We start from the raw sequence: 57671 nt of genomic DNA, 5'->3' as shown, positions 1-57671 counted from the left end.
GCGGCTCCGGCTGCGGCTCCGGGACCGGCTCCGGCTCCGGATCCGTGCCCGGGCCGGGCGGACGGGTGGGGAGCGGCTTCGGGGAGTGGATCGGGGGGTGGCGACGGTGTGGGTGGCTGTCACCACCGTGGCCCTGTGTGGGGTGTTCGCCCTCGTGCTTGAGCTGGGGCAGGTCGTGACCGCACGCCACCGGGCGGGCAGTGCCGCGGACTTGGCGGCACTGGCAGCTGCGGACCGGGCGCTGGAAGGGCCGGGCGTCGCCTGCGAGGCGGCCCGGAGGGTGGCCGTGGCGCAGAAGGCGGTGCTCGTCCGTTGCTCGGTGCACGGGGAGATCGCCGATGTGGTCGCCCGGTCGAGCCTCGGGCGCTACGCGCCCGCCGTCAGGGCCCGGGCCGCCCCTCCGGCGGCTCCCCGTGCGGTGGCCGGCCGGTCGTCGTCCTTCGCTTCGGCCACGAGCCACGAGCCACCGCACGGCGTCAGCCGGTCGGCACGTTCGAGTGGCCCGCTGTGAGCATGACCTCCAGGCTCCCCGAGCGCCACCCCGGACGGCCCCCACGCCGCCGGCAGCTGGAGACTGAAGAGGGCGGAGGGCGAAGTTGCCTGTCAACAACGCGCTGTCCACCGGCGCTTCATTCCCGGCCGCCCAGGCGGTGAGACCTCCGCACAGCAGCAGGGCCGCGGTGTAGAGGAGTCCGTCCGTCACGATGACGCGCCAACGCGGGAGCGGCTGCAGGCAGCGGCGGGCGGCGGTCAGAGCCACGACGGCGACGACCGGGAAGACCAGCTCCCAGGGGTCTGCCGCTCTCAAGGCACTCCAGCCCTCGTGCCTGTCGGAGAAGGCCGTCAGAGCGAGCTCGACGCCCAGCCCGAGCAGCCAGGACACAACGGTCACGGTCAGCGCGTAGAAGAAGGGGCGCCGCGCCATGTCACAGCCGTGTCCACCCCTTTCGAGCAGGACTCCGGGTGGTGCCCCGCTCCCGGTTCATCGTCCCACCGAGAGGCGCGAAACTGTCTCTTCGGGCATAGCCCGAAGGGGACCCTCCTGAAGGGCAACGCGGCGTGTACCAAGCGGCCTTGGGCGCTTCGTATCGGCCGTGCCGATGTCAGAGGCGGGCGGTACGGTGGAAGCTGATCTCTGTCGTCACCAGGCCACGGGGGTCTGCTGGAGGGAGCGGGGATCAGGAAGGGCCGGAATGACCACACGGTCCGAGGCGGTGGAGACACCGTGTCCGTACCTGGGCACGGGGCACGACCCCAGGAGCGCTGCATGGCGGTTGGAGAGCCTCACCGACCGAGAGAGGGAAGTGCTTCTCCTGCTCGGTACGGGGCTGGGCAACAGACAGTTGGCGCAGGAGCTGGGTATAGCGGACAGGACGGTTAAGGCGCACATCGCGAACATCGTGGACAAGATCGGGCAGGAGACGCGGACACAGGCCGCGATCGTGTCAGCTCTGGCGCACGAAGTGCTGTGTGACGACCCGTCGTGTACCCGGCACCAAGGGGCGGCATCGGGCCGCCATCGGGGGCCTGCTGCCGTATGACGGCGCGGCTTGCGCCCGTTCCGTACCAGGGACGGGCGCAGGACCGGTCGGCCGATGCCGTCTTTCGGGCGGCGCCCCACGGGGCTGAGTCGTCCCAGCCCGCCCCGCCCCGGCGGGTCTCACTGCGACCGGACGCACTGCGAGGTCTGCGCGATCGGCGCGATGAGGGCCGAGAGCGCGACGAGGACCTCGTCGGGTGCCTTGGGGGAGTGAGTGACGGTGACTTCTGTGGCCGGGGTGCGGCCATAGGTGGTGATCACCTTCTTGGTGTCACTGGACCGCGCGGTGTCGATGACCCAGTCGACGCCGTCGGCCGAGAAGCAGGGGTCCGAGGTGGGCCCGATCTCGGCCACGCCGCAGCGCAGGATGATGTTGCTGTCACCCCAGAGTGCGACGCCGGCCAGCTTGGTGGCGTGCTTGGTGTGCCCTGCCAGTTTGCCGGGAGCGTTCTCCGTTATGCGCCCGCAATGGGCGTTGCCGGCCTGAGCACCCGGCCGGACGTTGTAGTGGGGCTCCTTGGTCATGACGAAGATCAGCACGGCGGCGACAGCCACGACTGCAGCGGTGAGGGGGAGGGTCGTGCGTTTGCTGGGCATGCTCGACAGTTCGTCTTCCCGCTCCGGGGAGGTGGTCGTGCGACACGTTATGGCATGAAGTGGGACGCGAAGAATGGGGGCCTCCTCCTTGCCCTTTGAGGCAATGCCCCTATGGGTGCCTCCCCAAGGGACCTGGTGTGGCCGGAGTTCATCTCAGGTCCGAGTGCTCAGCCTTTTGTTCCTGCATGGAGGGGGCCTCGATGCGCAAAGCAACCGGTTCGCTCGTACTGGTCGCGCTCACGGCAGGGTCGTTGACGGCCCTTTCCGCACCCGCACAAGCGGCGCCCCAGGCGAAGGACCCGTACGCGCACATTCGACTCGAGTGGGTCTGGGCGCCGGGCAACTGTCTCTCGATGGGCGGCAGCAAGAAGAACAATGCGCGCTCGTCCTGGCCAAGTGTGCCAAGAGCAGCAAGACGCAGCGATGGACGCTCAAGCGGCGCCACAAGAACAAGTCGGTGTTCATCATCAAGAACGACAAGTCCGGGAAGTGCCTGGTCGTCGGCGCCAAGGGCCGGCTGATACAGAGCACCTGCAAGTCGGCGAAGAAGAGCCACCAGTGCACGCTGGGCAGCTCGAAGATCTGCGACAAGTCGGCGGGCAAGGCCATCGCCTCCAAGTCCACGAGCGCCGGTCCGTACCCGTATCCGGAGCAGCTCAGCGATTCGAGCAAGGCCCGCGGTCGCCGGGAACGGGGCCTGTCCTGGCGAGAAGGACGGACGCACCTTCAGTACGGGGGTCCGCAATTCTCCCCGAGGCCGGTTTCTTTCCCGGGCCGGTCTTTGCGCCGGGACCGGACCGCTGCCTGCGCCCCCACCGGTGTGCAGGGCTGGGAGGTGGCGGTGGCATCATCGGCGAGCGTGAGAACGCCACGAGCCTCAACTGCGGCCATCCTCCTGCTCGCTGCGCTGGTGGGGTGCTCGGCACCCTCTCCGCCGGTGGACGACGCCCGCGGGCCCGGACCGCTGAAGTCCTTCGCCCCTGCCGACCGGCCGGCGATGCCGGAGTTGGCGGGGAAGCGCGTGGACGGCGGCGGCCGGGTCAGCCTGAAGGAGCTGCGGGGCAAGGTCGTCGTGGTCAACGCCTGGGCCTCGTGGTGCGGCCCGTGCCGTGCGGAGGCTCCCGGCCTCTCCCGGGTGCACGAGGAACTGCAGGCCAAGGGCCTGCGGGTGGTCGGGGTCAACGCGGATGTCGCGGTCGAGGCGGCGCGTTCCTTCGAGAAGGACACGGCGCTCGTGTATCCGAGCCTGCACGACCCGCAGGGGCGGCAGCTTCTCCGCCTTCCGAAGGGCGTGGTCAGCACCGCCGGCTACCCGTTCACGATCGTCGTCGACCCGAAGGGGCGGATCGCGGCGGCGCGGATCGGGGCGATCGGCGAGACGGAGCTGAAGGAGCTGGTCACGCCGCTGTTGCCGTCCTGATCGGTGCTGCCACCCTGACCTGTGCTGTGCCGTTCTGACCCGTCAGGTCTCGGGCTGGTCCTCCGTCTGCGGCTTTGGCGGCGCACCCCTGAGGAGTTCGGTGAGGAGCCGTACGGCGCCGCGTTTGTGCAGGGGCTCGTTGCCGTTGCCGCATTTGGGGGACTGGATGCAGGACGGGCAGCCCGCCTCGCACTCGCACGAGGCGATGGCTTCCCGGGTCGCGGTCAGCCACGTACGGGCGGTGTGGAAGGCCCGCTCGGCGAATCCGGCGCCGCCCGGGTGGCCGTCGTAGACGAAGACCGTCGGCAGCAGGGTGTCGGGGTGCAGCGGTATCGAGACGCCGCCGATGTCCCAGCGGTCGCAGGTGGCGAAGAGCGGGAGCAGGCCGATCGACGCGTGCTCGGCCGCGTGGAGCGCGCCGCCGAGGATCTCCGGGTTGATGCGGGCGGCGTCGAGCTGGTCCTCGGTGACCGTCCACCAGACGGCGCGGGTGCGCAGGGTGCGGGGAGGCAGGTCGAGCTTGGTCTCGCCCAGGACCTCGCCGGTCATCAGTCTGCGGCGGAGGAAGGAGACGACCTGGTTGGTGACCTCGACGGACCCGTAGCAGAGCCGCCCTTGACCCCACGGGATCTCGGTGTCGGTCTCCAGGACGGAGATGGCCGTGGTGTCGCGGGCGACGGTGGAGTACGGGGGGTCGGCCTGCTCGACCAGGGCGACGGAGTCCTCCAGGTCCAGCTTCCGGACCAGATGGGTGCGGCCCTGGTGGAGATGGACGGCGCCCTCGTGAACGGCGGTGTGGGCGGCGGCCGCGTCGACCGTGCCCAGCAGACGGCCGGTGCCCTCCTCGACGATCTGGACGGGGCGGCCGCCCCCGCCCCGGATGTCCGTGAGGTCGGCGGCCCGTTCGCGGCGGGTCCAGTGCCAGCCCGATGCCCGCCTGCGCAGCAGCTTCGCGGCCTCCAGCTGCGGCAGCAGCTCGGGCACGGCGGGGCCGAAGAGGGCGATGTCGGGCTCGGTGAGGGGCAGCTCGGCGGCCGCGGCGCACAGGTGGGGGGCCAGGACGTAGGGGTTGTCCGGGTCCAGCACGGTCGACTCCACGGGCTGGCGGAACAGCGCCTCGGGGTGGTGCACCAGATAGGTGTCCAGCGGGTCGTCCCGGGCGACCAGTACGGCCAGGGAGCCCTGCCCCGACCGGCCGGCGCGGCCCGCCTGCTGCCAGAGGGAGGCCCGGGTTCCCGGGTAGCCGCAGATGACGACGGCGTCGAGGCCCGAGACGTCGATGCCGAGTTCGAGGGCGGTGGTGGCCGCCAGGCCGAGGAGCTCGCCGGAGTGCAGGGCCCGCTCGAGGGCGCGGCGTTCCTCCGGGAGGTAGCCGCCGCGGTAGGCGGCGACCCGCTTCGGCAGGGAGCGGTCCACCTCCGCGAGACGTTCCTTGGCGATGACCGAGATCAGCTCGGCGCCACGCCGGGAGCGTACGAAGGCGACCGAGCGCACGCCCTGGACGGTCAGGTCGGTGAGCAGGTCGGCGGTCTCGGCCGTGGCGGTACGGCGCACGGGGGCGCCCTTCTCGCCGTGCAGGTCGGTCAGCGGCGGCTCCCAGAGGGCGAAGACCAGCTCGCCGCGCGGGGAGGCGTCGTCGGACACCTCCGTGACCGGCAGGCCCGTCAGGCGTCCGGCGGCGACCGAGGGCTCCGCCGCGGTGGCGGAGGCGAGCAGGAACACCGGGTCGGCCCCGTAGCGGGCGCAGAGGCGGCGCAGCCGGCGCAGGACCTGGGCCACGTGGGAGCCGAAGACGCCCCGGTAGGTGTGGCACTCGTCGATCACGACGAAGCGCAGCGCGCGCAGGAAGGAGGACCAGCGGGGGTGGGACGGCAGGATCCCGCGGTGCAGCATGTCGGGGTTCGTCAGGACGTAGTTCGCGTACTGGCGCACCCATTCGCGTTCCTCGACCGGGGTGTCGCCGTCGTAGACCGCGGGCCGGACGGCGTTGCCGAGTGGGGCCGCCAGGGACTTCACCGAGCGCCGCTGGTCGGCGGCCAGGGCCTTGGTGGGGGCGAGGTACAGGGCGGTTGCCCCGCGGCCGTTGGGGGCCTCTGAGCCCTCCAGCAGGGTGCTGAGGACCGGGGCGAGGTAGGCGAGCGACTTGCCGGACGCCGTACCGGTGGCGATCACGACCGATTCGCCGTCCAGCGCGTGCTCGGCGGCGGCCGCCTGGTGGGCCCACGGATGGTCGATTCCGGCTTTTTCGATCGCCGAGATCACTTCTGGCCGGATGCGATCCGGCCAGATGGCATGGGTTCCCGATCTAGGGGGCAAGTGCTCCGTATGAGTGATGCGCGCGGCCCGGCCCGCCCCTGTGGCGAGCCGGTCGAGGATCATGGCGGGAGAGGGGCGCATGTCCCCACTCTCGGGTGGTCGTCCGGGACGGTGATTCTTGGCCATCGGCACCGAGTGTGTCACTGGCGTGACGGACAATGGTCCCAAGGCGTCGTGCATGGCTGCTGGTAAGTGATTGAATGCCATCGCGGCTGGCGATCCGTCCCCTGGCCTCCGTCGGGGAGACCGAGGGGCGACCGCTCGATAGCAAGGTGCTGGAGGATCCGTGGACCTGTCCCTGTCGACTCGCAATGTGTCCGGGCCTGGTGGCGACCGTACGGTCGTCGAGGTCGGTGGCGAGATTGATGTGTATACCGCGCCCAAGCTGCGCGAGCAGTTGGTCGAGTTGGTGAATGACGGCAGCTACCACCTGGTTGTCGACATGGAAGGTGTCGACTTCCTCGACTCCACCGGCCTCGGCGTGCTCGTGGGCGGCTTGAAGCGTGTCCGGGCCCATGAGGGCTCGTTGCGCCTGGTCTGCAACCAGGAGCGCATTCTCAAGATCTTCCGGATCACGGGCCTGACCAAGGTGTTCCCGATTCACACCACGGTCGACGAGGCTGTCGCCGCCACCGACTGAGGTCGGCTTCGACCGGCCTTCGGGCCGGTCGTCAGGCAGTGAACAAACCGACAGCGGCAGCAACCAGGCCGTGACGGGCAGGCGGTCGACCTCCGGGTCGGCTGTCGGCTTTGTCGATCTCGTCGGTTTCCGGAGGAGGAGAGCAGAGGTGCCGGGCTTTGGCCCGGGACCTCTGACGCGTACGCCCGAACGTTCCAGGGGGATCGCATGGCCACCGTTGAACTCCGCTTCAGTGCCCAGCCTGAACATGTCAGGACGGCCCGCCTGGTGGCGGCCGCCGTGGCGCGCCGGGCCGGCGTCGACGAGGCGGTGCTCGACGAAGTCAGGCTCGCCGTCGGAGAGGCGTGCAGCCGTGCTGTGGGGCTGCACCGCAGCCACGGCATCACCGCGCCGGTCAGTGTGGTGCTGACCGAGGAGGAGAAGGCGTTCTCCATCGAGGTCGGGGACGGCGTTCCCGACCCCGGGAGCGACCCCGCCACGCCCGGAGCGCGCGGTGGTGCGTCCGGAGGCCCGGACGAGCCCGAGAGCGACGGCGGCGAGGACGAGATGGGCCTCGCGGTCATCAGTGGTCTCGTCGACGAGGTGGAGGTCCGGTCCGGTGCGGACGGCGGAACCATCCGTATGAGCTGGCCGACGGCCCTCGCCGCGGTGCGCCCCTGAGGTCTGCCGTCCCGGGCGACGTGTGACGTGGACCTGCGCCATCCCGTACGGCGTGGCGTGGACCTGTGCCTTTCCGTACGGCGCCGGCGTGCGTCACCTTGTACGGCGTAAGCGTGTTCCCTGCTGTTCGGCGTGAGGCTGTTCCCTCCCGTACGGCCTAAGCGTGCGCCACCTCGTACGACGTAAGCGTGTCCACCCGTACGGCGGCATGGTGGTGTCGGCGGCGTGCCGCTTTTCCCGAGGCTCTGCTGAGCAGGCCCTTTCCTGCGTGTCCTCTTACGGCTTCCCCTGCGTAATGCGCCTGCTCCGTTACTGCATTCGGGGAAACACCTCCGTCGATCTTTCGGCGTTGGGGGGAGCGCGATCAATTCTCTTCCCGACCACTGTTTTGATCAGGTTCCGCTCCCTACAATCCGTCCACGTCTTGAGCGCTGAGCGTCAAGGAGGACGTATGGCGGAGTTCTTCACCACCCCAATGGCTGCACCGGCCGCACCGACGCGGGAATCCGCACTTTCCGACGGGCCCGTCTCCCTCGCGGCGGCGGTCCTCACCGACGACAACCGGCTGATCGTCATCATCGTGGCGGTCGTCGCCGTCGCCGCGCTCATCGTCGCCCGGCTACTGGTACGCCAGGTCCTGTCAGCCGGCGAGGGCACCGAACGGATGAAGGAGATCGCCGCGGCGATCCAGGAGGGCGCCAACGCCTATCTGACCCGCCAGCTGCGCACGGTCGGCGTTTTCGCCGTGATCGTGTTCTTCCTGCTGCTGTTGTTGCCGGCCGACAACTGGTCGCAACGTGCGGGGCGTTCGCTCTTCTTCCTGGTGGGTGCGCTTTTCTCGGCGGCGACCGGATACATCGGTATGCGGCTGGCCGTACGGAGCAATGTGCGCGTGGCCGCCGCCGCGCGTGAGGCGACTTCGGGGGAGGGCGAACCGGAAAAGGATCTCACCACCGTCTCGCACCGGGCGATGAAAATCGCCTTCCGTACCGGTGGTGTGGTCGGAATGATCACGGTGGGGCTCGGGCTGCTGGGCGCCTCCTGTGTGGTGCTCGTCTACGCGGCCGACGCGCCCAAGGTGCTGGAGGGCTTTGGCCTCGGCGCTGCGCTGATCGCCATGTTCATGAGGGTCGGTGGCGGCATCTTCACCAAGGCCGCCGATGTGGGCGCCGACCTCGTCGGCAAGGTGGAGCAGGGCATCCCGGAGGACGACCCGCGCAACGCCGCCACCATCGCGGACAACGTGGGCGACAACGTCGGTGACTGCGCGGGCATGGCCGCAGACCTCTTCGAGTCGTACGCCGTGACGCTCGTCGCCGCGCTCATCCTCGGCATGGCCGCCTTCGGCGACTCCGGCCTCGCCTTCCCCCTGATGGTTCCCGCGATCGGTGTCGTCACCGCGATGATCGGGATCTTCGCGGTCGCCCCGCGCCGCGCCGATCGCAGTGGGATGACAGCGATCAACCGGGGCTTCTTCATCTCCGCCGTGGTCTCGCTCGTCCTGGTGGCGGTGGCCGCGTTCGTCTATCTGCCGTCCTCGTACGCCGAGCTGACCGGGGTCACCGACGAGGCGATCACCACGCACGGTGGCGATCCGCGGGTCTTCGCCCTGGTCGCGGTGGCCATCGGCATCGTTCTCGCCGCGCTGATCCAGCAGCTCACCGGCTACTTCACCGAGACCGAGCGCCGCCCCGTCCAGGACATCGGGAAGTCCTCGCTGACCGGCCCGGCGACCGTGGTGCTGGCCGGTATCTCCATCGGCCTGGAGTCGGCCGTCTACACCGCGCTGCTGATCGGCCTCGGCGTCTACGGGGCGTTCCTGCTCGGCGGTACGTCGATCATGCTGGCCCTCTTCGCGGTGGCGCTCGCCGGGACCGGGCTGCTCACCACGGTCGGTGTCATCGTCGCCATGGACACCTTCGGCCCGGTCTCCGACAACGCCCAGGGCATCGCCGAGATGTCCGGTGACGTGACCGGCGCCGGGGCCCAGGTGCTCACCGACCTGGACGCCGTCGGCAACACCACCAAGGCCATCACCAAGGGCATCGCCATCGCCACCGCCGTCCTGGCGGCGGCCGCGCTCTTCGGCTCCTACCGTGACGCCATCGCCACGGCGGTCGCCGACGTGGGAGCCGGGGCGGGGGAGCTGGGACTGAGCCTGGACATCTCGCAGCCCAACAACCTCGTCGGTCTGATCCTCGGTGCGGCGGTCGTCTTCCTCTTCTCCGGGCTCGCCATCAACGCGGTCTCCCGCTCCGCCGGAGCCGTGGTCTACGAGGTCCGGCGGCAGTTCCGCGAGCACCCCGGGATCATGGACTACACGGAGAAGCCGGAGTACGGCCGCGTGGTCGACATCTGCACCAAGGACGCCCTGCGCGAGCTGGCCACGCCCGGCCTGCTCGCGGTCCTGGCGCCGATCGCGGTCGGGTTCAGCCTCGGCGTCGGCGCACTCGGCTCGTACCTGGCGGGCGCCATCGCCACCGGCACCCTGATGGCGGTCTTCCTCGCCAACTCCGGCGGGGCCTGGGACAACGCCAAGAAGCTCGTCGAGGACGGGCACTACGGCGGCAAGGGCAGCGACGCGCACGCCGCCACCGTGATCGGTGACACGGTCGGCGACCCGTTCAAGGACACGGCGGGCCCGGCGATCAACCCGCTCCTGAAGGTGATGAACCTGGTGGCGCTGCTCATCGCCCCAGCGGTGGTGCAGTTCAGCTACGGGGCGGACGCGAACCCCTGGATCCGGGCGGTGGTGGCCGTCTTCGCCATCGTGGTCATCGTCGGCGCGGTCTACGTGTCCAAGCGGCGCGGAATCGCCGTCGGCGACGACGACAGCGGTGCGCCGGACGGCGGCGGTCCGCCGCTCCCGTCACCGGACCCTGCGGTGGCCCCGTAGCACCGCGGTACCGGGTGACCTGTCGTCACCGTGCGTTCGGGCGGTGCGTGTTGACGTACCGCCCGCCCGTGCCGCTGGGCGGGGCCGGTGGTCGAGCCCCGTCGTCCTGATGGGTTACCGAACGGGTGTTGGAATCCACGCACGAGTGGCGTCTCCCTCATTTCCTTGGTGCAAATGGCTTCAAAAGGAGGTACATCGGATGCCTGGCACCCGGATGGAGCCCTCTTGGCGTGTAAGTTCCGGGGCCGAGAGCCTTGGAAGGGACCCATCCGGTGAACAAGAAGCTTGCAGCCGCACTGTCCGGCGGTGCGGTACTCGTACTGACGCTGTCGGGTTGCAGCGACGACAGCGACGACAAGGTGAACGACTGGGCCAAGAAGGTCTGCGACCAGGTCCAGCCGCAGCTGCAGAAGATCGCCAACGCCAACGCCTCCATCCAGCAGCAGACCGCTGACAACAGCAAGCCCGCCGACGTCCAGAAGACGGACTCGGCCGCCTTCCAGCAGATCTCCCAGGCCTACAAGTCGCTGGGCACGGCCGTGGACTCGGCCGGTCCGCCGCCGGTCGACGACGGTGAGACCACGCAGAAGGAGGCCGTGAAGGAGCTCAACGCCTCCGCTACGGCGTACGCGGGTCTGAAGACCAAGGTCGACGCCCTCGAGACCAAGGACCAGGCGAAGTTCGCCGACGGCCTCAAGGGCATCGCCGAAGAGCTGAACAAGATCAGCACCAGCGGTGACCAGGCGCTGAAGAAGCTCCAGTCCGGTGAGGTCGGCGCCGCGATGTCGAAGCAGAAGGGCTGCCAGAAGCCGGCACCTTCGACCGGGCCCGCCAGCCCGGGGGGATCCGCGGCGCCGGATGCGGGCGCGACGGCGACCCCCTCGGCGTCGGCCTCGGCCTCGGCCTCGGAGGAGAAGAAGGCGTAGCCCGCCGGCAGGGCGGGAGGTCTCAGGACCGCGAGAACGGCCTCCGCGCAGCGGCGGGGACAGCCGCGAGAACGGCCTCCGCGCAGCGGCGGGGACAGCCGCGAGAACGGCCTCCGCGCAGCGGCGGGGACAGCCGCGAGAACGGCCTCCGTGCAGCGGCCCGGACACCCGGTGGGTGGCCGGGCCGCTGCCGTTGTCGGTGGGACCCGACACAATGGTCGTGTGAGTAAGACCAGCCTTCCCGCACCCGACCACACCGCCGGCCTCCGCGAGGCGCTGCTCGCCGCCGCCTTCACCGCCGACGGCCTCCTCGACCGGCTCGGCGCAGCCGCCTATGCCGCGCTCGCCCGCAGCGAGACCGTGCCCGCCCTCCGCGCCACCCGGGGCGTGTCGCCGCTCGACACGCTGGTGCGGCTGTTCCTCCTCCAGCGCCCCGTCCCCCGGGAGCAGGCCCGCGCCGCCCTCCCGCTGGAGGAGTGCGTCCAGGACGGCTGGGTGAGCGTCGAGGACGGCCTGGTCCGCGCCACCGTCGACGTACGGCCCTACGGTGGACCGGACGGTGAGGACTGGTTCATCGTCTCCGACCTGGGCTGCGCGGTCGGTGGCGCGGGCGGGATCGGCTCGCACGAGGAGGGCGTCGTCCTCGGCGTCGGCGGGGCCTCCACCACCCTCGCAGGCGTCACCGTGCGTACGCCTGTGGCCTCGGCTCTCGACCTCGGTACGGGCTCCGGCATCCAGGCGCTGCACGCCGCCCAGCACGCCACCCGCGTCACCGCGACGGACCTCAACCCCCGCGCCCTGGAGTGCACCCGGCTCACACTCGCCCTCTCCGGCGCCGCCCCGGCCGACCTCCGCGAGGGCTCCCTCTTCGAGCCGGTCGGCACGGAGACCTTCGACCTGATCGTCTCCAACCCGCCCTTCGTCATCTCGCCCGGTGCCCGCCTCACCTACCGGGACGGCGGCATGGGCGGCGACGACCTCTGCCGCACCCTGGTCCAGCAGGCGGGGGGCCACCTGAACGAGGGGGGATACGCCCAGTTCCTCGCCAACTGGCAGCACGTGGAGGGCGAGGAGTGGCAGGACCGGCTGCGCTCCTGGGTGCCCGCCGGGTGCGACGCCTGGATCGTGCAGCGCGAGGTTCAGGACGTCACGCAGTACGCCGAGCTGTGGCTGCGCGACAGCGGCGACCACCGCGGCGACCCGGAGGCGTACGCCGAGCGGTACGAGGCGTGGCTCGACGAGTTCGAGGCGCGCGGGACCACGTCCGTCGGCTTCGGCTGGATCACCCTGCGCAGGTCCGCCGCCGCGGCCGCGGGGCGCCCGTCGATCGTCGTCGAGGAGTGGCCGCACGCCGTGCAGCAGCCGCTGGGCCGGGCCGTCGAGGACCACTTCGCCCGCCAGGACTATCTGCGCGACCAGGACGACGCCGCCCTGCTCGCCGGGCACTTCACCCTCGCCGCCGAGGTGGTGCAGGAGCAGGTAGGCCTGCCCGGCGCGGAGGATCCCGAGCATGTGGTGCTGCGCCAGCACCGCGGGATGATGCGAGCGACGAAGGTGGACGCGGTGGGCGCCGGGTTCGCCGGGGTGTGCGACGGTTCGCTGCCCGCAGGGCGGATCCTGGACGCCATCGCCCAGCTGATGTCCGAGGACCCGGTGCTCCTGCGCGACCGCACCCCGCAGGCGATCCGGCTGCTGGTCGAGGAGGGCTTCCTGGAGCCGGTGCAGGCGCCGAGGCCGGGGGCCGTTCCCCCAGCGCCCTCCGCCTGATCCTCGTCGGCAGAGCCCTCTCGTACCGGGCCCTGTCCATGGTGGCGATCTCCGACGAACGCCGGTACGGCACCCTCGGAGCCGTCCTCCTCAGCCCTCGCCACCGGACTCCGTTCTGGATCGGCGGGGCTCTGCCCTATGTCCTCGACAGCCTCCTCATCAGCGCCTTGACGCTCACCGCCGCGTCCCTCCTGCTCGGCCTGCCGATTCCGCTCGGCGCCCTGCCGGGGCTCACGGCGGCGCTCCTGGCGGCCGCCGCCGGGTGCCCGGCGTTCGGGCCGGCGCTCCTTGCCGTGTACGAGAGGGGCGGCCAGGGCCGCTCGGCCCCTGACGTCATGTGACGGCCTCGGTACTCCCGGTGGGTGCGCGCTGTTCACCCGGGGTTCGTGTCGGCGACGCCCCGGGGTGGCAGCCTCCCCCATGACCGAGCGGTACGACCGGCTCGAGCGGTACGACAGGGTCGAGGGGTACGACATGGAGAGCGTCGCAGCAGTCTTCGCCGGCACGGCCTTCGCGGCGTTCGGCGTCGGGCTCCTCGTCTGGACCGGGGCGCGCGCCCTGCACCGTGCGCCGGTGCTGCACGGTGTGAGCCCCGTCGCCTCCACCGCACTCACGACACTTTTCGGCGTAGTTTTCCTGGTCCTCGGCGTGTGGTGCTTCACGCTCGTCTGATCCCCGCCTGAGCCGGGGCCGCGCCCGGGTCGAGGGGGTGCCCGAAGGGCTCCGCGACCGCCCCGGAAAAGCCGCAGGCCCGGACTTCGCGCGGCGCGGACCCGACGGTCCGGGCGGCAGGAATGGCGGAAGTCGGGTTACCGTTCGAGTGGCCGTTGCGGGCTTTTGCCGTTTGACACGGGGGCGGGTTGTACCGTCACACTCCGCAGCGACAGCACCGCGGGAAGCGTTTCGACGCTGCCCGGATGCCCATCGAGTGCCGACCGGAGAGAAGAGCGAAGTTGTCCCCGACCAGCGAGACCGCACAGGGCGGCCGCCGACTCGTCATCGTCGAGTCGCCTGCCAAGGCGAAGACGATCAAGGGCTATCTCGGCCCCGGATACGTCGTCGAGGCGAGCGTCGGGCACATCCGCGACCTCCCGAACGGCGCGGCCGAGGTCCCGGACGAGTACACCGGCGAGGTACGCCGCCTCGGGGTGGATGTCGAGAACGACTTCCAGCCCATCTACGTGGTCAACGCCGACAAGAAGGCCCAGGTCAGGAAGCTCAAGCAGCTGCTGGCCGAGTCCGACGAACTCTTCCTCGCCACCGATGAGGACCGCGAGGGCGAAGCCATCGCGTGGCACCTGCAGGAAGTGCTCAAGCCCAAGGTGCCGGTCCACCGGATGGTCTTCCACGAGATCACCAAGGACGCGATCCGGGCCGCCGTCGCCAACCCGCGCGAGCTCAACCAGCGCATGGTCGACGCCCAGGAGACCCGCCGTATTCTCGACCGTCTCTACGGCTACGAGGTCTCGCCGGTCCTGTGGAAGAAGGTCATGCCGAAGCTCTCGGCGGGCCGCGTCCAGTCCGTCGCCACCCGTCTCGTCGTCGAGCGGGAGCGCGAGCGCATCGCCTTCCGCTCCGCCGAGTACTGGGACCTGACCGGAAAGTTCGCCACCGGCCGTGCCGGTGACGCCTCCGACCCCTCGACCCTGACCGCACGCCTCAGCGCGGTCGACGGCCGCCGGATCGCCCAGGGCCGTGACTTCGGCCCCGACGGGCAGCTCAAGGCCGGCTCCGCGCAGACCCTGCACCTGGACGAGGTGAGCGCCCGCGCCCTGGCCGCCGCGCTCGCCGACTCCTCCTTCGCGGTCCGGTCCGTCGAGTCGAAGCCGTACCGTCGCTCCCCGTACGCCCCCTTCCGGACCACGACCCTCCAGCAGGAGGCGAGCCGCAAGCTGGGCTTCGGGGCGAAGGCGACCATGCAGGTGGCGCAGAAGCTGTACGAGAACGGCTTCATCACCTATATGCGTACCGACTCCACGACCCTCTCGGACACCGCGGTCTCCGCGGCCCGGGCCCAGGTCACGCAGTTGTACGGAGCGAACTACCTGCCCGACAAGCCGCGTACGTACGCCGGGAAGGTCAAGAACGCGCAGGAGGCGCACGAGGCGATCCGCCCCTCCGGCGACCGCTTCCGTACCCCCGCCGAGACCGGCCTCACCGGCGACCAGTTCCGGCTCTACGAGCTCATCTGGAAGCGGACCGTCGCCTCCCAGATGAAGGACGCGACCGGCAACTCCGTCACCGTCAAGATCGGCGGCCGGGCGAGCGACGGCCGGGACGCCGAGTTCTCCGCCTCCGGCAAGACGATCACCTTCCACGGCTTCATGAAGGCGTACGTCGAAGGCGCCGACGACCCGAACGCCGAGCTGGACGACCGCGAGCGGCGGCTGCCGCAGGTCGCCGAGGGCGACGCACTCTCCGCCGAGGAGGTCACGGTCGACGGGCACGCCACCAAGCCCCCGGCCCGCTACACCGAGGCCTCGCTGGTCAAGGAACTGGAAGAGCGCGAGATCGGCCGCCCGTCGACGTACGCCTCGATCATCGGGACCATCCTCGACCGCGGCTACGTCTTCAAGAAGGGCACGGCACTCGTCCCGTCCTTCCTCTCCTTCGCCGTGGTCAACCTGCTGGAGAAGCACTTCGGCCGGCTCGTCGACTACGACTTCACCGCCCGCATGGAGGACGACCTCGACCGCATCTCGCGGGGCGAGGCCCAGTCCGTGCCGTGGCTCAAGCGCTTCTACTTCGGCGCGCAGGCCGGTGACGACACCTCCGACGCCGGTACGGCCTCCGACGCGGGCAACGGCGACGGCGACCACCTCGGTGGTCTGAAGGCACTGGTCACCGACCTCGGGGCGATCGACGCCCGGGAGATCTCCTCCTTCCCGGTCGGCAACGACATCAAGCTCCGCGTCGGCCGCTACGGCCCGTACATCGAGCGGGGCGAGAAGGACGCCGAGGGCCACCAGCGCGCCGACGTGCCCGAGGACCTGGCGCCCGACGAGCTGACCGTCGAGCTCGCCGAGGAACTGCTGGCCAAGCCCAGCGGCGACTTCGAGCTGGGCGCCGACCCGGTCAGCGGCAACCAGATCATCGCCAAGGACGGGCGCTACGGCCCGTACGTCACCGAGGTGCTGCCCGAGGGGACGCCGAAGACCGGCAAGAACGCGGTGAAGCCGCGGACCGCCTCGCTCTTCAAGTCCATGTCCCTGGACACGGTCACGCTCGCCGACGCCCTCAAGTTGATGTCGCTGCCGCGCGTCGTCGGCGAGGACGCCGAGGGTGTCGAGATCACCGCGCAGAACGGCCGCTACGGCCCGTATCTGAAGAAGGGCACCGACTCCCGGTCGCTGACCTCCGAGGACCAGCTCTTCGACATCACCCTCGAAGAGGCCCTCGCGATCTACGCCCAGCCCAAGCAGCGCGGCCGGGCCGCGGCAAAGCCGCCGCTGAAGGAGCTGGGCACCGACCCGGTCAGCGGTTCGCCGGTCGTGGTGAAGGACGGCCGCTTCGGCGCGTACGTCACCGACGGCGAGACCAACGCGACGCTGCGGACCGACGACAGCGTCGAGGACATCACGCCCGAGCGTGGCTACGAACTGCTCGCCGAGAAGCGTGCCAAGGGGCCCGCCAAGAAGAAGACGGCGAAGAAGGCCCCGGCAAAGAAGGCGACGGCCAAGAAGACGGCCGCGAAGAAGACGACGGCGACCAAGACCACGGCCGCCAAGAAGACCGCGGCGAAGAAGACGGCCACCAAGTCGACGGCGGCGAAGAAGACGGCGACGGCGAAGAAGACGGCCTCCGCTTCCGCTTCCTCGTCGGAGGACTGACCCCTGTCGGAGGACTGACCTCGTCGGAGGACTCTGTCAGAGAGCTGATCTCTGTCGGAGGACTGACCGCTCCGGTGATCGCCCCCTGCTGCCCGGCACCTGTGTCCAGGTGCCGGGCAGCAGCACGTCAAGGGGCCTGCCCGCGAGCTGGCCGGAAGTCATCTGCGGCCATATGTTCGGACGGGCCGACGGTCACCGCACCGCTGCCGATAGGCTGGGCGGATGACGCGAGCCGAGCAGCCAACGGTCGTGAGCCCCACCTCCGACACACTTGCCGCAGACTCACGCGAGCGCGCCGTACGAGCCTTGTTGCGTGTTCCCCCGCTGAAGCGGTTGTGGAGCGCCCAGCTCGTCGGCGGTATCGGCGATGCACTCGCCCTTCTCGTGCTGGTGCTGTTGTCGCTGCAAGCAGCGGTCCTGGAGGGCTCTTTCGGAGCCGGATACCGCGGGGCGGCCTTCGCCGTCGCCGCCGTGTTCGGTGCCCGGATCCTTTCCACAGTGCTCTTCGGAGCCGTACTCCTGGGGCCTTTGACGTCGCTCACGGCACCCGGGGGGAAACTGGACCGGCGATGGCTGATGATCGGGACGGACGGGCTGCGGCTCGCCCTGCTGATCATTGCCCCGCTGTGGATCGACTGGGTGCCGGACAAGGCGCTCATGATGATCCTCATCACCGTCTTCGTGACGGGCGCCGCCGAGCGCCTGTGGACGGTGGCCAAGGAGAGCGCCGCTCCGGCGCTGCTGCCGGCCCCGCCCATCGAGGGCGCCGCCGTACGTCCGCTCCCCGACCACCTCGACGCCCTGCGCAGGCTGTCGCTCCGTACGAACTTCCTCGCCGTCCCCGCCGCCGCGGTGGTCCTGCTGGGCGCCACGCTGATCGGCAACCTCCTCGGCACGGGCCTGGAGTGGTTCTCCTTCCACCAGGCGGCCCTGGGTTCGTATGTCGCGGCCGGTCTGTTCTCGGCCTCCATCTCGGTCCTGTACTTCCTCGAACTGCCCGACACCCAGACCCCCCGGCCGCGCTCGCCCCTGGAAGGGCTGCGCCGCCCCACCACCGGAAGCGGCCCCGACAAGGGCCGTACCGGCGCCCTCCCGCTGGTCGTCGCCGTCTGCGCCGCCGTGGCCGGAGCGATCGCCGCGGCCGCCGCCGTATCCGTCCTGCACGCCTACGACCTGGGCGCCGGACCCGTCACGTTCGCGCTGCTGATCCTGGCGCTGACCGGTGGCACCGCACTCGGCATCCGTACGGCACAGAAGGTGCTGCCCGCCCTGTCGCGGCGCCGCCTCCTCGCGCTGGCCACCGCCGTCACGGGCATCGCGCTCCTCGCGCTCGGCCTGGTGCCGGACACCGCCACCGTGCTCGCGATCGCGCTGCTGGCCGGTTACGCCGCCGGGGTCGGTGCGAACATCGGGCACGCGATCATCGACCAGGAGACGGAGGCGGCCCGGCAGGCCCGGACCACCGATCACCTCCAGGCCCTCGTCCGGGTGCTCGTCGCCCTGGGCGCGGTCGCCGGTCCGCTGCTCGCGGCCGCGATCGGGCAGCACCGCCTGGTCGCCGGCAAGTTCGTCTTCGCCCACGGCGGGGCGGCCTTCACGCTGATGCTGATCGGCGCGCTGCTGCTGCCCGTAGCCGCGATCGTCCTCGCCAAGACGGACGACCGGGCGGGCGTACCGCTCCGCCGCGACCTGCGCGAGGCGCTGCGCGGCGGCGACCCGGCCGTCGCGCCCGCCGCCACCGGCTTCTTCCTCGCCCTGGAGGGCGGCGACGGAGCGGGCAAGTCCACCCAGGTCGAGGCGCTCGCCGACTGGATCCGCTCCAAGGGCCACGAGGTCGTCGTGACCCGCGAGCCCGGGGCCACCCCGGTCGGCAAGCGGCTGCGCTCGATCCTGCTGGACGTCTCCTCCGCCGGGCTCTCCAACCGCGCCGAGGCGCTGCTGTACGCCGCCGACCGCGCCGAGCACGTCGACTCCGTCGTCCGCCCGGCGCTGGAGCGCGGCGCGATCGTCATCTCCGACCGCTACATCGACTCCTCCGTCGCCTACCAGGGCGCCGGACGCGACCTCGCCCCGACCGAGATCGCCCGGATCTCGCGGTGGGCGACGAGCGGCCTCGTACCGCATCTGACGGTGCTGCTGGACGTCGACCCGCAGACCGCGCGGGAGCGGTTCACCGAGGCGCCGGACCGGATGGAGTCGGAGTCGGCGGAGTTCCACGAGCGCGTACGGTCCGGGTTCCTGACCCTGGCCGCGGCCGACCCGACGCGCTATCTGGTGGTGGACGCCGGGCAGGAACCCGAGTCGATCACCACCGTCGTACGTCACCGGCTCGACCGGCTCCTTCCGCTCTCCGAGGCCGAGATCGAGGCCATAGAGGAGGCCCGGCGCAAGGCCGAGGAGGAGGCCCGGCGCAAGGCGGAGGAAGAGGCCGCCCGCAAGGCCGAGGAGGAGCGCCTGGAGCGGGAGCGCCAGGAGCAGCTCGCCCGGCTGCGCGCCGAGGAGGAGGAGCGCAAGCAGCGCGAGCTGGAGGAGGCGCGGCAGCGCGAGGCCGAGCGCCAGGCGGAGGAGGCCCGGCAGCGTGCCGAGGAGGCCCGCCGCCGCGCCGAGGAGGACCGCCGCCGGCTGGAGGCCGAGGAGCGGGCCCGCGAGGCCGAGCAGGAACGCCTCCGCAAGCAGGCCGAGGAGGAGGCGCGGCTGCGCAAGGAGGCCGAGGCGCTCCGCCTGGAGAAGCAGCGGAAGGCGGAGGAGGCGCTGGTCCGGGCCGAGGCAGCCCGCCGCCGGGCGGAGGCCGAGGCGGCCGCCCGCACGGAGGCGGCTCGGGCCGAGGCGGAGCGGGCGGAGGCTTCGCGTGCTTCCCGTGACTCCCGGCCTGAGGCGTCCTCGCGGTCGGAGGGGCACGGGCCCACCGTTCCGGAGAACGAGCTCACGGTGCCCACGCCGATCGTGAACCCCAACGAGATCACGCAGCAGGTGCCCACGGCGCGTCCGGAGGAAGGACCGGCTTCGGGCCCGGCTTCGGGGTCGGGTGCGGCTTCCGGGGACGACGAGACGGCGATGCTGCCGAGGATCACGGACGAGCGGTCGGGGCGCGACGCGCGTGAGGCTCGGGACACCCGCGATGCCCGCGATGCCCGCGATGCCCGTGAAGCTCGGGACGCCGACGAGACCGCCGTGCTGCCGCCGGTACGTGACGATCAGCCCTCCGACCGGGTGCCCAAGGGCTACTTCCGGGACGAGGGCCCCGCCTCCCCGCCGGCCGAGAGCGAGAACGAGCGCACCCGGGAACTGCCGCAGGTGGAGGACCCGCGGGCCGCGGGCCAGTCCGGTGACGGGTCCCGCGCCCGCCGCAAGCGCCCCCGTCCGGACTGGGCCGAGGAGACCCCGCTGGACGATCTGCCGACGCTGGCGGACGAGCTGCTCGGCGGCCAGGACGACGACGGCCCCACGGGCCGGGGGCGCCGCCCGCGCGGCTGACCCGAACCTGTCCGGAGTCCGGCCCGTCCGCCCTGAGGGGTGGGCGGGCCGGACTTGTCAGCGGCGTCCCCCACAATGGGAATCGGACAGGGAAACCGCCATGGACTCGCACAGGGACTCCGGCATGGGACCCGACAGGAATTCCGACGATGGGAAGGGCGGCGCCCCATGACCGTATGGGACGACCTGGTCGGACAGGACCGGGTGAGGGAACAGCTCGCCGCGGCCGCCAAGGACGCCGACGCGCTGGTCACGGCCGTCTCCGACGGCAAGCCGCTGGAGCAGGGCTCGAAGATGACGCACGCCTGGCTGTTCACCGGACCGCCGGGTTCCGGGCGATCCACCGCCGCCCGGGCCTTCGCGGCCGCGCTCCAGTGCACCAGCCCGGACCGGGCGCTGGGCGGGGAGCCCGGCTGCGGCTTCTGCGACGGCTGCCACACGAGCCTGATCGGCACGCACGCCGACGTGCAGGTGATTCGTACGGACCTGCTCTCCATCGGTGTGAAGGAGACCCGCGACCTGGTCCGCCGAGCCCAGCTCTCCCCGGCGGTCGGCCGGTGGCAGGTCATCGTCATGGAGGACGCGGACCGGCTCACCGAGGGCGCGGGCAACGTCCTGCTGAAAGCGGTCGAGGAGCCGGCGCCGCGCACGGTCTGGATGCTGTGCGCCCCCTCCCTCGAAGACGTCCTGCCCACGATCCGTTCCCGCTGCCGCCACCTGACCCTGGGCACCCCGCCGGTGGAGGCCGTGGCCGACGTCCTGATCCGCCGCGACGGGGTCGACCCCGAGCGGGCGCACTCCGCGGCGCGGGCCACCCAGGGGCACATCGGCCGGGCCCGCCGCCTCGCCACGGACGAGCGGGCGCGGGCGCGGCGGGCGGCGGTGCTCAAGGTTCCGCTGCGGGTCGCCGATGTCGGCGGCTGCCTCAAGGCGGCCCAGGAGCTGATCGACACGGCCACCGACGACGCCAAGCAGATGGCGGACGAGGTGGACGTCAAGGAGACCGAGGACCTCAAGGCGGCGCTCGGCGGGGTCGCGGGCGGCCGGATGCCGCGCGGCACGGCGGGGGCGATGAAGGAGCTGGAGGACAAGCAGAAGCGCCGCAAGACGCGAACCCAGCGCGACAGCCTGGACCTGGCGCTCACCGAGCTCACCGGCTTCTACCGCGATGTGCTGGCGCTCCAGCTCGGTTCGCGGATCGCCATCGCCAATGTGGACGTGCAGGACTCGCTGGACCGGATCGCGGAGTCCTCGACGCCCGCCCAGACGCTGCGCAGGATCGAGGCGGTGATCGCGTGCCGACGGGCGATGGACCGCAATGTGGCGCCGTTGCTGGCGGTGGAGGCGATGACGATGTCGCTGAGGGCCGGCTGAGAGCGGGCTGATGGGAAGAGCCCGGCCGGGGCCCGGTTCACCCGATTGAGCAGGGAATCGGACGACACGTCACCCGCCGGATACGCTCCCAGGATGGATACCAGGCGCCCGCTCCGCACCTTCGCCATCGGGATCGGCACTGCCGCCCTGCTCGTCTCCGGCTGCAGCGGCGGCGGCTCGTCGCCGAACGCCTCGGCCACCGGCACAGCGGCGCCGGAGGAGCTGTCGGCGTACTACACGCAGAAGCTGAGCTGGCGCGACTGCGGGGTGGAGGGGTTCGAGTGCGCGACCATGAAGGCGCCGAGGGACTACGACAAGCCGGATGACGGGGACATCGACCTCGCCGTCTCCCGCAAGAAGGCGACCGGCCCCGGTAAGCGGATCGGCTCGCTCCTGGTGAACCCGGGCGGCCCCGGGGGCTCCGCGATCAGCTATCTCCAGGGGTACGCGGCACTCGGCTACCCGGCCCAGGTCAGGGCCCGCTACGACATGGTGGCCATCGACCCGCGCGGCGTGGCCCGCAGCGAACCCGTCGAGTGCCTGACGGGCAAGGAGATGGACGCCTACACGCAGGTCGACCAGACGCCGGACGACGAGGTGGAAGTCCAGAAGCTCGCCGCCTCCTTCGAGAAGTTCGCGCAGGGCTGCGAGAAGCGGAGCGGCGAGATCCTCCCGTACGTCTCCACCGTCGACACGGCCCGCGACATGGACGTCCTGCGGGCCCTGCTCGGTGACGAGAAGCTGAACTACGTCGGTGCCTCGTACGGAACGTTCCTGGGCGCCACGTACGCGGACCTCTTCCCGCAGCGGGCCGGCCGCCTGGTCCTGGACGGCGCGATGGACCCCTCCCTCCCGGCCGTCGAGATGAACCGCGACCAGACGGCGGGCTTCGAGGGGGCGTTCCAGTCCTTCGCCGCCGACTGCGTCAAGCAGCCGGACTGCCCGCTGGGCACGACATCCACGGCGGACGCGGCCACTGCGCTGAAGCAACTCTTCAAGGACCTGGACGCGAAGCCGATCCCGAGCGGCGACGACGACCGTAAGCTCGGCGAGTCCCTGGCGACGACCGGGGTGATCGCCGCGATGTACGACGAAGCGGCCTGGCCCCAGCTCCGCGAAGCGCTGGCGGGCGCCCAGCGCAGCGACGGCTCCGGCCTCCTCTCGCTGGCGGACAGCTATTACGAGCGCGGCCCGGACGGGAAGTACGCGAACCTGATGTACGCCAACGCCGCCGTGAACTGCCTCGACCTCCCGCCCGCCTTCGACACCCCCGACGCGGTGGAGAAGGCGGTCCCGGACTTCGAGAAGGCCTCCCCGGTCTTCGGGCGGGGCTTCGCCTGGGCCTCCCTGAACTGCGCCTACTGGCCGACCAAGGCCACCGGCACCCCGCAGCGCACCGAGGCGAAGGGCGCCGCCCCGATCGTGGTGGTCGGCACCACCCGCGACCCCGCCACCCCGTACAAGTGGTCCCGCTCCCTCGCCGGCCAGCTCTCCTCCGGCACCCTGCTCACGTACGACGGCGACGGCCACACGGCGTACGGCCGGGGCAGCGACTGCATCGACACGGAGATCAACACGTACCTCCTGGAGGGCACCCCGCCCACCGACGGCAAGAAGTGCACCTGACACCCCTGACCAGGGCAAACGCCTCCGGGGGCGCCGTGTACGGAGCACCCCCGGAAACTGTGTAGACTTGGCTCCGCTGCTGATCGCACCATAGTGCGACAGGGCGTGCCGCCTTAGCTCAGTTGGCCAGAGCAACGCACTCGTAATGCGTAGGTCTCGGGTTCGAATCCCGAAGGCGGCTCCGAGAAACCCCAGGACTCACTCGCCGTGACCTGGGGTTTTTCTTGTTCTGAGCCAATCGGCGGCGGGACGAAATGATCTTCGAACCTTCCTGCGTGCCCATTGCGTGCCCATCCTGCTCGGGAACCGCATCGACCGTTCGCCCGGCGAGTTGGGCGAGGGCCGCCTGCGCGACCTGCTCGACCGTGCGGCCTTCCTGCTCGGCCGCCTCGGCGATCTGCGCGAGAAGGTGATCGAGGGCGGTCTGCGCGACCTGCTCGATACGCGGGTCGACGGGTGCCTGCTCCGTACGACGGGCCGCGCCGCGCGGTACCAGTGCGGCCGTCGCCTCGGCGGCGTCCCGTGCAGCCTTGGGCATGACCGACTGATAGATGTCCCGGGTAATCCGGCTGTCACTGTGCCCGAGGGTCTCGGACACGATCTTGACGTCGACGCCAGCGGCCAGCATGAGCGAGGCGGCAACGTGGCGCAGGTCGTGCAGCCGGATGGGCGGCAGCCCGGACAGCTCGACGAGCCGCTCGAACTGCTCGGTCAGCCAACCCGGGTGAATCCATTCGCCGTTCTCCTGCGTGAACATCCGACCGGTGTCCTGCCACGCCTCGCCCCATTCGAGACGCTCGGCCCCCTGCTTGGTGCGGTGCACTTCGAGTACCTCGTCGGTGTACTCGTCGAGCGAGATGATCCGCTCGCCGCTATCCGTCTTGGGTGCCGACTCGATGACCTCCCAACCGTCCTGCACGAGCTGCGTCGCGATGGTGAGCTCGCCCGTGCTGGTGTTGTAGTCGGACCACCGGACGCCGCACGCCTCACCACGGCGCAGACCTCGGAACGTGATCAGGTGGAACAGCGGCAGCAGCCGGTGACGGAAGTCGGCGAGGAAGTCGAGGAACACGCCCGCCTGCTCGGGGGTCCACACCATGACCGCGCTCGGCTTGTCACCGGTCCGCAGCCACTCGGCGATGCGCTCGTCGGTCCACACCATCGCTTTCGGACGCTTCGCGGCGGCGAGCTCGACATGCTGCGCGGCGTTGAACGTGATCGACCCCCGGGCTATCGCCGTGTTCAGCGCCGCCCGCAGGGTCGCCCTGATGTGCTGCTGCGTCGACGGCCCGGTGATCCGCTGGAACGGCTGCATCGCGTCGATGGCGTCGCGCATGGCCTTACGCCGCGCGCGGTTCTCTCCCCCCTTCCACGGGATCGTTTTCAGCTCGGCGACCGCAGCGCGGCGTGTGGCGTTCGCCTCGGTGATCTCGATGTTCGTCTCGGCGATGCCCTCGAACATGGCGTCGAGGTGCGGCACGGTGAGACGGTCGATCCGGATGTGCCCGACGCGGGGCCGAAGGTGGCACCGGATGTCGAGCTCGTAGCGGTCGCGACCGCTCTTGCGCAGCCCCTTCTTTCCGACGAGCCAAAGGTCGAGCCAGTCGGCGACGGTCATGTGCTGCGTGAGCGACTGACCGGTGCCGAACTTGCGCTTCGTCTCGTCGTAGTCGGGGATCTGCTCCTTACTGGCGCTGACCATGGCGAGCAGGTCGCCGAGGCGCGCGCGGCCGTCCTGGTCGTCCTCGTCGGCGATGTTCAGCAGGGCGCGCACCTTGTCGAGGTCGCCCTGCGCGTCCGTCTGCGTGTCGTATCCGGCGCGGCGGAACAGGCGGCGGTCGCCGTCCATGGTCGACGGCAGTTCCTGCCGGATCGACCACACGCCGTGGGTGCGCTGCTTGAGCTTGGGGCAGGAACTCCCGAGCGGCTTACCGTCCTTGCGGCGGCAGTAGCAGCGTTTCGTCGTGGTGCCCTTTGCGGTCACTCCATACCTCTCGGGTTGATCTGGTTCGGGTCGGTGATCAGGTCGAGCCGCTTCAAGTCCTCGGCCAACTCGGTTGGCAGGTCGGGGATGGTGAGGCTCGCTCGGTGCATGTCGTTGACGATCTGCGCGAGCTCGTCGAGGCGACCGACGTACTCGGTCTGTGCGGATGGATCGAGCGCGGCACGTAGTCGGGCCTTGTGGGCCGTTTCGCGGCGTCGTGCGAGCTCGGGGTACAGCGAGACCGGATAGGCGGCTGTACCCCAAGCAGCGGCCCACGTCTGCCCGTTACTGGCGAGCGGTCGGGAGTCGGGGACGTACCGCCCGTCGAGGGGTCCGTCGAGGGTCGGCGTCGCCTCGCCGGTCATCCACTGCCACACGGTGTAGGGGTCGCGTGGATCGGCGGCCGGGACGGTGGGCACGGTCTGCTCGCTCCCGAGGGGGAGCAGCAGCAACAACGGGGGTGTGGCGAGGGCGAGGCCGAATACGAGCAGCTCGTCGACGGTGACCGGGCGGCGCTTCTTGCCCTCGCCGCCGGTCCGGCCGGTCTCGATGGTGACGATCACGGCGTACGTGATGTCGGGGCGCCCGAGGCGGGCGCACTCGGCGGCCAGGTCGTGCCTGTTCATTCCGAGGCGCTCGCGATGCCGGCGGATCTGCGCGGCGACGACGTCGCCCGCTGTCTGATGACTGTGCATATCGCAAAGCTAGCTTTGTTGGTTGCAAAGCGCCAGCCTTGATCGTACGTTGCTGATCTAGCACTGTTCGGCACGATCGGGCTGCGGTGCACACCGATGTCACAGGGGGCAGACCATGAGCACCACGGAGCAGGGGATGACACACGACGAGCTGATGACGCTTCCCGTCGCGATCCCTCTGGAGACCGCTAACCGGGCGCTGCACCTCGGGCGCACGACCGGCTACCACCTCGCCCGCACGGGCCGCTACCCGGTCAGGGTCCTGCGCCACGGACGGGCGTACAAGGTGTCGCGGTACGACCTGCACCGGCACCTCGGCGTGTCCGCCGACGGCGGGGCCGGGCCTGATGTGGCGTAACTCAAAGCGGCAAGACGCTGGCCCCGACCGGACCGATCCGGGCGGGGCCTTTTGCTGATCAGTGAGCTTGGCTTCTGATGTGTTCGCCCGCGACCGGGGCGGGTTGGTAGTGGGGGGCGCAGTCCGGGCACGCTACGACCGTGACGGGCGCGCCGCTCTGGCGCTCGATGGGTCTCACCGGGATGGGGGCGGCGGTATCGCGGTGACAACCACAGCAGACGGCGGCGGTCACAGGGCGACACCCGCAGGGATCGGCGCTCCCGGGTAGCTGTACGGGTATTCCCTACCGGCCGCTGCGAACGCTGCCGCTCGGCAGCGTTCGCGTTGCCATTCCTGCTTGGTCCGAGGCGGGGGGAAGCCTGCGATGTAGGGCCGGACCGCATCGGGCAGCTCATCCTCGAACGGTTCGTTTCGCTCGGTGATGTGCGGCGAGGGCGGGGTCGTCCAAGGCTTGAGCCAGATCGAGGGGGAGAGCTCAATGGGGGTGGGTTGCGCGGGGAAGTGGGCGGCGGAGTGTCGGCCCGGCTTCCTGGTGCGGAAGGTGAGTAGCAGTAACGGAGTGGCCCACAGCAGCCATAGCAGTGGGTGCAGGGGGGCGATAAGGTCGCGCATGTCGTCAGCTCCTCGAAAGCTGGTGATGTTCCACCCCCGGCGGGCCGGTCCTACGCGGCCTGTCGGGGTTTCCTTCGGTCATGACGGTAGCCAACTTGTCTACCCTCGTCTACCTACGTATGGCCACGCGTGCCAACGTGGCCGGTTGTCTACCGTTGTGCCATGGCAGAGAGCGAGATCGACCACGAGTCGGCGACCCCCGTGTACCGGCAGATTGCCGCGTACCTGATCGCGGACATGGAGCGCGGCGTGCCGGCGGTCGGTCGGCGCATCCCCTCGGAGTCGGCGTTGGTCCAACGCTTCGGGGTCGCTCGTGAGACAGCTCGGAACGCCGTCGCCTATCTGCGAGACAAGGGGTACGTGCACACCGTGCCGCAGCGCGGGTCATTCGTCGTCGACCGGTCAGGAGAGGGCAGCGACTAGTGCGGCCTTACCTGCCTGACTGCCAGTAGTTCAGCCAATCGTGGGCCAGGTGGGACATGTTCTTCTTCCACACCTGGGGATCGTTGCGCGCGATCTCGTCCCACGTGCGGGCGTTCGCCTCGGAGAAAGCCAGCACGGACGCGTCGGCGGCCGTCGCCCACGTGGGGAACTGATCGCGTGCCCACGCGTCTGCCGAGGCGGCTGAGTGCCCGGCTTCCATAAGTCGCAGGATGAGCACCGCAGGGTCGATCCATGCGGCGCCGCGGGTTGGCCATGCCCAGTCGATGAGGTGCCCGCGCGTCGTGATGAGCAAGTTGTGCGGCGCGAGGTCGGTGTGCAGCAGCGCGTCGCCGGTGAGCTGCTCGACGCCGGCAGGGCCTGCGTATCCGCTCCATCTGTCCTCAGCGCGCTTGAGCTCGATGTCAGGGCATGGGGTGTTCTGTAGCTCGGCCAGGGCGCGGGCGACGAGCGGCAGATCGGGAGACCCGGGGGAGTAGTTGGCGTGGTGCCCGACGATGCGCTCGTAGCCGATCAGGTCCCACCCTCCTTCACGCACGTGCCAGAGCAGGCGAGGGCACGCTGCCGGTAGATAGGGGTTGATCTCTGCCTCGCGCTGTTGCGTGCGCACCTGCGGATGGTCTGCGGGCACACCCTTGACGAAGAGGACCGAGTGAGCGGTGCGCACGATAACGGCGATACCGGAGTTCACGCCGCCGACGGTCGTCTCTGCGCTGAGGATCGAGCCTGTGTGCTGCTCGACGACGGCGCGGGCGGCGAGCGGAAGGTCGTCCCAGTGGATACGGGTTACGGGCATGTCGGTTCCCGGGTGTGGGCGGGCGGGCCGCCCCGACCCTACGCGGATCGGGGCGGCCCCTGGAGTGCGGCGCGGCCTAGTACGGCTGGTCGTCGCCGGCGCTGCATGAGCACATGGTGACCTCGACGAGGGTGTCGAGGTCACCGACGATCTCGACCTCGTCCTCGGCGAGCGGGCGCGACGTGATGGCGACCGGTACGGGCTTGGTCGCGGTGGCAGTGGGTGCCATGGCGTTTACCTTTCTGTGTGTTGGCAGTAGGCGTTTCTCGGTGCCTTCGCCTCCTGGTAGAGCTTGGCGAGGGGTCGGCATGTCCAGCAGGTGCCGGACAGCGTGCAGCCAGAGCAGCCACCGGTGCGAAGCATGAGGGAATCGGCGATCTCGCCGAGTCGGGTCAGACCTTCGACGCCTTCCTCGATGAGCCGGATGTTCGGATCTCTTCCGACCTTGCATATCGAGGCGACGCCGAACGGGTCGGCGTGAAAGAACGTGTGTCCGGCGTTGCAGCCGCTGAATGGTTTCCGCTGCCGTAGGAAGTCCTCGGCTTGTGTGGGCAAGGGCTCGCCGCTGCCGTCGATCGTCGGCGACATGTTGGTGTAGGTCTGGTGCGGGAAGCCGTACCGGTCGGCAAGGGCCTTCATGTCGTCGATCTCGTGCGCGTTAGCCTCGGCGACGATGAGGTTCAGCCGTACAGGCAGCTTGGCCTCGCGAGCGGCGGCGAGTCCTCGGGTGAAGCGGTCAAATGCGCCGCGGTTCCTGGTGAATCCGTCGTACGTATCCGCTGTCGCGCCGTAAACGCTGAGAGTGATCCGGTAGGGACGGTGCTTGGTGAGAACGTCGAGGATCATGGGTTTCGCGAGCTGTGAGCCGTTCGACGAGATCGCCACCATCATGCCGAGCTCGTGAGCGTGCGCGTATGCGGCGGGGAAGTGGCGGTCGATCAGCGGCTCGCCCCCGGTGATCTGGAGCCAGAGCACGCCGGCGTCGCGCATGATCTCCAGTAGCCGTGCCTTGTGCTCCCAGGTGAGACCCTCGAACTTCTTTTGCCCGAGGTAGCAGTGCGGGCAGTCGTAGTCACAGCCCTTGTTGATCTCGTACGAGGCGCGGGCATAGCCGTAGGGCGAGGGGACTCGTACGAGGATCGCCTCGGACGTACAGCGGTCGGCGACATCGATTCCCCACGCGCGGCGGGCGGCGTCGACGAGCCAGGCCGGCAGCTCGGCGTCGTGGTCCGCAGCCTGCTTCACTTCGAGGTACCGCGTAAGCGGGATCTTGATCCCTGCGGACTCCCCCGGCCGTACGAGTAGGTAGTCGTTCAGGAACGGGCTAGCGATCAGTTCGGGCACGAGTCCTCCAACGTCGGGAAGCGGATGCGCGGCGATGTCGGCCCGCGCCCGCGAGAGCGGTCGGTAATTCGGCGGGTCCGGAAGCCTTCGCAAGAGCGGCTTTGTCGTTCGCGAGCGTGGCGCGCAGCACGAGTTGGTCGAGCCTGTACAGGCACCCGCGGCAGCCGTAGAGGTCTGCGTGCATTCCGCTGGACTGGACGGGGCCGAGCCATGTCACGTCGATGTCGAGTTGTCCGCACCAGAGCCAGCAATCGCCTGATTCCCATTGGTGCCGGTCCGATAGAGCCTGCGCGGTCGCTTCGCCCGACTCGGGGTCGATGTCTCGCCGCGTGGGTCTGAATGTGAGGTGTGCGGGCTCCAACAGGGCGCGCATAGCAGGCAGGCTCACGTGACGGCTCCGGACTGAGCTCGGGGCTTCCACGGGTCCGTGGCGCGCGTCTTGCCCATGAGCAGACGGCCCTCGACCGCTCGCTCGACGAGATAGGCCTCGACAACTTCCTGCGCTGCATGACGGGGGAGAGGGTCCAGACCAACGGTGACGGCAACGGTTCCGCCGGCGACCACGAACCGCGCCCATTCGCCACCGATCGGCGTGTGCAGGAAGTAGTCGCAACCGTCGAGTAAGAGGGCAGCGTCTGTCTCGCGGTGCATGAACAGGCGGTCGCCGATGTCCGGGAGCGGGGCATCTGGTGAAGCGAGGCCGAGAGACTTGGATAAGCCGCGCATCCTGGCCTCGATGACGTCGAGGGACTCACCGGGCAGGCGGGGCGGCAGATGCGCGAAGAGCAGGAATGCGACTGGTCCCGCGACTGTCTCATCAACCCAGTGCCACACCGCGAGAGATGCAAGGAGGCCGGCCGTCGGTGTGAGCGCCGGTGGCTCGGGTCTGGTCAACATGGTGCCGCCTGCGCTGCGGCGTACTGCTCCCGCATCTCGATCTTGAATTCTGTCCATACGACCTTGCCGCGGGGAACGCGCGGCTCGACCCCCCATTCGTCGGCGAGCGCGTCCACAAGCAACAGGCCGCGGCCGTTCGCGTCACACTCGCCGGGGTTCTGCACCCGCGGGCGACGTCGGCTCAGGTCGTGCACCTCGACGCGCAGGCGTCCCTCGTCCGCGGAGACCTTGACGAGGTACCGACCACCCGCCGACGTACCGTGCTTGGCCGCGTTCGTTGCGAGCTCCGAGACACAGAGCAGCACCTCGTCGGCTCGATCGAGCATCTGCCACTCGCTCAATAACCGATGCACGAAGGTGCGGGCCTGCGGCACTGACGCGTCGTGCGGGCTGAATCCTCGGGAGACTGGTTTCGGCATAGCTCACGACCCGGTTTGGTGCGGTCTAGTGGCTTGAGCCCCCGCGCTGCTGCGCGGCGGTAACTCCACTGCCCTGCTGGGCAGTAGGGCCCACGACACGTGTCGGGAGTTACCATCCGTGACGTTCTTCATCGGTACGCAACTCCCTTTCCGTCGGGCTCGGTTCCTTTAACTAGGCAACCGCTGCGGCGCGGACGGGGGTACCGTCGGAGGGGGTGTCAAAGGGTGTTACTTCCACTACCGCCCGTGGCTGAGGGGTAAGGGCTCAACATGAAGACGCCGAACAGTGATCTCGCAACGTGGCTTGCGCGGTCTGGCCTGAGCCGCACGGAGTTGGCGCGTCGCGTCAAAGCAGCAGCTCAGGCGTGGGGACAGCCTCACATCTCGCCGAACGCGTCGACCGTGCGGCGGTGGCTGGACGGTGACATGCCTCGCTCGCCACTGCCTGAGATTCTTGCTGATGTGATCTCGGCGTCAGTTGGCTACAGGGTCACTACGTACGACCTCGGCCTCGGTGAGAGCGGTCCCGCCGAGCGCTCCCTCGTCTACAACGCGTCTTTCGCCGTTACCGTGGAAGCTGTCGCCGACTTGGGGAGAGCGGACGTGGACCGTCGAGAATTCTTGGCAGCGGCACCCTTTGCTGCGGTGGCAGCGGTGGGGCCATCGCGTGACTGGCTTCTCAACACCCTTGACCAACAGCCGGAACCGGGCCCCCGCGTCCGTCTTGAAGACGTGACCGCGGTGAGGAACATGTTCGGTGAGTTCCAGAAGATGGACGTTCTGCAGGGTGGCGGCTCAGGCCGGCTCATCCTTGCCGAGTACATGAATCAGCACGTCTTTCCGCTGTTGCGCCGGACGCACACCGACGACGTGCGAGACGCACTGTGTGAGGCTGCCGCCGAGCAGACGTACTTGCTCGGGTGGATGGCCTACGACAACGGAGAGCACGGGACTGCCCAGCGCTACTTGATCCAGTCGCTACGCCTCGCCGAGGAGTCCAAGAACCGGGCGCTTGGCGCGCATGTACTCGCGGGCATGGCTGATCAAGCAACCCTGCTTGGCAACCCCACCGAGGGGCGCAGGCTCGCTCAAGCTGGCCGAGCAGGGCTCGGCTCGAACACGTCGCCGGCCTGTCTCGCGGACCTGTGGGCGCTTGAAGCGCGGGCGCTGGCCAAGCTCGGCGAGAAGTCCGAAGCGGCACGCGCTGTGGGCCAGTCCGAGACGGCGTACGGCCGTGTTCGGGTGGAGGATGAACAGGAGTGGGCAGCTTTCATCGACCCCGCCTATCTGCACGGTGAGCACGCCAATACCTTCCGAGACCTCGGACAGGCGGACTCGGCGGAGCGTCACGCGCGGCAGTCCATCGACCATGCACGCAAGCAGCGCCGCGCACGTCGCGGCGCGATGTCTCAGGCTGCGCTCGCTGTCTCGCACTTGCAGCGTCGCGACTTGGAGGCGGCGCACGCTGCTGGTCTCCGCACGCTGTCTCTGTCGCGGCAGGTGAAGAGTTCGCGGTGCGTCGAGGCGGTGCAGGACTTGCAACGGCGGATGCAGCCTTTCGGGAATCACCGACTCGTCGCTGATTTCAGCGAACGGGCTCGTGAACTGGTCGCCGCAGCCTAAAACCGATCGAGTGCTCAAAGCGCCCCCGCCCGACGGTGTAGACCGTCGGGCGGGGGCGCTTTGGTGTTTCAGGGCGATCTTGTCTGCGTATCCGGAACCGCTGGTTGATGCGACAAATACCAGCGACCGCCGGCGTTGCTGGCCACGCCCTGTTTTCGGAGGTAGGAAAGGCTCGCGCTCACAGCATCCGGCGAGGTGGAGATCCCATCTTCTGCGAGCCTGCCAACGATCTCAGTGCGCGTAAGAGGGAAAGGCGCCTCGGCGAGAAGGGCGCGTACGACGGGTGTGATGCGAGTCCTACCCTCGGCAGGAGGTGCGTGGCCGGACTCGACAGCCGGCGGCCTCGGACGGGGGCCGCCTGTCGTGCGCGCCAAAGAAAGGGACAAACCGTACTCTTCGTCCCGCAGTCGTTGAAGCTGCTCGCAGGTGGACGCGATCTCGCGTCTCACCTCGGCCAGCTGCGACCGTAGCGCCTCCGCCCCATTCACCCCCCTCAAGCTACCAGGCGGTTGATTCATGGCGTCTCTCTGCTCCTTGACTTGACTTGACTTGAGTTCGTGGGTTGCCGTACTCTCGTTGAGGTCCAGGGGAAAGTGTCGATGAGCAAGTGCAAGGAGAGTGCTGGTGAGCCTTCAGGCAAGCCGCGTCGTGGATCTCTTTTCCGGCGGCGGAGGTATGAGCTGCGGCTACTACGCACACCCTGCGTTCAATCTCGTCGGCGCCGCAGATGTTGAGGTCGGGAAGCCCAGCACGGGCCATGGCGCGATCGGGTGCAATGACACCTATGCAGCCAACCTCAAGGTGGACCCGCTGGCCGTTGACCTGTCGGTCATCTCGGCCGACGAGTTGGCGGAAAAGTTGCCAGCAAACGTGGACGACCTCGAAGTCCTCTTGGCCTGCCCTCCCTGTACCGGTTTCTCTCGGGCCATTTCGAAGAACTGGGCGGAAGACGACCCCCGGAACTCCCTTGTTGCCCGGGTTGCGGATCACGTGGCGCGTATGAAGCCTCGGGTGTTCATGATGGAGAACGTCCCTCAGCTGCTTAATGGAAACTTCCGCCATCACTTCACGGCCCTTCGGGACAACCTTCAGGGCATGGGCTACAAAGTGCATGCTTCTTCCCATGCCTTGTCGCGTTTCGGGTTGCCGCAACAGAGGGAGCGAGCTCTCGTTATCGCGGTGGCTTCCGACCTCCCGCTCTACACACTAGAAGATCTCTGGCGTGGGTACGAAGTAAAGCCTGATTCCGTTACGGTGCGACGGGCTATCGCGGACCTCCCCAAGGTTGCCGCAGGTGCGACTCACCCGGACGACCCCAATCACACGAGCACTCTGCTTAAGGGCGAGTCGCTCGAAAGGATCGCGGCGATGCCTCACGACGGAGGTAGCTGGCCTGATCTCTTGGGGCACCCGGACACAGAGAAGTATCTGATCCCGTCCATGCGGAAGGCCGTTGAGCGGGGACGCCTGAATTCCTACAGCGACGTTTACGGTCGCATGGCTTGGGACAAGCCCGCTCCCACCATCAAGCGCGAATGCTCGCATGTTGGGAACGGGCGATACTCCCACCCCGAGCAGGATCGTCAGTGCACGGTACGTGAGCTCGGCATCTTGCAGGGCTTCCCGTCTGACTACCGGTTCGTCGGCAGCAGCCGTAAGAACCTCTACCGTCAGATCGGTGATGCGGTTCCCCCTCTGGTCTCCTACCAGCTTGCATGGGTTGCTCAGTGGATTCTGACCGGTGAGAAGCCGGATCTGGAGCAGGTGGTTCTGCCGAATACTTCGCTCCGCACGGATGACTTCATTGCTACGGAAGCAGCTCAGCTCACGCTGGTGTAAAGAGTGTCAACTCGTCAGTATCCGGCCTTGATACGACCCATGAGCCGTGGCGAATGCAATATTTGGTCTGGTACCAGAGGCGAACCTTTTCCACACTGGAGTCCAAGAGCATCCTGAATACCTTGTCCCCGTTGGCCGGGTGCAGAAAATCAGCGCCGAAGCTAATCCCCGGCTTGCCTCCCCGATCCTTCTTGGTGAACATCTCGGGAGAGGCCGAGGTGAAGCTTTCGAGTAGGACCTTTTTCGGCACCTCCTCCAGGGTGTAAACGAAGCTGTCAGGTCGTGTCTCGGCGCGCAGTACCAAGATGCGGTCGTAGCCGCTCATGTGTCGAGGAAGGCGCTCACGAACCTCGGCGGCGCAAAGATCCGGTGTGGTCGCCTCTCGAACCCAGCGAGCCTCAGAGAATTTCTCGATCTTCACTTGAGTGAGGCTGAGCCCTTTGGCGGCTTCCGTCTTCAGAGACCATCGCTCGCCGTTGCCGAACACGTCATAGGCGGACTCGCCAGGTGTGGGGTTGAGATCGGCCTCGTTGTGCCCTTGAGCAATGAGACAGCGCTTCATCGCGTACTCAAAGGGTTTCTTGTTGAGCGGGGCCTCGTGGTTAGAGTGATGCAGGCTCAGGAGATTCGCCATTTCTTCGGCGAACGACGCGTCTACTATGTCGACCCCAGGGCCCGAGTGGAACTGGACAGGAACATGCAGGCTCTTGACCACTGACGCCACGGTCCCAAGCTGGCGCATCGAGAGGGCGTCGAGCCCTCTGGTGATCTCGTTGGTAACTCGCTCACGGTCGCTACTCATGGGCTGAGACTACGATCCGCTGCCCATGTCGTCGAAGTAGTTGACTCACCAACGCCCCCTCCCCATGAGCAGGTGCGGGGACGCGGGCGCCCCTACGTGCGGCCGTCGGGGGTGAAGTGACGGGTGCGTTCGTCGACTCGGTCGACGGCGTCACGCAGTGACGAGCCGCTGTTTGGTTGCAGCTCGTGCTCGACGCGAGCGAGGCGGTCCTCGATGGCACCGAGTCGGCTCATGACGCCGAGGCGGCCGGGAACGCCGGGGCGGGGGTCCGTGCCCTGCCAGTCGTCGACGAAGTTCTCGACTTTCCCGCCGATCCGGCGGAACGAGCGGGTTGCTCGCCATACAAGGGCGAGCCCGCCCGAGACCGCGATGACGGCACCGGACCAGAGCGCAAGTGCGTCGATCGGGTCGACGCCGGTCGGCGCAGCAATCACTCGGCGCGGTCATCCTTCCGGTACAGGGCGAGCAGCTCGTCGTCGGTGTTCGGCTCGGCGCGCAGCCATGCGGGCAGCACATTCTCGATGACCGGAAGGGCCATCACCCGGGTAACGCCACCCGCCACGGCGAGGGCCAGGCCGACGCCGGCGGCGGTCTGCGGGATACCTGCGGCGTCGATGATGAGGGGGAGACCTGCGGCGAGGGCGAGCACGGTCTGCACGACGGTGCGGAGGGTGCGACGCGAAGCGTCTGTCATGGGCAGTTCCTCTTTCTTCGAATGGGGAGAGCGAGGCGCCCGCCCGCAGGGTGCGGGCGGGCGCGCTCGGGGTCAGACCTTGGGGACCTTGAGAGCGGCCCACGACGACGGACCGGGCCACCCGTCGGCGTCGTCTCCGGAGTAGCCGAGGTGGCGCTGCCACCGGGCGTAGCTCTGCCGGTCGGACTCGGTCCACTGCGGCCCGGGGCCCGAGCGGTACGCCGAGCACTTGACGGCGACGAGACGGCGGCCCATGGCGGTGACGATCGGCGAGCGCGGGTTGGCCTTGAACCATCCGACGCCGGGGAACGGCTCGTACGTCGGCGGCTTGGGCTTGCTTGGTGTGGTGCCGCCGGGGCGGGGGGCACCCTTCTGTACCCATGCGTAGAGCGGTCCGCCGGGGCAGGCGGTCGCGAAACCGTCGCGGTGCCCCTTGATCTCCGATCCGGCGCCGCCGCTCGCACGCAGCCACTCGACGGCATCACGCAGCCCGGCGAGCTGCTTGTCGGTGGGCGTGGTCAGTCCCGAGTCGCCGACCATGGCGCACACCGCGTAGTGGTTGGCGTTCAGCGTCTGGTTCCCGTTCGCACCGGTCTTTCGGTGCGAGCCGCGGCCCTCGTAGACGTAGCCGTGCGGGCACACCATCGCGGTGTACGCGATGTCGCTGTAGTCCTCCTGCCGGTTGGCGAGGTGGCTCGCCTGGATCGCGCGGACGCGTCCGGCACAACTCGTGTGGTTCTCGTTCTTGGCAAGCGCTGCCGGTACGGCGGTGCCCTCGTAATGGATCTTCACTCCGCGCGTGCTGCCGATGTAAACGAGGTCGTAGCGCGAGGGGCGAGCGCCCCACTGTGAGCGGGTTACGAACTGCAAGGTTGGCCCTCCTTGGGGCATGAAAAAACGCCCTGCGCGGGTGCGCGAGGGCGTGAAGACGGTCGGGGGGCGTCGCGGTGGCCTACGCGAGCGCGGACCAGAATCTGTTACTGCCGTTCTCCATCGAGCCGAGCGCGATCGAGGCGGGGGCGGTCGCTGCGCCGGTGGCGTACGAGCCGAACCGGCGGACGTTGTTCAGGCCGAACACGTTGGGCGGCGCGCTGAACGAGCTTTCGGCGACGAGCATCATCGGGCCGTCGCCCGTGCCGGTGTTGTACTGGAACCGCCACGCGATGTAGTAGAGACCGGCGGGGGCGGAGTAGGCGGCGGTGAGCGGGACCGAGACAGTCGCGCCACCCGTGTTGTGCACTTCGGCAGGCTCGGCCGCGGCGGTCGACAGGTCGGCGGTCTGCGCCACCCTGGCACCGGTGGAGCTGTAGAGGGCGGCCCATGAACCGGTGGCGAGCCCGCCGGCGTACCCGCCGAAGTGCCACACGACCTTGGTCACGGACGCCGCCGACCGGAGGTAGACAGCGGTGACCCGAATCGGACCCGCCCCCGGATACAGCGGGGCGGAGTGCCCACACGCCGGATCGAACGCCCACGTCAGCAGGCCGAAGTCGGACGCCCTCCACTCGCCCCCGCCGAGCGCGTCAACGTAGCTCTTACGGGCGAGATGGTTGTCAGTGGTCGGCGCGGCCGAGCTCGACGGCACGCTGCTGAACGTCTTGGCCCCGGCAACGGTCTGCGTGCCGGTCAACAGGACGGCGGTTCCGGCGGCCTCGGCGGGCGCGAGGGTGACCCGCGTACCGTCCGCCTGAACGACCTTGAACAAGCCTCCCTCGCTGTACGCAATGGCGGCGCCGACATCGGCCGGGGGTGGCGCGGTGTTCTTGAGTGCCGCCGCGCCTGCTACGGACAACTTGGCACCGGCGATTAGGGAGTTGGTGCCGATGCCGACGTTCCCGGTCGCACGCTGCCCGTACAGGACAGCCGACTTCCACTCTCCTTGGTCCGTCCAGTTCGCGAGCTCGAAGTTCGAGCCGGCGTCCGCGCCCGCCTCGGCCGTGTTGTCGACTTGGTAGACCCACCTGTTCACGCCTGCCGTGGTGAACGAAAGACCTCGGTAGTCGACGGTCGCGGTATTGAGGATCAGGTTCCCGCCCCCGACGAACCCGGACTCGGGGAGCGCGCCGACGTCGGATGCGGCGAGCACGACCGCGCCGGTCTTGCCGTTGACGGATGAGACGGCACCCCCGCCCGAGCTCGTCGGGAGCTGCGCGGCGGGAACCTTTCCGTCGGCGCCGAGGGTGGCGACGCCGGACGCTGCACCGGCGGCGGCCGTCGCGAGAGCGCCGACGTCGGCGGCGGTGAGGGTGATCGCCGCCGAGCTCTTGCCGTTGACGGACTGGACGACGCCGGCCGGGCCCGTGGCGCCCGCGCTTCCGCTGTCGCCCTTGTCTCCCTTCGGGCCCTTGAGATTGCCGACTGCGGTTCCCCAACCGGCCCCGGTGCGCTGCCAGATGTCGCCGGTGTCGGTGCGCAACAGCAGATCGCCGGGGCGCGTCGACGTGCTCGGCGTGGTCGTGTTGCTCAGGTACCACGCCGCGCCCCTGACCTCGCCGCCGAGCTGCGTCCACACGCCGGCGGATCGCTGCCACGTCGAGACGGTGGTCGAGGTGACGCCGAGGAAGGTCGTCGACTCGTACCGCACATAGAGATCGCCGTCGACGCCGAGGCCCGCGCCCGGGACGGTGGCACCGCTGTAGATGCGCGACCCCGGGGGACCGGTCGGGCCTCGGTCGCCCTGCGGTCCGGGCACGCCGACGTAGTTCGGTTTCGCGGGATCGGTGGGGGCGATGTCGGCGAGGTCGACCTCGGGCTGCACCCGGGGCAAGAGGACGTTGTACGAGCGGCCCACGGGGATTCCCGAGAGCTGCTCGGTCACGATGTACGCCCACCCGGTCGGGTCCATGTCGGGGGCGTCGGTAGCGGGCAGAGTGACCTCGATCGCGCCCTGCGCGTCGAGCTGGACGGTCACCGGTCCGCCGAGGATGACGTCGGCGGCCGGGAACGTGAGGGTGGCGGGTGCCCGGAAGACGAGCGATCCGGAGAGCGGGCGCCCGGATGGGTCGAGGAAGCGCCCGCGCACGGTCACGGTGGGTATGGATTCGGGCAGCAGGGGACGCCCTCCTTAGTCGTCGATGATGTGCAGTCCCGCCCCGTGGGAAGCAGGGGGCGGGCCCGGGGCGCGCGCATCGTTAGGCGGCGCGGCGGGTGCCCCGAGGAACTGCTGCGCTTCGGCGGCGGCGGTTCGCGCCGGCGGCGGGTCGGGCGCCTCGTCCGCCGTGCGCGTGTTGCGGGTGTACGCGTTGAAGACGCGCGTCTCGATTCCCGAGCCGCTGGCCTTGACCCGGTGCTGAATGTTCCAGCCGACGTATTCGAGGAACCCGACGCCGTTCAGCGGCTGCGTGATGGTCTTGTTCACCCATGTGCCGCCGGCGGGGATGTCGTACTCGGCGACGACGACCTCGCCGCCCGAGGGCGGAATCATGTTGATCTGGACCTGTCCGCCCGCAGGGGCGGCGATGCTCGACAGGGTGAGGGTCGCGACGGCGTTGTGCGCGGCGGCACCGCCGACCCATCCGTACTGATAGGTCGTGCTCTCGGTGCCCTGCTGCTTGGTCGGCAACAGTTGGATGGGCATCCACGGGCGGCCGAGGAATTCGGGGGAGTAGTAGTCATCCATGAGGATCACGGAGCCCGAGCGGGAGAACGTCCGGACCATGTTGGAGCCCTCGCCCGAGCCGCCGACTTGGTACGCGAGCGTGCCGTCGGACCGCTGGATCTGGACGCCGTAAGCGCCGTCCCACAGGGCGCCTACGCCGAAAATCCCCGTGCCGTCCGGTGCCCAGACTTCGAGCGAGCCGCCCTCGGCGATCTTCACGGGGCCGTTGGTGATCTCGTTCAGGGCGGGACGGATGTTCGCCCGACCGGTAAGGGTGCGCACCTCGCGCTCAAGAGCCCGGATGCGGTCGAGGATGTCTTGCGGGATCGCTGCCACTAGGCGGCCTCCAAGAGCAGGCGGGCGGTTTCGGAGCGGCCCCGGAGGGGCGGGGAGATGGCGAGCCCGATCACCCGGTACCGGTGGTCGAGTCCCTCGGCCCACCAGTCGTCACGGATGCGCACGCGGATGGTGGCACCGAGCAGGGCGGGCGACAGGGGCGTGCGGTCGAGCGCGACGGTTACCTCGGGGATCGTCTGCGGGTGCAGGGCGGCGGCCAGGTCGGCGCGTGCGTGCGCGTCGAGGGTGGCCTGCTCGGTCACGGTGGAGTAGTCCGAGGTGCCGTCCAGCCGGGGCCATCCTGCGGCGAGCTGCTCGTCGTCGACGAGTAGCTCGCTCATCAGGGGCAGGGACTCTTTCGTCTGGTTCTGGTTGTCCGACGCGCCGCGGCCCTGCCATGTGTTGGCCTGCACGGTGGCGTCGATGGGCCAGCCGTACGAAAGGATCGGCCCCGGGTGGTCGAGGACGACCTCGCTCGCGCCGGTCCGGATCACCGGTGAACCGAGCTGCAACTGCTTGACTCGCCGGCCGCTGCTCGGGTCACGGAAAGATCCGATCCGCCACTCGAACCCGCCCTCGACCGCGCCGAGTTGGTCGATCACCTCGCGGATGCGAGACACGTCGTAGCGGCGAAAGAGGCGGTCGCGCTTGACGTTCGAGAGCTGCTCGGCGTCGTACTCGATACCGATGTCGCCGCCGGGGAGACTGGCCGAGTAGTCGAGCAGCCCCCGCACGATGTCGTATTGATCAACCTGCGTGGCCTGCTGCGTGTGCAGGATCGCGCGATGGTCGAGGTACGACGCCCACCCGCCCGCCTGCACCTGTAGGCCGAGGAACCCTCGCGCATTGCTGGTCAGGTTGGCGGTCCACAGGATGCCGCCCCACCAGACTTCCGAGCCACGCTCGATCCACATCGCGGTTCGACCGGGCTCGACGGCGGCGCGCGCGCGTGCGGCGACCGCACGGTTCGGGAGGGGGATCGTCGCCGAGGCACTGCCGATTTTGCCGATGAAGTCGTCGAGCGAGACGTCGGTGATCGGCAGCACGTCGAGGACTTGATCGGTGCGCAGGTCGCACAGGACCACGCGGTACGTAGGGGCGATCAAGCGATCACCCCCTCACGCGTCGAGCGGGTACTGCACGCCGCCGAACGCCGCCCATGTGGTCAGGCCGGTACTGGAGATGAGCCGTAGCTGTCCGCTCGTTTGGGCGTCGAGCTTGATGTCGACGCCACCGGCGGCGATCGGTAGCGAGGTGAGCGCGACCGGTCGGCAGTTCGCCGGCAGTACGGAGGTGAGCAGGTTCCCGCTGTTCGGCACCGTGCCGGACGTCGTCCAAGAGACGCCGCCCCGTAGCTGGAGGTGTGGCACGCCGCCGTGCATGATCCGCCGGTACCGGACGGTCCCTTGGGCGTTGCCGTTGTTGGTGTAGCCCGTCGCGAGGGTGACGGGTGTCCAGCCGATGACCGGGTCGAGGGTCTGCCACGCCGCGCCGTCCCACCGATCGAGGCCCGATCCGTTGTCCCGGTACTGGCCCGGGTAGGCACCGGCGAACGACAGGCCCCAACCACGGGGGGTGATCCCGCCGTACGCGGCGGTGTAGCGGCGTCGGTCGGCGAGCGCGCTCGACCAGGTGATGCCGCCGGTTCCGGCGGACACTCCGGCGGGAACCGTGATCTCCCACAGCCTGAGTGACGTCGGGGGCAGTGTGGGCGGGGTCGGCGTCGCGCTCGCGGCGCCCGTGACGAGCTCGACGCGAGCGAGCGTCTGCCCGGTCGTGTCGTACAGCTCGTCGCACACCCGCAGTACGACGACGTCGATACGGGGATTGGTGGCGTTGCCGTCCGTGACGGTGAGGGTCTCGGGTGCGGTCACGGCCACGGGGTAGGCGCCCTGTGCCTCGGTGCCTTGCACCAGGGCGCGACCGACGGCGATCTGTACCTGCATGGCACCGGCGCCGATCGCATTCAGGGCGGACCCGCCGGCGATCACGCCGTCGCGGGTGGTCATCGCCGACTCGGGCGCCATCGTGCCGAGGGGGGACAGTCGGGTGTCCTCGCGGGTCTGCCCGCTGGGGAGCAGCCATCCGGCGCGCACGGTCAAGGGAGTGTCCTCCTTACCAAAGGGCGGAGCGCCATCGGACCGAGGCCGCGGCGCGGGAATCGTTGGAGCCCGGGGCGGCACGGAAGAGAAGCGAGGTCGCGCCCGGGTCGAGGGCGAGGGACTGCTCGGGCACGCTGCGGGCCGTCGCGGTGTAGAGGCGCGAGGCGCTGTTGTTGAGCGTCACCGTGCCCTCGCGGGTGTCGACGAGCAGCTCGTCGTCGGCGGCGAGGTCGATGTCGTACTCGATCACCTCGCCCGTACGGAGGTTGGTCACGGACGGCCGGGAGACCGGGCCGCGAAAGGTGATCACCGGGTGCGACGGCGCGTCGCCGTCGTTGACGGCGAGCATGGTTCCGGTGCTCCCTGGGGTTCCGAAACTGAGCGGGTAGGTCAGCCGTTCCGGGCCCGGGGTCACTTGCCAGTCGAGGCCGGGCTCGGGCGAGGGAAGCCCTGTCGCGACCTGCTGCTCGATCACGCTGTACCGGCGGGGGTCGGTCGCTTCCCACTGGAGTGCGGCCCCGGTGACGACGCCGATCGCGTACCCGCCTGTCCCGACCGGCACGGCGCGGCGGATGCACCGGGCCCACGACAACAGGGGTGGCGCGTCGTCGAGTTGGATCACGAGGGGCAGCTCGTCGTCGCGGAGCGCGGTCGCCGCCGACAGGGCGCGCACGGCGACGCTCATCCGACCGGGGTCGGTGCGGATGACGACGCCGTCGAGCGTGATCGTCCGGGGGCCGGCGAGCAGACGCCCCGGGTAGGCGCCATGGGCGTCGGACCGGTTGACGGTTCCGGAGTCGTACCCGGGCGTGTCCTCCCACCCGGTCAGGGACTGCCACCCGTAGGTGGTGCGGGGGCCGAGCAGCAGGTCGCCGAACTGCACGTGCCCGGGGAGGGTGACCAGATCACCGGGGGCCACTGATCACCCCCTCGCCTTGGCGTGCCACGCGAGCGCGGACGCCGTCTGATCGGCGGTCGCGTCACCGGCGTTCCAGTTCTCGATGTGGAGGGTCGGGCCGCCCCAACCCCCGCCCGCGCCCCCGCTGTTCGCGGGGGCCCCGGCGGTGGCGAACTGCGGGGCGGCGGGAACCGAGACGAGCCTGCGCATCGTGCGGTCGACGGCGGGCGAGCCCGCCTTGATTCCCTCGACGATGCCGGCGGGAATGAACTTGCCGATCTTGTCTCGCATGAGACGCGACGGAGAATGAATTCCAAGCGCCTTTGCGATCGGCCCGGGAATCAAATTCTTGGCCCATGACATAAGAGTCGACTTGAGCCAAGAGCCCATGGACTTGATGCCGGACCACAGGCCGGTGATCAAATCCTTTCCCTTGCTATACAGCATCGATCCGAAGTCGCCGAAGTATCCGGCGATCGTGCGCGGGAGCCCTCGGACCCACGAGAGCATTTCTCCGGCCTTGCGGACGGTTCCCGACTTGATCGAGTCCCAATGCTTGATGATCAGGCCGACCAAAGTCCAGTTGAGGAAGAAGTCGACGATCCGGCCCGGTATCCCCTTGACCCAAGCGACCGTGGCGTTCCAGACCCGCAGAGTTCCGGACTTTATCGAGTCCCAATGCTTGATGATGAGGCCGACCAAAGTCCAGTTGAGGAAGAACTGAAGGATCGCGTTTCCGATTCCCTTTAGCTTTCCCCACACCCAATCCCACGCCGCTTTCGTGGCGGATACGATCGTGTCCCAGTTGGCGACGATCAGGGCGACGATGCCGACCACGGCGGCGATCACGAGCGCGATCGGGCCCATGGCGAGCAGCCATGCCGCGGCCATCCGGGCACCCTGAATCAGGGACTGCGTCCCCATGAGCACCCATGCGCCCACCACTCGCAGAGCGGTCGCGCCGGCGCTCACTCCCTGCGCCACCCAACCGGCCAACATGGTGGCGTTGAGCACCACGAACCGGGCTGCTGCGGTCGCGCCTGCTGCGGTCTGCGCGGCCCATCCGGTAACGACTGCGGTCGTCGTCGTTACTGCCGTGAGGCCGAGGGCGACGAGTGTCGGCAGCATCAGGACCGTGATCACACCGGCGGCGATCGAGAGCGCCGTCGAGTGCTCCGAGATCCAGCCGACGGACGCGCGGAACGCCCCGCCGAGCCCCTTCTCGCCGAGCCAATCAGCCGCCGTTTCGAGGGCAGGCACCACGTAGGTACCGAGTACGCCGACAACCTTGTCGATCGCACCCCGCTTGAATTGCTCGAACTTGGTCGCAGCGTTGTCGCGCATCGCGTCGCCGGCCGAGTCGGTCGCGCCCTTGACGTCGCCGAGCGCCTTTACGGCGGTCGCCGGATTGAGCTTGAAAAGAGCGGCCTGCAAATCCTCGGCCTTGGTGCCGAACAACGCGACGGCGGTCGCGTTCCTTTCGGCGGGGTCCTTGATGGCCTTGATCCGCTCAAGGACCGTACCGAGCGCCTTCGATGCTTCCGGTCCGCCCTTGGTGAAGACCTTCGCCATCTGGTCGCCGTTGAGGCCGATCGACGCGAAAGCCTCGACGGACGTTTTACTCATGTCCTTCGAGCGGATCGCGAATTCCTTTAGGGCGTCGGCGACCGTATCGGCGTCGCGCGCACCGCCCTGTAGGCCCTGCTGCATCAGACCCATTGCGGTCTGTGCGTCGAGCCCCAAGTCGCGGAATTGAGTCGGATACTCGGAGAAAGTATCCAACAGGTCTTCGGCGGAATTCGTGCCGTTCTGTGTCCCCTTGACGAGGACGTCCATCGCCTCTTCGGCGTTCTTCGCAATGCCGGATTTCAGCATCACGCCGACCGCGCGGGACACCTTGCCGACGTCCTCGCCCATCACGGCCGCCGTATCGGCGACCTGTGTCGCCATGCTCTTGATCTGGCCCTGCGTCGCCTCGGGGGGCAAGAGCCCCTGCTGCGCAATGCCCTTGAGGATCTCGGCACCGTCGGCGACGTTGTCGACGATCGCGCCCGAGTAGAGCTGTCCGGCGACTGCGCCGTACTCCTTCGCGACGGCGCCGCTCGTGCCGAGCTGTGCCTGCAACTTCCCGGCGATCTTCTGCCGGTCCATGGCCTCACCGACACCGGCCATGAGCGCCGCGCCGATGCCCGCGCCGATCGCCGCAGCAGCAAAGCCCTTGAGCGCGGTTCCCATGCCCGAGGACGCGCGGTCGGCACCGTCGGCCGCGCCCTCGGCGAGCCCGTCGCCGAGGCTGTCGCCGGCCCGCTCGCCGGCTCGGTCCGCCGCGGCGGCGATCTGATCGCCGCCCGCCTGCACCGCCGCGCGGGCGCGGTCCATGCCCGCGCCCGCCCCCGAGTCGTCGATGACGACCGTCGCGGCGAGCTCGCCCACCATGAGCGCCAAAGTGGCTCACCTCCTGGTGGTCGTGCCTCCCGTCGGGGAGGCGTCAGGCGGAGGTGTGAGCACCCGCGCGAGGCGGGATTCAGCGCTGAGCAGGGCGAGGACGCGCACGCGCAGCCATCGCCACGACCGGGATTGCAGCAGGCCCGTGGTGCCTAGATCGATTCCGTAGACCTCGTGCAGATCGGCCTCGACGAGCGGCCACTCGGTGAGGATCTGCGCCCACGTCAGTGAGGCTTGCGGCCCTTCTTGCCCTTTCCTCGGGCGGGTACCGGGCGGGTACTCGTACCACTCGTAGAGCCCCGACTCGACGTCGAGCTCGCCGCACCCGATCGGTTCCGGCGAGCTGCTCGGTTCGGGGCCAGACGAGAAGGGTCGCCGGCCGCGTTCCAGTACCGCTCTGCGGCGGTCTTGTCCTGCGCGATCCACACCATGGAGGTGATCGCGGCGTGCTTGAGGGCGGGCCACTTCACGCCGTCGCCGACCAACTCATCGTGAGCGGGTCCGAGTACCTCGCGGTACAGGTCGCGCTCGGCGGCGTCGCCGAGCACCTGCTCGTCGGCGCGACCGCCGTCGGCCGCTACTGCTGCGGCGTTGATCAGGGCCTGCGTCCGCAGACCGATCTCGGCGGACGGCGCGGGCACGGTGTAGATCTTCCCGCCGATGGGAAGTTCGAGCAGCTCGTCGAGCAGCTCGTCGAGGGCATCGAATCCCACTACGCATCACCCCCGGCCTTGAGCGTCTTGGACTCGGCGGCGGCGAACGTGCCCCCGCCGGCGACCGGATTCGTGATCTCGATCAGCGGGCCGGACCCGGTCAAGGTGACCTTGATCGTGTCGACCTCGTCCGGTCCGCCCCCGTCCGGCTCCCACGTCACGAGCGCCGTACCTTCCTGGGCGTCGTCGGCGCCGTTGCGGTCGTAGTACCGCACCCGTACGTAGCTCTTGGCACCGAACGCGCGGCTCGCCTTCCTGAGCGCTTCCTGCGCGGCGTTGAACACACCGGTCGTCGGGTGTGCGCGGTGCGCGAGGGTGGCCTCGATCGACCACGCGAGCATGGTCACGGCCTGCTCGCTCCACCCCTCGGCGTCGTAGGTGGTCACCTCCTGCTGAGTCGGTTCGATCTTCGGGGTGAACTCGGTGATCCCAGGGACCAGCGACCACACGGGAGTTGCGGGGACTGTGCCTGTATCCAGTTCGAGGCGGTACCGGCGCGCGAGCGCGGTCACTGTCTCGGCCGGGGGCGTCGGGGTGCTCAACGGCGCCTCCTTCTATTCGAGATGGGGGGCCGCGCGATGCGCGCGGGCGTAGTAGTTGGCGCTTCGCTCCCAGCGGCCCGAGGCGTCCGTGCCGATCGGGGCGGCCGAGACGCGATACACGAGCTGGACCGGCACCGCCCCGAACTGGTGCGGGCCGCTGCCTTGCAGCAGCTCGTGCACCTGGTCGTCGAGGGCGTCGACCTGGCGGGGGTCAGCGCCCGCGCGGGTGCGGACCTGAATCCCGGTGGTCGTGTCGGTCAGCACCGACGAGTCGGTGACCGGATAGGCGGCCAGACAGATGCACCGGTCGGGGGCGGGGGGAAGCGCCGCGATCGTGATCGCGGTCTCGTCGGCGGCGTACGGGCCGTCGGGGCGGTAGATGCCGACGCCGGCGGAGTGCAGCAGGCGGGCGAGACCGTCGAGCAGGTCGACGGTGTAGGTCATCGCAGCGCGCGCCGGACCTGCGCGGCGATCAGGGCCTGCACCTCGGGAGCCGTCTCGGGCAGAACGCCCTCAAGGAACTTCGCGGTTCGCCCGGGGGCGTGCCGCGCGGTCATGTCCTCGTGGACCCTGCGCGCGTACGGGGTGTCGTAGCTGACGGCGGCGGTCATCTGCTGCTCGTCGACCGACGTCGCCCCGCTCCGTTCGAGGGTGCCCTCGGCGATCGGCACGCGCTGCCTGCTCGCGGCGAGGACGTGCTCGGCACCGAGGAGTAGGCCCCGGGTCGCGGCGGCGCGGATCGCGGCGGTTGCGGCGTCACCGTTCCACCGGAGTCGGGCGCGGCTCATTCACACATCACCTCCGTGGAAGCGGGGACCGGCAGGCCCGGGGCGGTGTGCGAGGCGGTGGTGATCGCCGTTGTGATCCGGCCCCCGGGCAGCGTCACGCGCGAGCCCGGAGGACAGTCCAGAGCGGGGGCGGCGATGATCTGCACGGTGCTCGTGACCTCGCGGCCGTCCGTCGCACGGACCATGCGGACCGCCTCGCCGACGAGCGCGGGGTGCTCGACGAGCGGGCCGTACGTCGGCCCGTACGCGCCGTCGCCGAGATAGGGCTCGACGCCGATCCGGTGCCGTAGCAGGGACGGCGGAACTCGGGTCACCACGTCACCACCCGCCCCGGGGTCAGACCGGCACGGCGCAGCGCGCGGGCGGCGCGGGGGGCGAGCTCGACGCCGGACGCTCCGGACGTCGAGGCGGCGCGGCCGGACAGGCTCACAGGACCGATCGAGACCGAGTCCCACTTGCCCGCCGCGCCCGTGCCGTCGTCGCCGGCGGCGAGCCAGTATTCGACCTGCGCGCATGTCGCCGAGCCGAGGGCGGCGGCGATCTGCGGGTCGGTCGGGTCGCCGTCGTCGTCGACGGGGTAGATCGCGGTCAGCAGCGCCGAGTCGATGTCCTCGCCCGCCCGCGCGAGCAGGTGCTCGGCCTCGGTCGGTGCGGGAGCGCCGAGCCATGCGGCGAGCTGCTCGGGGGTGGCGTAGGGCTGTCGGGCCAAGGTCACCCCCTCGCGCGCCGAGGACCGGAACGGCCCGCCGACTTGGTGTCTGGCGGGCCGTCCGGTTCGGTGACGTCGTCATCGAGCAGCTCGACGTCGTACCCGGCGCCCTGGCAGTACCCGATGATCGCGACGTCGCTCGTGGTGGCGGTGCCGTTGATGAAGTGGAGACCGCCGGGGCCGTCGCCGGTGAAGTCGCCGAGAGGGGCGGTGAGGCGCACGTTCATGGGCATCACGCGCTCTTGATGTTGCGCAGGACTGCCGCGGCGCGGGTGGCCTTGAGGACCGGGGCGAGCGGCCCCATCTCGACCTCGCCGAGCTTGACCGCACCGGCGCTGTTGAAGTCGGGAAGCCACGTCTGCACGAGCGGGACGGACGCGACCGAGGCCCCGTGGAACCCGTCGAGTCCGTACCGGATCGCGTAGAGGTCGCCGAGGCCGGTCACGTTGCCACCGGTCGCGGCGCCGTCCGGATCGCGGGTGACGAGCCCGATCACTGGGGTGTTGCTGCCCGCCTTGCTCTTGAGGTCGATCAAGGGGATTCCGTTGTACGCCGTGATCGGGCGGCCGAACGCGTCCGTGGACTTGTCGATCTGATCCGTCCACGCCGCCACGGTCTTGAAGAGCGCGAGCGTCTTCGCGTTGCCGTAGATCACATCCGGGGTGTCATCCATGCTGGCGAGCCACGCGTCGATGTGCCGCTGCGCGGCGAGCGCGCCGGCCTTGTCGCCGATCGTGGTCCAGTCGAGGTAACCGGACGCGACGCCGTTCGAGAGCGGCAGGTACTCGGTGTCGGTCCCGGTGAGGATCTTCGACAGACCGTCGAACCCGTTCGTCTCGGTGGCCTTGTCACCGTTGATCACGGCGTCGGCGAACTTCGCGCGCGATGCCTTGATCTTCTGCGACATGTTCAGCGCGACCGCCCCGGAGGCGGCCGGGCCGATGCGAGAGATCACACGGTCGATCCGGAAGCTACCGCCGAGCGGCGAGAGGTCGACCGTGTACCGCTGCGAGGTGACCTCGGCCGGGGTGTACTCGGTGTTCAGCGCTCGGAACTCGGCGTTCGCCTGCGTGATCAGACGCCGGTATCCGTAGGTCAGGGTGTCGCCGCCACCGGTGGGGTTCACGGTGTCGTCGAAAGTCAGTCGGTCGAGGATGTCCGAGGACTTGCGGAACTCGTCGATGACGTTCAGATCGACGTCGTCGACAGCGTTGTTCCGGGCCTCGGCGAGAGAGGTGGGCAAAGGTTTCTCCTGGGAAGGTCAGCCGCTGCTCAGGCGGGCGGCGACGGCGTCGTGCAGGGTGGTCGCGCGGCGCTCGCTGGCGGGCGGGCCGTTGAACTCCCCGCCCCCGCGCGGCGGTCCGCTTGGGGCAGCGCGGTACAGGTCGGGGTCGGCGTCCACGGCCGCTTTGATCGCGGCGGTGAGCTTGTCGCCGAACTTCGCGTCGAGCGGGTCGAGGTCGGCGACCGAGGCGAGGAACGAGCGGGAGTTCAGCAGGCGGTCACCGCGCGCGCCTTGGTCGGCGGCGACTCGCGCGACGGCGAGCTCGACGCGTGCGGACCGCAGCTCGGTCGCGTGCTCGGACAGCAGCCGGTCGCGCTCGGCGACGGCGGCGGCCAGGGCGGCGGGGTCCTGCTCGGTCGCGCCGCCGGGGTTGAGCGCCTTGGTCACGGCATCGAGGGCGACGCGTAGTTCGTCGCGCTCGGCCGCAGCCTGCTCGGCGCGGGTGGTCGCTTCGGCGAGCTGCTGCTCGGCGGCGGGGTCGGATGCCGGCGGCGCGGCCGGGTTCGGTGCGGGGGCGGGGCCGCCGGTAGGCGCGGGCGGCGCGGCGGGGTCGCCGCCCTCGCCCGAGCCGCCCCGGATGGGCCAGATCGGGCGCCCGTCCTGGCGGCGGCCGAGGGCGCGGTCGCCGGTTCGCGGGTGGACCGGCAGGGAGTCGTCGAGGGTGTGCTCGGTCATGAGTGCTCGGCCCTCCGGGGGCGTGGTGCGGGCATGAAAAAGGGGCCGCCCCGACGGGACGGCCCTTTGAGAGGGAATGGGGGCGGCTACGGCCCCCGCTCGGCGGCGGCGTAGCCACGCACCCAAGCGGCGGTCAGCCGCAAATCGTTGAAGCGGGGGCAGACGGTCGCCGGGCGACCGGCCCGCGCGGCGGCAAGCCCGGCTTGCCGAGCCCGCAGCGCGTCCTCGCGGAAGCCCAAGCGACCACCCCCTCGTACTGGGTTTCTCGGCGGCGGACGTCACCCGCTACCGAGGACAGCGCTAGTTGTCTCCGGCCGCACCGGTCTTGCGGACGATCAGCACCACGACGGCACGGGCGTGGTTGGCCACGGCGCGCAGGTGGTCGGTGATCGTCTCCGCCTCCTGCTTGGCCTCGTTGCCACAGGGCGCGTACGGGTCGGACGCCACGGCGACAAGCGAGACGGTGCCCAGCGCGAGCGGAATGATCTGCGTGAGGTCGAACACGGGTTTCCCCCTGGATGAGTTGCGATCGTCGATGGTGTGCGCCGGGCGCCTCGGCACAACATCAGATTGGCCACCACGGACCAAGATCGCAATTCAAGTTTTCGCAGGTCAGAGGACTTTAGCGAATACCAGCGTCTACCCTGACAACGTCAGGGTAGACCTGATATTCACTAATTTTCCGAGAATTCGACATTAACGTGAGCGGGATCACATCGGGAATTGAGTGATAGTCAGATAAGCGAAAGGCGCCTAGAACTTGCGCCGTTGATTCTCGCGTGCATTTCGAGCGGTCGCACCTGCGCCGGTGCGGACGCCGGTCACCTGCTCGGTGAACTCGGCGAAGGTGAGGCGCGGCGAGGTGTCTTCCCAAAACCTGATCAGGTCCTCGCTCGCCCGTGCGTACGCGACGTGGGAGGGGCCCGAGAACAGGCTGCGCGGGTCGACGCCGGCGGACTCGGCGCGGCGGTTGAGCATGTGGCCTCGGGTCGCGTTCTCGGCGGCGAGCCACTGCACGTAGATGTGCTCGTCGTACATCTCGCGTATCTCGGCGCGGCTGTACGCCTCGCGTGCCGATCGTGCTTCGAGCTCGCGCTCGTACACCCATCGCTCGGTGGCGGACATGTGCTCGGTGCCGTCCGGGCCGCGCTCGACGTCGGAGCCGTACGGGCCCCACTCGTCGGGATCGGCGGGCGGTGGATCGTCGAGGCGGACCGGATGCATCGCTTCGTCGAGGGCGTCCCGCGCGGCGAGAGTGTCGGTAACCGTCGCCCCTGCCGGTGGCGGGGGCGGTGCGGGCGGGTGCCGCCGGTCGATCTCGGCGGCGATCCGGGCCGAGTCGTCCGGGCTCGCGTAGCGGATGCCCCACACGAGCAGCTCGTCGTCGAGCCCCGACATGTCGGCGGTGAGCCGACCGCCGGGGAACAGCTCGTCGAGGGCGCGGCGGCGGTGCACCTCGGCACCGATCGCCGGTCGGTCCTCGGGGACGTTGCGGGCGCGGGCGGCGAGGTCCCGCTCGGACATGCCGAGGAGATCGCGACGGATCTCGGGCATGGCGGCGTCGAGGTCGCGCCGGTCCGCCTCGGCCATGACGCGCAGCATCTGCTCGTCGTCGAGGTGGGTCGCGATCCGGGCGAGCTCGTCGTCGCTGAACGGGGCGAGGCTGTCGACCATGCGCCCGCCGGGGCGGATGCGGTCGAGCAGGTCTTGCTCGTCGCGGCGGTCGCCCTCGGCTCGGATGCGGTCGAGGTCTCGGCCGTCGAGCACTCCGGGCCGGATCGCTGCGCCGAGCTCGGCGTCGGTCATCTCGGGCAGGGTGCGGTCGTCGCCCGCCCGTACGCGCGCGGCCTCGACCGCATCGCGTGGCGGGACCGGCGCGGTCGAGGGGAGGTTGCTCGCCCCGGGCTGCTCGCGCTCGCGCCGGCGGATGAGCTCGGGGTGCGCGGCCAGGTGCTCGCGCATCTTGCCTTGGTAGGCGCGCACGCGTGCCTCGGCCGCGCGCTTGCCCTCGGGTGTGAGGGCCGAGGCGCTGCGGTTCTTCCACTTCCTGATGGCGCGCTCGATCGCGCGCTGCCGTTGGGATGCGGCGTATCCGTCGGGGTCCTCGGAGTGCTCGACCGGTGTCCGGGTCACCCCGGGTAGGTAGGCGCTCGTCGAGTGCCGACAGTTGGGGTGTTGCAGTCCGTGCCGCCGCGCGTCGTCCAGCGATCCGGCGACATCCACCCGCACGATGCGGTCGTCGTCGGTGGCGTGCTCCATCTCCACCGTTCGGGCGCCGCCCGGTCCGTCGAGGCTCAAGACCTTGCCCTCGAACGGGGCGCAGAGCGGGCACTCGTGCGGGGCGTTGGAGACGATCACCAGGGAGATTCCGGCGGCGCGCAGCTTGTCGCCGTGCGCTTCGACCGCAGCGCGACCGACGGCCGTCCGCACGGCCATCTCGGCGTAAGAGGTCATCTGCCACGACCGGCCGCGACGGTCGACAAAGCTGCGCAGCCCCCGGTCGGCGAACCGTGCCATCGCCGATTGGGTGGCCTGCCGGCGGGTGTCCACCCCGAGGAGCGGCGTCGCCGCCGACTCGGCGATCACCTGCCGGTATCCGTCCTCGACGCCGCGCAGAATTCCGCGATGCGTCTCGGTGACGAGCTCGATCGTCTCGGCTGCGAGCCGGTCAACGGCGCGGGCGCCCGGGGTGCTCTCGGCGATCCGGCGCGCATCGGCGTCGGAGAGCGCGCCGAGCTCGGCGAGCCCAGCGCGGGCGCCGACGTCGTACGCCTCGGTCACGGCCGAGAACACCTCAAGCTGCATGGCCGAGCCGAGAGCGTCGACTACGCCCTGCGCCGCACGGCGTAGCGGCTGGATGTCGCGCAGCTTGGCGACCGCCCACCCCGGGGCCTCGAACCCGCCGTCGAGCTGCCGGGCGACGAGCGCGAGCAGCCGCTGCTCGGCGTCCCCGTAGAGATCGCGGACGGCGGCCGAGAGATCCTCGGCCATGGCGGGTTGAATCGGCATGACACCCCCCCCGCACGAGCTACAGCAGCGCCCCGGATTGCATGGGGTCGGGGACGGCGGCGCCGCTCTCCAAGAGGATGCGGTCGGTCTCTTCCTTCACGTCGACCAAGTCCCACTCGGGATGCAGTATCCGAACCTTGGTCAACACCGAGACCGCTTGTGCCTGTTGGAGCAGGGACAGGGTCTGTGCGAGCGAGGAAGCGTCCTCGCTGATCGAGTCCCCGAACGCGACCGTCGGCCGCTCGGGCACGATGCGAGGGGTGAAGAACTGCCGGTCGAGGAGCAGCATCACGAGCAGCATGTCGACGACCGGCGGCGACCAGTAACGCACCTTCTTTCCGCGCGTGGTCATGGACCGGCGCTCGCGCGCTTTGACCTCGGTCGCCGTGATCGCGCCGCTCTGGTCACCGAGGCCGAACGTCGCCACCGAATAGCCGGCGCTCTGTACGGCCTGTCGCGTGATCGCGGTCGAGGTCCGCTCGTGCTCGTCGACCCTGATCGCGAACTGCGAGAGGGTGATCTGATTCGCGCCCGCCTCGGTCGGCGGGATGTTCAAGAGCTGCCAGATCTCGCGATCTTGGTCGAACGACGATCCCTCTCCGGGGCCGTGATCGTGCAGGTATCCATCGGGTACGAGCAGCCGCGCGCGGGCGAGCCGCAGGTCGCGAATCCAACTCGTCCATGTCGTGTCGAGCGAGTCGAACAAGTCGTACACCGGCGCGGCGTAGTCGCTGCGCCCGAACACCGAGCCACGGTTGCGGCGGTTCGGTCGGATGTTGGGACAGTAGGCGGCGGTGAGCTGCTCGATCCCCGTCTTGATCGCGTCGCCCTCGGGGCCGAGAGAGGCGGCCAGGTCGGCGACCTCGACGTGCTCGGTCAGGGGAACCCGTACGCCGAGGCCGTCCGCCGACCCCTGGTAGAGACCGTGTAGGACGCGCCCCGACTCGTGCCGTTCGAGGTGTCGCCACACGGTGGCCGAGGTCGAGGCGAGCTCGCGCCAGAACGTCACGGCGGCGAGCTGCCCCCACCGGAATTCCGGCACGGCGGCATCGGGGTGGACGCTGGTCAGCAGCGGCCGGTCGGCAAGGGACCGATCCCATGTGACGCGCAGGTACACCGAGCCGAGAGCGGCGGCGACCTCGGCCGCTTCGAGAAGCGTGTTCGCGATGCCGTCGGACTCGGCGAGCTCGTCGAGGCGGTCCTGCGTGGCGGTGTCCGTCACGGTGAGCTCGGGCGGTTCGCTGAACAGCAGGTCGGCCGATGCGCCGACGATGTCGCCGGGCAGGGGGATGTGCAGCCGCTGCTCACGAGTGCCGGGGCGCTGCTGGCGGTCGCGCCCCCACAGACGGCGACGGCCGTCGCGGCGAACGGGGGTATCGCGGTAGACGGCGGTCAGCTTGTCGTGATCACCGGAGTACCAAGCGTCGTCGACCTTGATTTCGGCGTAGTGGCGGGCGAGTTGCTGCGGCGGCCATACGGCGCCGTTATCGGGCAGGGGCACAGTGCACCCCCCGCCGTCGTCGTGTCCGTGCGCGCGCCGTCGAGCAGCGGCGGCAGTGTCGGGTGCCGTTCGGGGCGACGTAGGTCGTCGCCGAGTCGAACGCGTGCCCTCGGGCGCAATGCGTCTGTCGGGCACGGCGGGCCGCCGGGCTCACACCGCGCAGGATGTTGGTCCGGTGGGAGACCACTTCGAGGTGGTCGGGGTTCACGCAGTGCCGCCGGCGGCACAGGTGGTCGATCACCAGTCCCTCGGGGATCGCCCCGCGCGTGAGGGTGTAGGCGACCCGGTGCGCGTACTGCGGGCGGCCCTCGACCTTGAACTGCCCGTACCCGTTGGGCTTGACGTGCCCGTTCCAGTCCCAACAGCCGAGGGGGCCGTCGACGATCTTCGCGAGGAACCGGTCAGTTAGCGCAGATCGCACGCGATCACCCCCCTCGGCGGTCGGGCCCGGGGCGCGGCGAGGCGGCGGGGCGGGGTGGGGGGAGGTTCAGGCGGCGGTCGTCAGCAGGCCGCGCCACTCGTGCGCGGTGCTGTGCACGACGTACCGCAGCGCATCGACCGAGTGATCGTTCAGCTTCACCGGCCGGTCTTCACCACGGGCCGCCGCTTCGTCCGACCACACGTATTCGGGGAGCTCGGCGAGCAGCCCCTCGCATGACTCATGGATGAACAGCAGGCCGGCGTCGAGCGCGGTCGCCACACTGCGGATTCCGTCGAGCACGTCGTTCTTTGCCTTTGTCACCCCGGGGTGACCGTCCGCCCACAACTGCGTGGAAAAGCTCGACGCCGAGGGGTCGACGAAAGTCCACTCGGCCTCGACGTCCTGCTCGGCGAGCCACGCGCGAACCGCTTTGCTGTACTGCGCGTCGGTCAACTGCCTGTGCCGTGCACGGGAGTCGTGACGCCACTCGCTCGTGACGTACAGGCGCCCGTCGTCGCCGAGCCCGAGCAGCAATGCCGAGAACGGGTTCACGGTGCCGTAGTCCACCCCGGTCCAGTACCGGCGCATCGGAGGGAGCTCGGTCACGACGTGGCGCTGCTCGTCGTACATGTCGAACACCGAGCCCTCGGCGATCACCCATGCGCCGTCGATCATCCGACGCCGCCACAGGCCCGAGTATTCGGCGGCCAGGGCGGCGACGTACGCCGGGCTCAAGCTCGGGTTGTCGGCGAGCCGGAAGTGCCACGACGCGAGGTCGAGCTCGGCCTGTCGGTCCAGATAGTTGACCTTGAGCCAGTGTCGCGGCGAGTCGGGGTTCGTCGTGCCGAGCAGCCTTGCCCCGGGCACGGACAGTCGGGCGAGCAACTGAACAAAGAAGCCCTCGGGGAGCAAGGTCACCTCGTCGCAGTAGGCGAGCGAGGCGGTCAGGCCGCGCAGCCTGCCCTCGGCCCGAGCGTCGCTCGCGCCCACAAGGTGCACGACGCGACCGAGGATGACCGCCGTCGTCGCCCCGCGCGTATGGCGCACCTCCGCCGCGGCGGGCCCGAACAGGGCGGGGTCCGCCAAGGGTTCGAGGCAGTTCCGTTCGATCGTCTGGAGACTGCGCCCCACGATCAGGATCAGCCCGGACGCCGGCGCGCGGCGCACGGCGAGCAGGAAGGCCAGCAACGACGCGATCGTCTTCCCCGAGCGCACACTGCCGTGCCACAGGCAGATACGGGTGGTGGCCTCGCGGATCGAGCGAACTTGCTTGTCGGACAGAGGCGGCGGCGAGGCGCTCACCCCCCGTCGGAGTCGTCTCCCGTAGGCCCGAGCAGGGCGTCGGCGAGGCGGTCGAGCATCGAGCCCCCGGTGCTCCCGGTGCCTGTCTGGCGGGCGAGCTCGGCGACCTTGGCGTGTACCTCGGTCAGCGCGCGGGCGGCCGTCGCGTAGTCGCGTGCGTCGCGCGCCGAGTCGGCCTCGCCGACCCGCTCAACCTGATTCAGGGCACCGTCGAGGGCGGTGTCGGCGAGCTGCTCGCGTCGTGCGGCGGCGTCGGCGCGGCGGGCCTCGGTGGCGGCGGCGACTCGTGCCCCGCCGCTGAACGCGAGGCCGAGGTCGGCGGCGATCTTCGAGACGGTGGCGGCACTGCGCCCGGTCGTCCGGGCGATGGCGTTGCGGGACTTGCCCTCGGAGTGCAGGCGGCGGACCGCTTCCCGGTCGGTGTCGGTGATCGGGTCGGCCATCGTCACCCCCTAACCGATCAGTTCGTACTACAGGGGGTCAAGTGGTGCGCCAGTATGTGTGAGTGGAGATCGCAGAGCTTGTCTTGAAGTACGTCGAGGCCCTGGTCTGGCCCTTGGTGGCTGTGGTACTCGCGTGGTCGTTCCGTCGCCATCTAAAGCGCGCATTTGATCGGATGACCCGGCTGGAAACGCCCGCCGGGGCGATTGAGTTTGCGGAAGAGGCCGCGCGGACGTTTGAGGAGGTAGAGGGCTCTAGTGCCGTCCAAGCCGGTGAGGGCGAGACGGTGTACGGCGGCACGTTGATGCACAGTGCCGGGGGTCATGCTCGGCAGCGTGATGAACCCATCAATCAAGCACTGGAGTTGATCGCGACCTCACCGGACAGCGCCGTGATGATCGCGTGGCGTGCAGTCGAAACGACGCTCCGGAAGGCGGCCCTTCAACTTCCGCAGGGCGCCGAGAATCAGCGCTATTTCGTCGCATCAAAAGCCATTCGCGAGCTGACCGACCGCGGTCTGCTGTCGCCCCACATGGCCAACACGATGACGAACCTGTCTCGCCTGCGTGCGCGGGTTTCACACGGCGATCACACCGTTCTGCCCGACGCAGCGTTTGACTACGTAGCAAGCTGCGAGCTGGTTCTCGGGCAGCTTGAAGCGATCTCGAACCTTGGCCCCGCCGCATAGCCGATCGCCCCGCCAGCGGAGGATGGTGGCGGGGCATAGGAACGCTGATTGTTTCCGGGCACGCCAGAGGCGCTCCCGACTTTAGGTCACGAACGGATAACGGCGCAAGCCCCTTTGCTGGCATGTTCGGCCCCTTCGGCAGATCTCAGGACAGGCAGACAGGCAGCGCCGTACGGTCGGTTTATCACCTCCCTAGTGTCCTGAGTCGCTAGTTCGCTTGCGGTTGTAGGGTGGAACGATGCCTGGTCCGAAGCCGTTGCCGCTGGAGCTGTCCGACCATGAACGCCGGGTACTGAAAGGCTGGTTGCGCAAGCAGACCGCGTCTCAGGCACTGGTGCTCCGGTCGAGGATCGTGATGGCATGTGCTGGAGGACTGTCGAACGCGCGGGTCGCGGATGACCTGGGCGTCTCGCGGGAGACCGTACGCAAGTGGCGGTCCCGGTTCGCCGCGGACCGGCTGGAGGGCCTGGTGGACCGGCCGCGTTCGGGGGCGCCGCGGAGGATCACGGACGAGCAGGTCGAAGCCCTGGTGGCCAGGACCCTTGGCCAGGCGCCGCCGACGGGTGACTCGCACTGGTCGACGCGTTCGATGGCCGAGGCGGAGGGCATGTCGCAGTCGGCTGTCTCGCGGGTCTGGCGGGCCTTCGG

The 57671-nt window shown here is 69.6% G+C and carries 54 protein-coding genes, 1 tRNA gene and 1 pseudogene; 21 read left to right on the top strand and 35 right to left on the bottom strand.

The genetic code is table 11. The features are described 5' to 3' along the window. The first annotated feature begins 97 nt into the window (after nt 1-97). Nucleotides 98-511: an Rv3654c family TadE-like protein gene (locus ABZ154_RS24505; RefSeq protein ID WP_356835935.1), complete on the top strand. Its 414-nt coding sequence runs from the start codon at nt 98-100 to the stop codon at nt 509-511. A gap of 589 nt (nt 512-1100) precedes the next feature. Then, nucleotides 1101-1541 (top strand): helix-turn-helix transcriptional regulator, encoded by a 441-nt coding sequence (locus tag ABZ154_RS24500; protein WP_356835957.1) that lies wholly within the window; start codon nt 1101-1103, stop codon nt 1539-1541. Between the two features lie 119 nt (nt 1542-1660). On the opposite strand, the gene ABZ154_RS24495 is transcribed toward ABZ154_RS24500, so the two are convergent. Next, a complete protein-coding gene (locus ABZ154_RS24495) occupies nt 1661-2137 on the bottom strand; it encodes a DUF3515 family protein (protein WP_356835933.1) in 477 nt (158 codons plus the stop codon). Between the two features lie 322 nt (nt 2138-2459). Between ABZ154_RS24495 and ABZ154_RS24490 the strand changes: the two genes are divergently transcribed. Beyond that, complete coding sequence (locus ABZ154_RS24490; protein ID WP_356835931.1) at nt 2460-3557, top strand: redoxin domain-containing protein; 1098 nt, start codon at nt 2460-2462, stop codon at nt 3555-3557. Nucleotides 3558-3599: 42 nt separating this feature from the next. On the opposite strand, the gene ABZ154_RS24485 is transcribed toward ABZ154_RS24490, so the two are convergent. After that, nucleotides 3600-6080, bottom strand: coding sequence for a DEAD/DEAH box helicase (locus tag ABZ154_RS24485; RefSeq protein ID WP_356835929.1), 2481 nt, complete (start codon nt 6078-6080; stop codon nt 3600-3602). Between the two features lie 79 nt (nt 6081-6159). Here ABZ154_RS24485 and ABZ154_RS24480 point away from each other — a divergent pair, with 79 nt between their 5' ends. The 12 genes from ABZ154_RS24480 to ABZ154_RS24425 all read left to right on the top strand — a co-directional run bounded on the left by ABZ154_RS24480 (nt 6160) and on the right by ABZ154_RS24425 (nt 23247). After that, the gene (locus ABZ154_RS24480) at nt 6160-6513 is read left to right on the top strand and encodes an STAS domain-containing protein (RefSeq protein ID WP_003967428.1); all 354 of its coding nucleotides are present in this window, start codon (nt 6160-6162) and stop codon (nt 6511-6513) included. Nucleotides 6514-6720: 207 nt separating this feature from the next. After that, nucleotides 6721-7173: an ATP-binding protein gene (locus ABZ154_RS24475; protein WP_356835927.1), complete on the top strand. Its 453-nt coding sequence runs from the start codon at nt 6721-6723 to the stop codon at nt 7171-7173. Between the two features lie 451 nt (nt 7174-7624). Beyond that, nucleotides 7625-10069, top strand: a complete 2445-nt coding sequence (locus ABZ154_RS24470) for a sodium-translocating pyrophosphatase (RefSeq protein ID WP_356835925.1) — start codon at nt 7625-7627, stop codon at nt 10067-10069. A 272-nt stretch (nt 10070-10341) separates the two neighbouring features. Next, complete coding sequence (locus tag ABZ154_RS24465) at nt 10342-10995, top strand: small secreted protein (RefSeq protein ID WP_356835923.1); 654 nt, start codon at nt 10342-10344, stop codon at nt 10993-10995. A gap of 222 nt (nt 10996-11217) precedes the next feature. Next, nucleotides 11218-12762, top strand: coding sequence for a methyltransferase (locus tag ABZ154_RS24460; protein WP_356835921.1), 1545 nt, complete (start codon nt 11218-11220; stop codon nt 12760-12762). A gap of 38 nt (nt 12763-12800) precedes the next feature. Next, nucleotides 12801-13103, top strand: a complete 303-nt coding sequence (locus tag ABZ154_RS24455) for a hypothetical protein (protein ID WP_356835919.1) — start codon at nt 12801-12803, stop codon at nt 13101-13103. A gap of 133 nt (nt 13104-13236) precedes the next feature. Next, a complete protein-coding gene (locus ABZ154_RS24450; RefSeq protein ID WP_356835955.1) occupies nt 13237-13434 on the top strand; it encodes a hypothetical protein in 198 nt (65 codons plus the stop codon). A 281-nt stretch (nt 13435-13715) separates the two neighbouring features. Continuing rightward, complete coding sequence (topA, locus tag ABZ154_RS24445; protein WP_356835917.1) at nt 13716-16592, top strand: type I DNA topoisomerase; 2877 nt, start codon at nt 13716-13718, stop codon at nt 16590-16592. Between the two features lie 222 nt (nt 16593-16814). Beyond that, entirely contained in the window at nt 16815-20066 is a 3252-nt protein-coding gene (gene tmk / locus ABZ154_RS24440) for a dTMP kinase (RefSeq protein ID WP_356835915.1), read from the top strand. A 168-nt stretch (nt 20067-20234) separates the two neighbouring features. Further along, nucleotides 20235-21440 (top strand): DNA polymerase III subunit delta', encoded by a 1206-nt coding sequence (locus ABZ154_RS24435; protein ID WP_128846596.1) that lies wholly within the window; start codon nt 20235-20237, stop codon nt 21438-21440. 93 nt (nt 21441-21533) lie between these two features. Further along, nucleotides 21534-23066: an alpha/beta hydrolase gene (locus ABZ154_RS24430; protein ID WP_356835913.1), complete on the top strand. Its 1533-nt coding sequence runs from the start codon at nt 21534-21536 to the stop codon at nt 23064-23066. 107 nt (nt 23067-23173) lie between these two features. After that, nucleotides 23174-23247: transfer RNA gene (locus tag ABZ154_RS24425), tRNA-Thr, on the top strand. Nucleotides 23248-23664: 417 nt separating this feature from the next. Here the strand turns inward: ABZ154_RS24425 and ABZ154_RS24420 are convergent. Both ABZ154_RS24420 and ABZ154_RS24415 read right to left on the bottom strand, forming a co-directional pair. Beyond that, nucleotides 23665-24165, bottom strand: a pseudogene (locus ABZ154_RS24420) (site-specific integrase); the annotation flags it as partial. Nucleotides 24166-25046: 881 nt separating this feature from the next. Beyond that, entirely contained in the window at nt 25047-25745 is a 699-nt protein-coding gene (locus tag ABZ154_RS24415; RefSeq protein WP_356835911.1) for a hypothetical protein, read from the bottom strand. Nucleotides 25746-25860: 115 nt separating this feature from the next. Between ABZ154_RS24415 and ABZ154_RS24410 the strand changes: the two genes are divergently transcribed. Next, nucleotides 25861-26103, top strand: a complete 243-nt coding sequence (locus ABZ154_RS24410) for an integrase (RefSeq protein ID WP_175291927.1) — start codon at nt 25861-25863, stop codon at nt 26101-26103. Between the two features lie 774 nt (nt 26104-26877). After that, the gene (locus ABZ154_RS24405) at nt 26878-27138 is read left to right on the top strand and encodes a winged helix-turn-helix domain-containing protein (RefSeq protein WP_356835909.1); all 261 of its coding nucleotides are present in this window, start codon (nt 26878-26880) and stop codon (nt 27136-27138) included. 7 nt (nt 27139-27145) lie between these two features. Here the strand turns inward: ABZ154_RS24405 and ABZ154_RS24400 are convergent, their stop codons facing one another. The 5 genes from ABZ154_RS24400 to ABZ154_RS24380 all read right to left on the bottom strand — a co-directional run bounded on the left by ABZ154_RS24400 (nt 27146) and on the right by ABZ154_RS24380 (nt 30612). Continuing rightward, a complete protein-coding gene (locus ABZ154_RS24400; RefSeq protein WP_356835907.1) occupies nt 27146-27952 on the bottom strand; it encodes an aminoglycoside phosphotransferase in 807 nt (268 codons plus the stop codon). A 76-nt stretch (nt 27953-28028) separates the two neighbouring features. Then, entirely contained in the window at nt 28029-28181 is a 153-nt protein-coding gene (locus tag ABZ154_RS24395) for a hypothetical protein (protein ID WP_175291931.1), read from the bottom strand. Between the two features lie 5 nt (nt 28182-28186). Then, on the bottom strand, nt 28187-29296 hold the full coding sequence (locus ABZ154_RS24390; RefSeq protein WP_175291932.1) for a radical SAM protein: 1110 nt from the start codon (nt 29294-29296) through the stop codon (nt 28187-28189). A gap of 384 nt (nt 29297-29680) precedes the next feature. Beyond that, on the bottom strand, nt 29681-30193 hold the full coding sequence (locus ABZ154_RS24385) for a hypothetical protein (RefSeq protein WP_356835904.1): 513 nt from the start codon (nt 30191-30193) through the stop codon (nt 29681-29683). Then, nucleotides 30187-30612 carry an ATP-binding protein gene (locus ABZ154_RS24380; RefSeq protein ID WP_356835902.1) on the bottom strand — a complete coding sequence of 142 codons (426 nt, stop codon included), beginning with the start codon at nt 30610-30612 and terminating at the stop codon, nt 30187-30189. Before ABZ154_RS24380 ends, ABZ154_RS24385 begins: the two co-directional genes overlap by 7 nt. A 270-nt stretch (nt 30613-30882) precedes the next feature. Here ABZ154_RS24380 and ABZ154_RS24375 point away from each other — a divergent pair, with 270 nt between their 5' ends. Together ABZ154_RS24375 and ABZ154_RS24370 are read left to right on the top strand one after the other, a co-directional pair. Then, nucleotides 30883-32235 carry a transcriptional regulator gene (locus ABZ154_RS24375; protein WP_356835900.1) on the top strand — a complete coding sequence of 451 codons (1353 nt, stop codon included), beginning with the start codon at nt 30883-30885 and terminating at the stop codon, nt 32233-32235. 624 nt (nt 32236-32859) lie between these two features. After that, the gene (locus ABZ154_RS24370) at nt 32860-34074 is read left to right on the top strand and encodes a DNA cytosine methyltransferase (RefSeq protein ID WP_356835898.1); all 1215 of its coding nucleotides are present in this window, start codon (nt 32860-32862) and stop codon (nt 34072-34074) included. On the opposite strand, the gene ABZ154_RS24365 is transcribed toward ABZ154_RS24370, so the two are convergent. From ABZ154_RS24365 to ABZ154_RS24240, 26 genes are all read right to left on the bottom strand, one after another. Next, the gene (locus tag ABZ154_RS24365) at nt 34061-34876 is read right to left on the bottom strand and encodes a hypothetical protein (protein ID WP_356835896.1); all 816 of its coding nucleotides are present in this window, start codon (nt 34874-34876) and stop codon (nt 34061-34063) included. The two genes, ABZ154_RS24370 and ABZ154_RS24365, sit on opposite strands and share 14 nt — an antisense overlap. A 92-nt stretch (nt 34877-34968) precedes the next feature. Beyond that, on the bottom strand, nt 34969-35310 hold the full coding sequence (locus tag ABZ154_RS24360; protein WP_356835894.1) for a hypothetical protein: 342 nt from the start codon (nt 35308-35310) through the stop codon (nt 34969-34971). Further along, on the bottom strand, nt 35307-35570 hold the full coding sequence (locus ABZ154_RS24355; RefSeq protein ID WP_356835892.1) for a hypothetical protein: 264 nt from the start codon (nt 35568-35570) through the stop codon (nt 35307-35309). Before ABZ154_RS24355 ends, ABZ154_RS24360 begins: the two co-directional genes overlap by 4 nt. Before the next feature lie 72 nt (nt 35571-35642). Continuing rightward, nucleotides 35643-36440, bottom strand: coding sequence for a peptidoglycan-binding protein (locus ABZ154_RS24350; protein WP_356835890.1), 798 nt, complete (start codon nt 36438-36440; stop codon nt 35643-35645). Nucleotides 36441-36522: 82 nt separating this feature from the next. Continuing rightward, nucleotides 36523-38598, bottom strand: coding sequence for a hypothetical protein (locus ABZ154_RS24345; protein ID WP_356835888.1), 2076 nt, complete (start codon nt 38596-38598; stop codon nt 36523-36525). A 36-nt stretch (nt 38599-38634) separates the two neighbouring features. After that, nucleotides 38635-39504 carry a hypothetical protein gene (locus tag ABZ154_RS24340; RefSeq protein ID WP_356835886.1) on the bottom strand — a complete coding sequence of 290 codons (870 nt, stop codon included), beginning with the start codon at nt 39502-39504 and terminating at the stop codon, nt 38635-38637. After that, nucleotides 39504-40550 (bottom strand): hypothetical protein, encoded by a 1047-nt coding sequence (locus ABZ154_RS24335; RefSeq protein ID WP_356835884.1) that lies wholly within the window; start codon nt 40548-40550, stop codon nt 39504-39506. Before ABZ154_RS24335 ends, ABZ154_RS24340 begins: the two co-directional genes overlap by 1 nt. Before the next feature lie 72 nt (nt 40551-40622). Beyond that, on the bottom strand, nt 40623-41606 hold the full coding sequence (locus ABZ154_RS24330) for a hypothetical protein (protein ID WP_356835882.1): 984 nt from the start codon (nt 41604-41606) through the stop codon (nt 40623-40625). Nucleotides 41607-41619: 13 nt separating this feature from the next. Continuing rightward, on the bottom strand, nt 41620-42525 hold the full coding sequence (locus tag ABZ154_RS24325) for a phage tail domain-containing protein (RefSeq protein WP_267828384.1): 906 nt from the start codon (nt 42523-42525) through the stop codon (nt 41620-41622). A 3-nt stretch (nt 42526-42528) separates the two neighbouring features. Next, nucleotides 42529-44940 (bottom strand): phage tail tape measure protein, encoded by a 2412-nt coding sequence (locus ABZ154_RS24320; protein WP_356835880.1) that lies wholly within the window; start codon nt 44938-44940, stop codon nt 42529-42531. A 233-nt stretch (nt 44941-45173) separates the two neighbouring features. Continuing rightward, nucleotides 45174-45662, bottom strand: a complete 489-nt coding sequence (locus ABZ154_RS24315) for a hypothetical protein (protein ID WP_356835878.1) — start codon at nt 45660-45662, stop codon at nt 45174-45176. Then, nucleotides 45662-46204: a hypothetical protein gene (locus tag ABZ154_RS24310; protein WP_356835876.1), complete on the bottom strand. Its 543-nt coding sequence runs from the start codon at nt 46202-46204 to the stop codon at nt 45662-45664. The genes ABZ154_RS24315 and ABZ154_RS24310 overlap by 1 nt, the downstream gene beginning before the upstream one ends. Nucleotides 46205-46216: 12 nt before the next feature. Beyond that, a complete protein-coding gene (locus tag ABZ154_RS24305) occupies nt 46217-46648 on the bottom strand; it encodes a minor capsid protein (RefSeq protein WP_356835874.1) in 432 nt (143 codons plus the stop codon). Next, entirely contained in the window at nt 46645-46992 is a 348-nt protein-coding gene (locus ABZ154_RS24300) for a hypothetical protein (RefSeq protein ID WP_267829502.1), read from the bottom strand. Before ABZ154_RS24300 ends, ABZ154_RS24305 begins: the two co-directional genes overlap by 4 nt. Next, nucleotides 46989-47309, bottom strand: a complete 321-nt coding sequence (locus ABZ154_RS24295) for a hypothetical protein (protein WP_324289634.1) — start codon at nt 47307-47309, stop codon at nt 46989-46991. Before ABZ154_RS24295 ends, ABZ154_RS24300 begins: the two co-directional genes overlap by 4 nt. Beyond that, the gene (locus ABZ154_RS24290) at nt 47303-47701 is read right to left on the bottom strand and encodes a hypothetical protein (protein ID WP_356835872.1); all 399 of its coding nucleotides are present in this window, start codon (nt 47699-47701) and stop codon (nt 47303-47305) included. The genes ABZ154_RS24295 and ABZ154_RS24290 overlap by 7 nt, the downstream gene beginning before the upstream one ends. A 2-nt stretch (nt 47702-47703) precedes the next feature. After that, nucleotides 47704-47934, bottom strand: coding sequence for a hypothetical protein (locus ABZ154_RS24285; RefSeq protein WP_356835870.1), 231 nt, complete (start codon nt 47932-47934; stop codon nt 47704-47706). Beyond that, nucleotides 47934-48944 (bottom strand): major capsid protein, encoded by a 1011-nt coding sequence (locus ABZ154_RS24280; protein WP_356835868.1) that lies wholly within the window; start codon nt 48942-48944, stop codon nt 47934-47936. Before ABZ154_RS24280 ends, ABZ154_RS24285 begins: the two co-directional genes overlap by 1 nt. An 18-nt stretch (nt 48945-48962) precedes the next feature. Then, nucleotides 48963-49661: a hypothetical protein gene (locus ABZ154_RS24275; RefSeq protein WP_356835866.1), complete on the bottom strand. Its 699-nt coding sequence runs from the start codon at nt 49659-49661 to the stop codon at nt 48963-48965. Nucleotides 49662-49747: 86 nt separating this feature from the next. After that, nucleotides 49748-49900: an Rmf/CrpP family protein gene (locus tag ABZ154_RS24270; protein WP_356835864.1), complete on the bottom strand. Its 153-nt coding sequence runs from the start codon at nt 49898-49900 to the stop codon at nt 49748-49750. Nucleotides 49901-49961: 61 nt separating this feature from the next. Then, complete coding sequence (locus ABZ154_RS24265; protein ID WP_356835862.1) at nt 49962-50165, bottom strand: hypothetical protein; 204 nt, start codon at nt 50163-50165, stop codon at nt 49962-49964. Nucleotides 50166-50414: 249 nt separating this feature from the next. Continuing rightward, a complete protein-coding gene (locus tag ABZ154_RS24260) occupies nt 50415-52670 on the bottom strand; it encodes a phage minor capsid protein (RefSeq protein ID WP_356835860.1) in 2256 nt (751 codons plus the stop codon). Nucleotides 52671-52689: 19 nt separating this feature from the next. Continuing rightward, nucleotides 52690-54171 carry a phage portal protein gene (locus ABZ154_RS24255; protein WP_356835858.1) on the bottom strand — a complete coding sequence of 494 codons (1482 nt, stop codon included), beginning with the start codon at nt 54169-54171 and terminating at the stop codon, nt 52690-52692. Then, complete coding sequence (locus ABZ154_RS24250) at nt 54155-54592, bottom strand: HNH endonuclease signature motif containing protein (protein WP_356835856.1); 438 nt, start codon at nt 54590-54592, stop codon at nt 54155-54157. The genes ABZ154_RS24255 and ABZ154_RS24250 overlap by 17 nt, the downstream gene beginning before the upstream one ends. 66 nt (nt 54593-54658) lie before the next feature. Next, complete coding sequence (locus ABZ154_RS24245; RefSeq protein WP_356835854.1) at nt 54659-55894, bottom strand: PBSX family phage terminase large subunit; 1236 nt, start codon at nt 55892-55894, stop codon at nt 54659-54661. After that, entirely contained in the window at nt 55891-56337 is a 447-nt protein-coding gene (locus tag ABZ154_RS24240) for a helix-turn-helix domain-containing protein (RefSeq protein WP_356835852.1), read from the bottom strand. Before ABZ154_RS24240 ends, ABZ154_RS24245 begins: the two co-directional genes overlap by 4 nt. Nucleotides 56338-56399: 62 nt before the next feature. Here ABZ154_RS24240 and ABZ154_RS24235 point away from each other — a divergent pair, with 62 nt between their 5' ends. Together ABZ154_RS24235 and ABZ154_RS24230 are read left to right on the top strand one after the other, a co-directional pair. Then, nucleotides 56400-57023, top strand: coding sequence for a hypothetical protein (locus tag ABZ154_RS24235; RefSeq protein WP_356835850.1), 624 nt, complete (start codon nt 56400-56402; stop codon nt 57021-57023). A gap of 238 nt (nt 57024-57261) precedes the next feature. Further along, a partial coding sequence (locus ABZ154_RS24230; protein ID WP_356835848.1) for a helix-turn-helix domain-containing protein occupies nt 57262-57671 on the top strand: 410 nt, incomplete at its 3' end.

Origin of the sequence: Streptomyces sp. NPDC006261 (assembly GCF_040613515.1) — a bacterium.
GTDB lineage: Bacteria > Actinomycetota > Actinomycetes > Streptomycetales > Streptomycetaceae > Streptomyces.
This window is presented reverse-complemented; position numbering and strand designations above follow the sequence as displayed.

What these genes read in the sequence shown, in the direction of transcription:
- ABZ154_RS24500 (WP_356835957.1), top strand. Translation starts at nt 1,101, where the DNA reads ATGTCAGAGGCGGGCGGTACGGTGGAAGCTGATCTCTGTCGTCACCAG.
- ABZ154_RS24495 (WP_356835933.1), bottom strand. Translation starts at nt 2,137, where the DNA reads ATGCCCAGCAAACGCACGACCCTCCCCCTCACCGCTGCAGTCGTGGCT.
- ABZ154_RS24485 (WP_356835929.1), bottom strand. Translation starts at nt 6,080, where the DNA reads ATGGCATTCAATCACTTACCAGCAGCCATGCACGACGCCTTGGGACCA.
- ABZ154_RS24475 (WP_356835927.1), top strand. Translation starts at nt 6,721, where the DNA reads ATGGCCACCGTTGAACTCCGCTTCAGTGCCCAGCCTGAACATGTCAGG.
- ABZ154_RS24470 (WP_356835925.1), top strand. Translation starts at nt 7,625, where the DNA reads ATGGCGGAGTTCTTCACCACCCCAATGGCTGCACCGGCCGCACCGACG.
- ABZ154_RS24455 (WP_356835919.1), top strand. Translation starts at nt 12,801, where the DNA reads ATGGTGGCGATCTCCGACGAACGCCGGTACGGCACCCTCGGAGCCGTC.
- ABZ154_RS24450 (WP_356835955.1), top strand. Translation starts at nt 13,237, where the DNA reads ATGGAGAGCGTCGCAGCAGTCTTCGCCGGCACGGCCTTCGCGGCGTTC.
- tmk (WP_356835915.1), top strand. Translation starts at nt 16,815, where the DNA reads ATGACGCGAGCCGAGCAGCCAACGGTCGTGAGCCCCACCTCCGACACA.
- ABZ154_RS24435 (WP_128846596.1), top strand. Translation starts at nt 20,235, where the DNA reads ATGACCGTATGGGACGACCTGGTCGGACAGGACCGGGTGAGGGAACAG.
- ABZ154_RS24430 (WP_356835913.1), top strand. Translation starts at nt 21,534, where the DNA reads ATGGATACCAGGCGCCCGCTCCGCACCTTCGCCATCGGGATCGGCACT.
- ABZ154_RS24415 (WP_356835911.1), bottom strand. Translation starts at nt 25,745, where the DNA reads ATGCACAGTCATCAGACAGCGGGCGACGTCGTCGCCGCGCAGATCCGC.
- ABZ154_RS24410 (WP_175291927.1), top strand. Translation starts at nt 25,861, where the DNA reads ATGAGCACCACGGAGCAGGGGATGACACACGACGAGCTGATGACGCTT.
- ABZ154_RS24405 (WP_356835909.1), top strand. Translation starts at nt 26,878, where the DNA reads ATGGCAGAGAGCGAGATCGACCACGAGTCGGCGACCCCCGTGTACCGG.
- ABZ154_RS24400 (WP_356835907.1), bottom strand. Translation starts at nt 27,952, where the DNA reads ATGCCCGTAACCCGTATCCACTGGGACGACCTTCCGCTCGCCGCCCGC.
- ABZ154_RS24395 (WP_175291931.1), bottom strand. Translation starts at nt 28,181, where the DNA reads ATGGCACCCACTGCCACCGCGACCAAGCCCGTACCGGTCGCCATCACG.
- ABZ154_RS24385 (WP_356835904.1), bottom strand. Translation starts at nt 30,193, where the DNA reads ATGTTGACCAGACCCGAGCCACCGGCGCTCACACCGACGGCCGGCCTC.
- ABZ154_RS24380 (WP_356835902.1), bottom strand. Translation starts at nt 30,612, where the DNA reads ATGCCGAAACCAGTCTCCCGAGGATTCAGCCCGCACGACGCGTCAGTG.
- ABZ154_RS24375 (WP_356835900.1), top strand. Translation starts at nt 30,883, where the DNA reads ATGAAGACGCCGAACAGTGATCTCGCAACGTGGCTTGCGCGGTCTGGC.
- ABZ154_RS24365 (WP_356835896.1), bottom strand. Translation starts at nt 34,876, where the DNA reads ATGAGTAGCGACCGTGAGCGAGTTACCAACGAGATCACCAGAGGGCTC.
- ABZ154_RS24355 (WP_356835892.1), bottom strand. Translation starts at nt 35,570, where the DNA reads ATGACAGACGCTTCGCGTCGCACCCTCCGCACCGTCGTGCAGACCGTG.
- ABZ154_RS24320 (WP_356835880.1), bottom strand. Translation starts at nt 44,940, where the DNA reads ATGGTGGGCGAGCTCGCCGCGACGGTCGTCATCGACGACTCGGGGGCG.
- ABZ154_RS24305 (WP_356835874.1), bottom strand. Translation starts at nt 46,648, where the DNA reads ATGACCTACACCGTCGACCTGCTCGACGGTCTCGCCCGCCTGCTGCAC.
- ABZ154_RS24300 (WP_267829502.1), bottom strand. Translation starts at nt 46,992, where the DNA reads ATGAGCCGCGCCCGACTCCGGTGGAACGGTGACGCCGCAACCGCCGCG.
- ABZ154_RS24285 (WP_356835870.1), bottom strand. Translation starts at nt 47,934, where the DNA reads ATGCCCATGAACGTGCGCCTCACCGCCCCTCTCGGCGACTTCACCGGC.
- ABZ154_RS24275 (WP_356835866.1), bottom strand. Translation starts at nt 49,661, where the DNA reads ATGACCGAGCACACCCTCGACGACTCCCTGCCGGTCCACCCGCGAACC.
- ABZ154_RS24260 (WP_356835860.1), bottom strand. Translation starts at nt 52,670, where the DNA reads ATGCCGATTCAACCCGCCATGGCCGAGGATCTCTCGGCCGCCGTCCGC.
- ABZ154_RS24240 (WP_356835852.1), bottom strand. Translation starts at nt 56,337, where the DNA reads ATGGCCGACCCGATCACCGACACCGACCGGGAAGCGGTCCGCCGCCTG.